Annotated in this window: 42 protein-coding genes and 3 tRNA genes (2 of these 45 running past the window's edge); 31 read left to right on the forward strand and 14 right to left on the reverse strand. The window is 45.4% G+C overall.

All coding sequences use genetic code 11. The features are described from left to right. Positions 1 to 486, reverse strand: partial view of a DNA-processing protein DprA gene (dprA, locus tag GCU85_RS05340; protein ID WP_152810120.1) — the beginning only. Its footprint begins 678 nt before the window's first position; the window shows 486 of its 1,164 coding nt (coding positions 1-486); the start codon lies at positions 484 to 486; its stop codon lies beyond the left edge, outside the window. Between the two features lie 48 nt (positions 487 to 534). Beyond that, the gene (locus GCU85_RS05345; protein ID WP_152810122.1) at positions 535 to 1,701 is read right to left on the reverse strand and encodes a LysM peptidoglycan-binding domain-containing protein; all 1,167 of its coding nucleotides are present in this window, start codon (positions 1,699 to 1,701) and stop codon (positions 535 to 537) included. Between the two features lie 260 nt (positions 1,702 to 1,961). Between GCU85_RS05345 and def the strand changes: the two genes are divergently transcribed. The 15 genes from def to GCU85_RS05420 all read left to right on the forward strand — a co-directional run bounded on the left by def (position 1,962) and on the right by GCU85_RS05420 (position 20,814). Continuing rightward, positions 1,962 to 2,528, forward strand: a complete 567-nt coding sequence (gene def, locus GCU85_RS05350; RefSeq protein WP_152810124.1) for a peptide deformylase — start codon at positions 1,962 to 1,964, stop codon at positions 2,526 to 2,528. Between the two features lie 67 nt (positions 2,529 to 2,595). Then, positions 2,596 to 3,543 carry a methionyl-tRNA formyltransferase gene (gene fmt, locus GCU85_RS05355; protein ID WP_152810126.1) on the forward strand — a complete coding sequence of 316 codons (948 nt, stop codon included), beginning with the start codon at positions 2,596 to 2,598 and terminating at the stop codon, positions 3,541 to 3,543. Then, positions 3,540 to 4,976: a 16S rRNA (cytosine(967)-C(5))-methyltransferase RsmB gene (gene rsmB, locus GCU85_RS05360; RefSeq protein WP_152810128.1), complete on the forward strand. Its 1,437-nt coding sequence runs from the start codon at positions 3,540 to 3,542 to the stop codon at positions 4,974 to 4,976. The genes fmt and rsmB overlap by 4 nt, the downstream gene beginning before the upstream one ends. Positions 4,977 to 5,139: 163 nt before the next feature. Further along, positions 5,140 to 5,214 (forward strand) — tRNA-Gly (locus GCU85_RS05365). Between the two features lie 50 nt (positions 5,215 to 5,264). Continuing rightward, a tRNA-Gly gene (locus GCU85_RS05370) sits at positions 5,265 to 5,339 on the forward strand. Between the two features lie 13 nt (positions 5,340 to 5,352). Further along, positions 5,353 to 5,426: transfer RNA gene (locus GCU85_RS05375), tRNA-Cys, on the forward strand. Positions 5,427 to 5,556: 130 nt separating this feature from the next. After that, positions 5,557 to 11,727, forward strand: coding sequence for a putative Ig domain-containing protein (locus tag GCU85_RS05380; RefSeq protein ID WP_152810130.1), 6,171 nt, complete (start codon positions 5,557 to 5,559; stop codon positions 11,725 to 11,727). Positions 11,728 to 11,831: 104 nt separating this feature from the next. Next, positions 11,832 to 14,930, forward strand: a complete 3,099-nt coding sequence (locus tag GCU85_RS05385; protein ID WP_218110561.1) for a transglutaminase-like domain-containing protein — start codon at positions 11,832 to 11,834, stop codon at positions 14,928 to 14,930. Positions 14,931 to 15,218: 288 nt separating this feature from the next. Further along, the gene (locus GCU85_RS05390; protein WP_152810134.1) at positions 15,219 to 16,205 is read left to right on the forward strand and encodes a hypothetical protein; all 987 of its coding nucleotides are present in this window, start codon (positions 15,219 to 15,221) and stop codon (positions 16,203 to 16,205) included. After that, positions 16,206 to 16,913, forward strand: coding sequence for a prepilin peptidase (locus GCU85_RS05395; protein WP_152810136.1), 708 nt, complete (start codon positions 16,206 to 16,208; stop codon positions 16,911 to 16,913). Positions 16,914 to 17,067: 154 nt separating this feature from the next. Then, positions 17,068 to 17,835, forward strand: a complete 768-nt coding sequence (locus GCU85_RS05400) for a hypothetical protein (protein WP_152810138.1) — start codon at positions 17,068 to 17,070, stop codon at positions 17,833 to 17,835. Positions 17,836 to 18,213: 378 nt separating this feature from the next. Next, on the forward strand, positions 18,214 to 19,152 hold the full coding sequence (locus tag GCU85_RS05405; RefSeq protein ID WP_152810140.1) for a hypothetical protein: 939 nt from the start codon (positions 18,214 to 18,216) through the stop codon (positions 19,150 to 19,152). 597 nt (positions 19,153 to 19,749) lie between these two features. Next, positions 19,750 to 20,286: a hypothetical protein gene (locus GCU85_RS05410; protein WP_152810142.1), complete on the forward strand. Its 537-nt coding sequence runs from the start codon at positions 19,750 to 19,752 to the stop codon at positions 20,284 to 20,286. After that, positions 20,279 to 20,608: a hypothetical protein gene (locus tag GCU85_RS05415; protein ID WP_152810143.1), complete on the forward strand. Its 330-nt coding sequence runs from the start codon at positions 20,279 to 20,281 to the stop codon at positions 20,606 to 20,608. Before GCU85_RS05410 ends, GCU85_RS05415 begins: the two co-directional genes overlap by 8 nt. After that, positions 20,605 to 20,814 carry a hypothetical protein gene (locus GCU85_RS05420; protein ID WP_152810145.1) on the forward strand — a complete coding sequence of 70 codons (210 nt, stop codon included), beginning with the start codon at positions 20,605 to 20,607 and terminating at the stop codon, positions 20,812 to 20,814. The genes GCU85_RS05415 and GCU85_RS05420 overlap by 4 nt, the downstream gene beginning before the upstream one ends. A 39-nt stretch (positions 20,815 to 20,853) precedes the next feature. On the opposite strand, the gene GCU85_RS05425 is transcribed toward GCU85_RS05420, so the two are convergent. Continuing rightward, positions 20,854 to 21,690, reverse strand: a complete 837-nt coding sequence (locus GCU85_RS05425) for a tetratricopeptide repeat protein (protein ID WP_152810147.1) — start codon at positions 21,688 to 21,690, stop codon at positions 20,854 to 20,856. 217 nt (positions 21,691 to 21,907) lie between these two features. Between GCU85_RS05425 and typA the strand changes: the two genes are divergently transcribed. The 10 genes from typA to GCU85_RS05475 all read left to right on the forward strand — a co-directional run bounded on the left by typA (position 21,908) and on the right by GCU85_RS05475 (position 35,667). Next, positions 21,908 to 23,725, forward strand: coding sequence for a translational GTPase TypA (gene typA, locus GCU85_RS05430; RefSeq protein WP_152810149.1), 1,818 nt, complete (start codon positions 21,908 to 21,910; stop codon positions 23,723 to 23,725). Positions 23,726 to 24,019: 294 nt separating this feature from the next. Beyond that, positions 24,020 to 27,940: a phosphoribosylformylglycinamidine synthase gene (locus tag GCU85_RS05435; protein ID WP_152810151.1), complete on the forward strand. Its 3,921-nt coding sequence runs from the start codon at positions 24,020 to 24,022 to the stop codon at positions 27,938 to 27,940. Positions 27,941 to 27,975: 35 nt separating this feature from the next. Then, positions 27,976 to 29,496, forward strand: a complete 1,521-nt coding sequence (purF, locus tag GCU85_RS05440; protein ID WP_152810153.1) for an amidophosphoribosyltransferase — start codon at positions 27,976 to 27,978, stop codon at positions 29,494 to 29,496. A gap of 141 nt (positions 29,497 to 29,637) precedes the next feature. Continuing rightward, positions 29,638 to 30,651, forward strand: a complete 1,014-nt coding sequence (gene purM / locus GCU85_RS05445) for a phosphoribosylformylglycinamidine cyclo-ligase (protein ID WP_152810154.1) — start codon at positions 29,638 to 29,640, stop codon at positions 30,649 to 30,651. Continuing rightward, the gene (purN, locus tag GCU85_RS05450) at positions 30,648 to 31,223 is read left to right on the forward strand and encodes a phosphoribosylglycinamide formyltransferase (RefSeq protein WP_152810156.1); all 576 of its coding nucleotides are present in this window, start codon (positions 30,648 to 30,650) and stop codon (positions 31,221 to 31,223) included. The genes purM and purN overlap by 4 nt, the downstream gene beginning before the upstream one ends. A 22-nt stretch (positions 31,224 to 31,245) precedes the next feature. Further along, the gene (gene purD / locus GCU85_RS05455) at positions 31,246 to 32,538 is read left to right on the forward strand and encodes a phosphoribosylamine--glycine ligase (RefSeq protein ID WP_152810158.1); all 1,293 of its coding nucleotides are present in this window, start codon (positions 31,246 to 31,248) and stop codon (positions 32,536 to 32,538) included. A 94-nt stretch (positions 32,539 to 32,632) separates the two neighbouring features. Beyond that, positions 32,633 to 33,745, forward strand: a complete 1,113-nt coding sequence (gene mnmA, locus GCU85_RS05460) for a tRNA 2-thiouridine(34) synthase MnmA (protein ID WP_152810203.1) — start codon at positions 32,633 to 32,635, stop codon at positions 33,743 to 33,745. Next, on the forward strand, positions 33,735 to 34,463 hold the full coding sequence (locus tag GCU85_RS05465; RefSeq protein WP_152810160.1) for a DUF489 family protein: 729 nt from the start codon (positions 33,735 to 33,737) through the stop codon (positions 34,461 to 34,463). The genes mnmA and GCU85_RS05465 overlap by 11 nt, the downstream gene beginning before the upstream one ends. A gap of 149 nt (positions 34,464 to 34,612) precedes the next feature. Continuing rightward, positions 34,613 to 35,347: a ferric reductase-like transmembrane domain-containing protein gene (locus tag GCU85_RS05470; RefSeq protein ID WP_218110562.1), complete on the forward strand. Its 735-nt coding sequence runs from the start codon at positions 34,613 to 34,615 to the stop codon at positions 35,345 to 35,347. Between the two features lie 65 nt (positions 35,348 to 35,412). Next, complete coding sequence (locus GCU85_RS05475; RefSeq protein WP_152810162.1) at positions 35,413 to 35,667, forward strand: hypothetical protein; 255 nt, start codon at positions 35,413 to 35,415, stop codon at positions 35,665 to 35,667. Positions 35,668 to 35,696: 29 nt separating this feature from the next. Here the strand turns inward: GCU85_RS05475 and GCU85_RS05480 are convergent, their stop codons facing one another. From GCU85_RS05480 to GCU85_RS05495, 4 genes are all read right to left on the reverse strand, one after another. Further along, positions 35,697 to 36,029, reverse strand: coding sequence for a hypothetical protein (locus tag GCU85_RS05480; RefSeq protein WP_152810164.1), 333 nt, complete (start codon positions 36,027 to 36,029; stop codon positions 35,697 to 35,699). A 28-nt stretch (positions 36,030 to 36,057) separates the two neighbouring features. Continuing rightward, positions 36,058 to 36,396, reverse strand: a complete 339-nt coding sequence (locus tag GCU85_RS05485) for a DsrE family protein (protein ID WP_152810166.1) — start codon at positions 36,394 to 36,396, stop codon at positions 36,058 to 36,060. 116 nt (positions 36,397 to 36,512) lie between these two features. After that, the gene (locus GCU85_RS05490) at positions 36,513 to 38,321 is read right to left on the reverse strand and encodes a TRAP transporter permease (RefSeq protein WP_152810168.1); all 1,809 of its coding nucleotides are present in this window, start codon (positions 38,319 to 38,321) and stop codon (positions 36,513 to 36,515) included. A 316-nt stretch (positions 38,322 to 38,637) separates the two neighbouring features. Further along, positions 38,638 to 39,591, reverse strand: coding sequence for a TAXI family TRAP transporter solute-binding subunit (locus GCU85_RS05495; protein ID WP_152810170.1), 954 nt, complete (start codon positions 39,589 to 39,591; stop codon positions 38,638 to 38,640). Positions 39,592 to 39,774: 183 nt separating this feature from the next. Between GCU85_RS05495 and GCU85_RS05500 the strand changes: the two genes are divergently transcribed. From GCU85_RS05500 to GCU85_RS05515, 4 genes are all read left to right on the forward strand, one after another. Further along, on the forward strand, positions 39,775 to 41,016 hold the full coding sequence (locus tag GCU85_RS05500) for a uracil-xanthine permease family protein (RefSeq protein WP_152810172.1): 1,242 nt from the start codon (positions 39,775 to 39,777) through the stop codon (positions 41,014 to 41,016). Between the two features lie 92 nt (positions 41,017 to 41,108). Next, on the forward strand, positions 41,109 to 42,164 hold the full coding sequence (gene apbC / locus GCU85_RS05505) for an iron-sulfur cluster carrier protein ApbC (protein WP_152810174.1): 1,056 nt from the start codon (positions 41,109 to 41,111) through the stop codon (positions 42,162 to 42,164). Positions 42,165 to 42,308: 144 nt separating this feature from the next. Next, the gene (gene dcd, locus GCU85_RS05510; protein WP_152810176.1) at positions 42,309 to 42,881 is read left to right on the forward strand and encodes a dCTP deaminase; all 573 of its coding nucleotides are present in this window, start codon (positions 42,309 to 42,311) and stop codon (positions 42,879 to 42,881) included. 64 nt (positions 42,882 to 42,945) lie between these two features. Further along, complete coding sequence (locus GCU85_RS05515; protein ID WP_152810178.1) at positions 42,946 to 46,104, forward strand: mechanosensitive ion channel family protein; 3,159 nt, start codon at positions 42,946 to 42,948, stop codon at positions 46,102 to 46,104. Between the two features lie 79 nt (positions 46,105 to 46,183). Here GCU85_RS05515 and GCU85_RS05520 read toward each other — a convergent pair whose 3' ends face one another. The 3 genes from GCU85_RS05520 to clpB form a co-directional block, all read right to left on the reverse strand. Beyond that, a complete protein-coding gene (locus GCU85_RS05520) occupies positions 46,184 to 47,440 on the reverse strand; it encodes an FAD-dependent oxidoreductase (RefSeq protein WP_152810180.1) in 1,257 nt (418 codons plus the stop codon). 56 nt (positions 47,441 to 47,496) lie between these two features. Next, positions 47,497 to 48,966 carry a bifunctional D-glycero-beta-D-manno-heptose-7-phosphate kinase/D-glycero-beta-D-manno-heptose 1-phosphate adenylyltransferase HldE gene (gene hldE, locus GCU85_RS05525; protein WP_407944975.1) on the reverse strand — a complete coding sequence of 490 codons (1,470 nt, stop codon included), beginning with the start codon at positions 48,964 to 48,966 and terminating at the stop codon, positions 47,497 to 47,499. Positions 48,967 to 49,079: 113 nt separating this feature from the next. Further along, the gene (gene clpB / locus GCU85_RS05530) at positions 49,080 to 51,671 is read right to left on the reverse strand and encodes an ATP-dependent chaperone ClpB (RefSeq protein WP_152810183.1); all 2,592 of its coding nucleotides are present in this window, start codon (positions 51,669 to 51,671) and stop codon (positions 49,080 to 49,082) included. A 443-nt stretch (positions 51,672 to 52,114) separates the two neighbouring features. On the opposite strand from clpB, the gene GCU85_RS05535 reads away from it, so the two are divergent. Together GCU85_RS05535 and GCU85_RS05540 are read left to right on the forward strand one after the other, a co-directional pair. After that, positions 52,115 to 52,540, forward strand: coding sequence for an RHS repeat domain-containing protein (locus GCU85_RS05535; protein WP_328592797.1), 426 nt, complete (start codon positions 52,115 to 52,117; stop codon positions 52,538 to 52,540). A gap of 467 nt (positions 52,541 to 53,007) precedes the next feature. After that, entirely contained in the window at positions 53,008 to 53,415 is a 408-nt protein-coding gene (locus tag GCU85_RS05540; RefSeq protein WP_152810185.1) for a hypothetical protein, read from the forward strand. Positions 53,416 to 53,434: 19 nt separating this feature from the next. Here the strand turns inward: GCU85_RS05540 and GCU85_RS05545 are convergent, their stop codons facing one another. From GCU85_RS05545 to GCU85_RS05560, 4 genes are all read right to left on the reverse strand, one after another. Then, positions 53,435 to 55,114: an ABC transporter permease gene (locus GCU85_RS05545; RefSeq protein ID WP_152810186.1), complete on the reverse strand. Its 1,680-nt coding sequence runs from the start codon at positions 55,112 to 55,114 to the stop codon at positions 53,435 to 53,437. A 237-nt stretch (positions 55,115 to 55,351) separates the two neighbouring features. Beyond that, positions 55,352 to 56,368, reverse strand: coding sequence for an extracellular solute-binding protein (locus GCU85_RS05550; RefSeq protein ID WP_152810187.1), 1,017 nt, complete (start codon positions 56,366 to 56,368; stop codon positions 55,352 to 55,354). A gap of 194 nt (positions 56,369 to 56,562) precedes the next feature. Next, positions 56,563 to 57,300: a peptidase gene (locus GCU85_RS05555; protein WP_152810188.1), complete on the reverse strand. Its 738-nt coding sequence runs from the start codon at positions 57,298 to 57,300 to the stop codon at positions 56,563 to 56,565. A 153-nt stretch (positions 57,301 to 57,453) separates the two neighbouring features. After that, positions 57,454 to 57,671, reverse strand: partial view of a transglutaminase family protein gene (locus tag GCU85_RS05560; protein ID WP_218110563.1) — the final stretch only. It continues 571 nt past the right edge of the window; 218 of the gene's 789 nt are visible here — the last part of the coding sequence; its start codon lies beyond the right edge, outside the window — the gene reads right to left on this strand; it ends in the stop codon at positions 57,454 to 57,456.

Here is a 57,671-nt window from a genome sequence, read left to right on the forward strand (position 1 = left end):
CAATGCGCCTTGATGTGCTGCGCCGTCTATCCCAGTGGCGAGTCCGCTAGTAATGACAAGCCCTTGCTTGGCCAAAAAAGCGGCAAAGGCATGGGCATTATCGATACCCTCGTGAGAGGGTGAGCGGCTACCAACGATGGCCAGCTGCGGCGCGTTAAGGTATTCGATGTCGCCTCGAATAAACAACAACGGTGGCGGGTCGGCAATGGTGCGAAGTAGGGCTGGATACTCTGGGCTGGCTAGGGTTAGAATATGTGCGTTAGCGTTTTTCTGTAGCCAATCTATGTCGGTTTCTGCGTCGTGAAAGGCGTTCGTTATATCGCTGGGTGAAATGGTCGTGCCTGCGCGTTTTTTGTCCGTGCTCGACGCGCAAAAAAAAGCCTTCGGTTCTCCGAAGGCGTCGAGAATTTTTTGAAACCGTTTGGCGCCTATGCGTGGCATTCGCCACAGCGCGCACCAAGCTTGTAATTCATCTAAATTCTGCATGATAACAGGTTGGTGCAAAAAGCGCGCAGACGTTAACGTGTTAAATGATTAAGGGGCAACGAGCCGATCTCCTGGGTAGATTACATCAAACGCATTCATGATGAGTGCATAACTTACATCATCATAAGTATGATAGACAATCACAATACCCAAATCGTAATCGGGCAGTTTAAACTGCTCACCATAGCGACCAGTACCCATTTGCGCACTGGCGCGTACGATTTTAAACACATCACCTGGGACAACGCCGTGACCAGCGCCGCGGTTAATCAATAAGGTGTTGAATTGTGTGCCAGACTGTGTGTCAAATGCCCCCATGGGCTTAATGACCATGGCGTCTTCGTCAACGTCAGGAATTTTGGGTAAAAAGGTCAAATCACCGCCGATTTCTATCTCTTGTGTAGGGATGAGAATGTCTCGGGGGTAAAGTGGATTGACGCTATCAACGTGCATAAAGCTGGCGATACCATCTTCGTTGGCTTCTTTGACTAGTCTAAGTTGGCCGACATAGGTTGCTTCTACCCCTAATGGTTCGTTGGTAATGGGGTCGTTGATTGCGGCACTTTCACGGAAAACGTCGTAGTATTCGTCGTCAAAGGATTCGCCTTTGGCGTATACTTCTGACCGTCCGCTAAGCGAAATGTAGCTACCATCAGACTGCCCGACGATATAGGCATAGTCTTCGGAAAAACCGGGCTCAACGACACGGTTTTTGGTCATAAAAGGATAAACGATTTCTTTTGGCACCGTAGGGATAGGCTCTGCCAGCGTCTCTGTACGAACGGTTGGCGATAAATTGTAAATCGGTCGTCCGTCCGTTGTTTTTTTGCCAGTGTTCAATCCACGAATCGGGTTACTGCTACCGCCGACTTGGAGTTTTTTCATGCCGCCGATATTGGTATAGGTAATAATATCGCCAGGATAAATAAGGTGTGGATTTTTTAGCTTAGGATTGGCGTGCCAGATTTCTTTCCAGCGGGCGGGGCTTTGTAAAAAGCGTTGTGCGATGCTCCATAACGTATCGCCTTTTTTGACCACATAGCGATCAGGCGCGTCGGTACGGTACTCTGGTGCAACACGAACTGTTGTTGCGGGGATATTGATTTGTTTTGGGGCGCTTTGTGTTTCTGCTGGGCGCTGATAAGTTTGATTGTTTGCACAAGCAGTTAACGCAACGGTGCCCAAAATTAAAGCGGAATTCAACCAGTTTCTCACGATGATACTCCTTTCCTTAGTTAGGTTTGTTATTATTTCAGTCTCAAATATTGTAAACTACGTGCTGTGAAAATACAGGATTTTTTTAGTCTTTTTAGCAAAAAATGGTTATTTTGTGAATAAATTCAGCGAGCATGGATGTGCTGTTTTCTTATTAACTTGTTTTAAAACAAGCCGATAAAACTAAATCGTCGCGATTTTCAGTAATTGATGCTATCATAGCACTATGTGTATTGAGTTTTAATAAAAAGGATCGCTTTATGGCAATTTTATCTGTTTTACGGTTTCCTGATGTTAGGCTGCGCCAAATTGCTAAGCCCGTTGAGACGGTTGATACTAAGATTCAGCAATTGGTCAAAAATATGTATGAAACTATGTATCAAAAAAATGGTGTAGGTCTGGCGGCAACACAAGTCAACGTGCATTTACGTGTAGTGGTGGCAGATTGTGCTGGCGAAGGTGAGGCGCCTGCGCCCATTACTTTCATTAATCCTGAGATTATTAACGCCAGCGAAGAAAAAAACAAACACCAAGAAGGCTGCTTATCTATCCCAGAAATTTACGCCGATGTCGAGCGCCCTGATGTGGTGACGGTTCGTGCGCTAGATGAATTCGGCCATACGTTTGAGCGGGTTTGCGAGGGGCTGTTGGGCGTTTGTATCCAGCATGAAATTGACCATCTGAACGGTAAGTTATTTATCGATTATTTGTCGCCAGCCAAGCGAAATTTGATTCGCGAAAAAATGAAAAAATATGAAAAAAGATTGCAAAAAGAAACGGTAGCCGAAACAGGTTCGCCAGTCAGTCAATCGCCAGCTAATCAATGAAATTCGGCGTAGTTAAGTGCAATATGGTAGGTATTTGTTGGCATGGTAACCTAAACAGGATAGGCTGATGACGCGAATTGTTTTTGCGGGAACGCCCGAATTTGCCGCCACGCATTTGCAGGCATTAATCGAACATGGACATCAGCCCAGTCTGGTGCTAACCCAACCTGATCGTAGTGCAGGCCGGGGCAAAAAACTTAGCCAGTCGCCAGTCAAAACATTGGCGGCGACGCATCAAATCCCCGTATTGCAACCTGAAAAATTTGATGGGAAGGCGCAACAAACATTACTGGCGTTGCCGTCGCCAGACATTTTTGTGGTAGTGGCTTATGGTTTATTATTGCCGCAATGGCTACTGGATTGGGCGCGATGCGGTGCGATTAATGTGCACGCATCTTTGCTGCCGCGTTGGCGTGGTGCTGCACCGATTCAACGGGCGATAGCCGCAGGCGACAGCATGACAGGCGTGGCTATTATGCAAATGCAAACAGGGTTAGACACAGGGCCAGTTTGGGCGCAAACTCAAGTGCCGATTACCCCGCAAACAACGGCAGGGGCATTGCACGACACACTGCAAGCCGCCGGTTCAAAACTGTTGTTGGCTACATTGCCGCGTATGCTGGCCCAAACCGACGTGCCAACCCCGCAATCTGAGATAGGCGTGACCTATGCCAAAAAATTAACCAAGCAAGAAGCACAAATTAATTGGCAACAAGACGCGGTGACGATTTGCCGCAAAATTAATGCATTTAATCCTGTGCCAGTTTCGCATTGTCACGGTAAAAATTTCGCATCGGCGCGAGAGATTGCTTTGCGGATATTTGCCGCACAAGCCATCGAAGACGAAACAACCACAGCCGTTGGCACGATCCTGTGCGAATCCCCTGAGGGTATTGTGATCAAATGTCATCACGGTGCAATTCGCGTGACTGAATTACAGGAAATAGGGAAAAAGCGCTTATCCGTCAAGGAGTTTCTCAATGGCAAGTCGTTGGCGGGGTTTGTTTTTTCGTGACGGTGTACGCTGCAGATGATGCAATTAGTCCTAGATTGGCTGCGGTTTATGCCATTAATGATGTCATCAATTCAGGGCAATCGTTGCGTTATGCATTGTCAAAAAACTTAGAAAAAATTGCGACGGCTGCCGATAAAGGGCTGTGCCATGAAATCACCTATGGCACATTGCGTTACTATCCGAGCTTGGTTAAAACACTGCGTCCGTACTTGAAAAAAAACATTACAAAAAAAAACCAGATTGTAAAAATTTTGCTGGTTAGCGCCTTGTATCAGCTCATTCAGCTAAAGTTACCCAGCTATGCCGTGATTAACGAGTCGGTGGCGCTGTGCAAATCACTGAATATGGCTTGGGCGACAGGGTTTGCCAATGCGGTGTTGCGCCGTATTGCAGGCGCTGAAGATTTGGCTAAAGATTCGGTCAAATATTCGGCCAAAGACGCCGCCAAAAACGCCGCCAAAGACGCAATAATGCAGCAGGATGATTTTGCCGATCATCCAACGTGGCTTTGGCAGCGCATCCAGCGTGCCTACCCCGATAAAGCCGAAACCCTATTGGCAGCCAATCATCAACCTGCGCCAATGATGCTGCGCGTGCATGACACTGCACGGTTTTCTCAGACAAGTTATTTGGCGGCATTGCAGGCTGCTGGTATCGATGCCGCCGCGCATATCGATGCCAAAGCAGCGATTGTGCTCGCCGCGCCAGTCGCGGTTAGCCAATTGCCCTTTTTTGATGAGGGCGCAGTGACCGTCCAAGATGCCAATGCCCAGTTGGCGGCTAATCTATTAGGCGTTAAAGCAGGGCATCATGTGTTAGATGCTTGCGCCGCGCCCGGTGGTAAAACGGCACATATTGCGACCAAGGCAAGCCCGATAACGCTAACGGCGGTTGAAATCGACCCCACACGTAGTGAACGCATGCGTGACACGCTTTCGCGGCTGAAAGCGGGATTTGCTCATGATGTGACGATTAATGTAAAAGTTGCGGATTTGGCAGATTTGGCGGCTTGGCACAACGGTCAGTCTTTTGATCGTATTTTGCTGGATGCACCGTGTTCGGCGACTGGCGTTATCCGAAAACACCCAGATATTTTACACCACCGCCGAGAAAGTGATTTGCAGGCGCTTTGCCAATTACAAGGCCAGTTATTGGATTTGTGTTGGCAGTTGCTTGCCCCTGGTGGGCGCTTGTTGTATGCGACATGTTCGGTTTTGCCCGAAGAAAATCAGCAACAGATTGCCCGCTTTTTACAACGCCACACAGCGGCGAAACTTAGGCCGTTGGCACATAACCGCACGGTGGCGGTTGCTGACCATAACCAATCAAATCATGAACAAGGAGGCGTGCAAAATCCCGAATTGTCAGGCTGTTTGCAATTTTTACCAGATGCCTGGGGTGATGGCTTTTTTTATGCAGCGCTAGAAAAATAGATTGCCACAGTTTGATTGCTACAGTCTAAGGGCAGTTAAAGTATTGATGCGTCAACAGGGCGCGATAAGAACGGCTTTTTAAGAGGGCTTTTGTGAATAAACGCAAAAATAAACGCAAAAACCCTTTTCACGAATAAAAAAACCGTTATAATATGCCACCTATGCGGGAATAGCTCAGTGGTAGAGCACAACCTTGCCAAGGTTGGGGTCGCGAGTTCGAACCTCGTTTCCCGCTCCAATTTAACGAAAGTTAATTAGCCGTTGATGGCCAGCGGTAGTAACAGATTAGCGGGAATAGCTCAGTGGTAGAGCACAACCTTGCCAAGGTTGGGGTCGCGAGTTCGAACCTCGTTTCCCGCTCCAATTTTTTCCGTGTGGCGAGTTGGCAGAGTGGCTATGCAGCGGATTGCAAATCCGTGTACCTCGGTTCGACTCCGGGACTCGCCTCCACTTATTAATGAGTTCCTATCGGTCAGTGTTCCAGTGTTTATGTAGCGTATTGACAGAAAGGAATTTTATATTACAATAGTCGTCGCCAAGTAAGAATCTTTATCGTTAAACAGCTTAAGGAGGAGTTATTATGAAGCTCAAATCTTTTTTTGCTATACTTTCGCTTAGTTTGCCATTTTCATCTTTTGCTTATGAGTTGTTTGAATTAAAGGTTGCCGTAAAAGCAGATGGAGTAAACGCCGTTGAGGCAATTCAATTACCGATACAGGCCCAAGGAAATACGTTCCCTAATAATCTACTGGTCACCTTTCAAAATAATTTAAGTAGTGATGGTAAAGCGATATGGAGAATCGATAATAATACCGGCAATGACCTAGCTAATATTCAAGCCTTAAATTACGTTGATCTAGAAATCGAAGAAGCACAAAATACCTTCTTTAACGAAACGGCTACTCTATCTGCGTTGACCTTACCTGATAGCCCGACGATTATAGCAGACTATTCTCCGCAACCGGCCAATCAATGGATGGCGGACGAACCCGGCTATAACGGTGGGACATTATTAGGTGCTTATGACAGCTTTAACCTAAGCGATGCTAACGAACAAGGGGCAACCGCCGAAGATATTGCCGTGTTATTTCAGCATGACATTACCGAAGTGAAAGCTGGGGATGCGTTTTATATCGAAGTCCGTGTGAGTGAAAGCGAAACGGATAAAGGAATTAAACAAGTTGATGAAGCGTCAACGCAAAATTACTATATTAACAGTATTGCTTACGTTAAAGGCGCTCTTTCATTAATCCCACCGGTGGTAACGATTACCGCACCGACAACCTTGTCGACAACGAACATTACCGATACCACGATTAAAGTAACTGACGATGTAGGAATTCTCGTTGCTGATGTCATCATAGATAGTGGCACAACAGCCGGATACAGTGGCTTTAATTGTACACAGACATCTCCTACAGAAGTCGATTGTATAGTTACGATTACCTCAACTGGTGACCTTGTTGTTAAAGGCACCGACAGCGATAGCCTAAGTGATACCGATAGTGAAAGCTATAACATTACCGCAGCAGCAACCAACCCGCCGGTGGTCATTATAACGGCACCAACGACGAATTCAACTACCGAGATTACTGATTCTACGATTAAAGTGACTGATGATGTTGGTGTATTGGTTGCTGATGTGATAGTTGAATCAACGACAACAACGGGTTACCGTGACTTTGCTTGTGTGCAAACATCACCGACCGAGGTTGATTGCACGATTACCATTACATCGAGCGGTAACTTAATCGTGAAAGGAATAGATTCCGATGGGTTGATTGATAGCGATACAGCACGTTACATTATTGGTGCCAGTGGTTCAACTAGGGTACAAAAAATTCCTGCCAGTAGTCTCTGGGGATTGATTGCTATTACTGTCATCATGGTCTTTGTATCGATGAAAAACGTTAGAATGAGAAGTAAATTTATCAGTTTAGTTTTAGTGCTACTATTGGCAACCACGCTCTTCCCAAATTCAGCAAATGCCGAGAGTATTGATAATCGGGGTAAGGATTTCTGGGTGTCGTTTATGAAAAATTACAACAATGCGGGTGTTGCTAAATTGTTTGCTGCTTCAGCTGAAAACGGCTCAGTAACTGTTGAAGTTGCAGCACTGGACTTTAAGGAAACATTTGGCCTTATTGGTGGTTCGGTAACTCCGATTATTCTTCCGGATGAAGTAATGCTTGACGGTGCCGGTATTAAGTTTGAAATGGGGATTCATGTGACTTCGGATGTCGATATTTCGCTCTATGGCATTTCACAGCTTCAATTTACGACAGATGCATTTCAGGCTATTCCAGTGCCTAAGCTAGGAACTGAGTATTTTATGGCAGGTTATACCAAAAACGGTAGTTTCCCTCCAGAATTTGCGATTATCGCTACTGAAGACGATACGGTGGTTGATTTTGAATTTAATGAGTTGTCTAAGCTAAATGGCGAAAACCCTACGTTTACTCAGCGTTTAAATAAGGGCGATATTTATTATTTTGAATATGCAGTTGAAGACATCACGGGTACAAAAATTATTAGCGATAAACCCGTTTCAGTTTTCTCAGGTAACAATTGTGTGAATATTCCGAGGGACAGATGGGCTTGTGATCATATTGTTGAGCAGGTGCCAGATATTACCCGATGGGGTAAAGATTTTTTGTTGGCTCCACTGGCTCTTCGAAAAAACGGTGATACTATCCGGGTGCTTGCGCAGGCTGATGATACAAAATTATATGTTAATTACTCGCACTTATATACTTTATCGAAAGGTGAGTATTATGAATTTATCGCAAATAAAGCTAGCTATATAAAAACCTCAAAACCTAGCTTGGTAATGCAGTACGCTAACTCACAGCAATTCGATGGTGTACAGGCAGACCCATTCATGATGCTGGTCACGCCGGTTAATCAGTATACCAACGATTATCTAATTGCGACGCCATCAGGAAGTTTTGCTGACGATGAGGGCGGGAAAAACTTTATTAATGTGATTGTTCGAGATTCAGACAAGGGAAGTGTGTTATTGAATGGACAGTCTGTCGATAGCACACTTTTTAAGCCGGTAGAAAATACAGAATACGTCTATGCACAATTGCCGATTAGTGACGCACAACATACACTTACCGCCGATATTGCGTTTGGCGCTAGTGTTTATGGGTTTTCCACATTCGAATCCTATGGGTACCCTGGCGGTTCAAGTTATTTGAATAGTGATGTAACGGTTAATCCTGAAAGTTGTTTAAGCCATTTGAATATACGCAATAAGCCTGGTAAAATTCAAGTGTTATGGCCTAACGCAGACGCCGCAAAATACCAAATTACACGAAGTAGCAGTTATGATGGTACCTTTAGCCAAGTGGCGGAAAATGCGTCAGATGTGCTGACTTTTTTAGATAAAGATGTACTTGATCAAACCAACTATTTTTACCAAGTCACGCAATTAGATAGTTTAGGGATTCCGCGTTGTCGTTCGGCAAAGATCGTAGGCTATCCCCCTAATTTTGGCAAAAGCTTTAACCTTGCGCCAATAATTACTTCGACTCCACCGAATGATACGCAAGTGAGAACCCCGTTTACTTATCAAATGTCGGTGAATGATGTTGAAAATTCAGCGCTCACTTATGAACTCCTCGCTTCTCCGGATGAAAGTGCAGCGCTAAATGCAAATGGACTGCTTTCTTGGCAGCCTGAAACTCCAGGTGAATATCTTTTTGCTTTATTGGTAACTGATGCCGATGGCGCTAAAGCACTGCAGGAATTTATTTTAGAGGTATATGATCCAAACCGCCCCCCAATGATTACGAGTTCGCCGGTTTTATCAGCGATGTCGAGTGAAAGGTACCAATATCAAGTTATAGCTACAGATCCAGATAGTGATGCGTTAACTTATAGTATGAAAGCCTCAAACAATGCTATTAAAATTGCTGAGACTACTGGCTTAATTACTTGGGATGTCCCACCATCAACTCAAGGCGCTTACCCAATAGAAATTACTGTGACAGATGCCAATGGCGCATCAGTTAAGCAAAATTACAGCTTATATATTAATAAAGATTTGCCACCTAGATACACTTCGACAATCGTTCGGGAGGGAACGACGGGGGTTCCTTATGTTTATCGTATTACTGCAACTGATCCCGAAGGTGCTAAAGTTAAATTCTTTTTCCCTTACGGCGCACCTGAAGGAATGGCGATTGATGCAAACACCGGTGAAATCAATTGGTCTAACCCTATTGCAGGAACTTATACCGTCACCGTGATTGCAACTGATGGTGTCAATAATGTTCCACAATCTTTCAATTTAACCATTACAAACCCCACTGATGAGACGTTAACCATCACATCCACGCCAGAAACTCGATGGACGGCGGCTGAATCCTATAGCTATCAAGTCACGGTTGAAAATGCATTCAATGCACCGACATATTCACTGATTGTTAGAAATGATGCGACTCCGATTAGAATTGATGAAAGTTCTGGGCTAGTTACTTGGGATTACCCAATTACAGGTAGCTATCAAATTCAAATAACCGTCAATGATGGTAAAAACATTGTCACTCAGAATTATTCGTTAAGTGTCAGCAGATCTGAAATTGCTACCAATAAGTTACCACCAGAAATCACTAGCACACCGGCTACCATACACAAAATTGGCACCCAATACAATTATAGTATTCGAGCAATAGATCCAGAAGGGCAGCGGCTAACCTACGGCTTGGTTTCAGGTCCTGAAGGAATGAATATAAGTGGACAAAATATTTATTGGAGAACGCCTCTTAAAGGAGATCACCTTATTGAAATTAAAGTCAGTGATGGTGGATTTGACGTAACGCAAAGCTATACACTCACCGTAATTGAAGAGCAAACGGAAAATCAGCCACCGGAGTTTGCGGATTTTCCAACCGGAACGACAATAGAACCCAATCAACCATTTTCTTATCAAGTAATGGCAACAGATGCAGATAATGATTCTCTGACATATTATTTCAATGGGGGGAATGCACCTAGTGGGATGACGATTAATAGCAGTACTGGATTAATTAGTTGGTCGGGGAATGATGAAATCACCCAGTACAGGGTGCAAGTCGCGGTATCTGATGGTAAAAGTATCGTTTATAAGAGTTTTAATCTCTACATCAGAGCCACAAATAAATTTCCTATTTTTGATAGCAGACCAACAATTGCAATAGCTGAGGGCGATACTTGGCGATATGATGCAGATGCAACAGATCCAGAAGGAGAAACGGTCACTTATTTTTTTGATGGTGAAGTCCCTGCTGGAATGACAATTAATTCAATTACTGGTGTGGTGGAATGGCCTAACGTAACGGGAGGAATGCACTCTGTCACGATAGTCGCTACAGATGGTGTGAATCAAACAAAGCAAAGAGTGCGATTAACTGTCGGTAGTGGCAAAGGGAGTGCGCCAGAAATTACAAGTGAACCGATGACAATCGGTAAAGTCGGCGATGCTTATGTTTATCAAGTGGTAGCTAACGACGATGATGGCAATACGCTTACTTATAGCTTGTTGCAAGCACCGAGTGGCATGACTATTGATTCTGTTGGTGGTTTAGTTAGCTGGGAAACACCGCAATCAGGAACTTATACAGTTACTATTTCAGTTTATGATGGCTTTTATCGCGTAACGCAAAGTTATACCCTAGTGATTAACGCCGTAGACGGTAATCAACCGCCTGTTATTACATCAACTTATCCATCAGCCGTAATGGCAGGTAATATTTATAGCTACCAAGTTCAAGCTACAGACCCAGATGATGATCTATTAAGCTATCGTTTAGAAAATGCGCCAGCAGGTATGGCGGTCAATGCTGGTGGTTTAGTCAGTTGGCAAACGGCAGCGGGTGATGTAGGTAATTATGAAATTACGATTATTGTTTCAGATGGTGTTTCAGAAACTCGCCAAACAATTTATGTCGAAATCAGAGAGCGAGTAGAAATTAGTGAGGAGCTAAAAAAAGCAGTTGCTTGGTTAAAAACACAGCAACAAGCGGATGGTACGGTAACCAGTGACACTACCATTGCAACGCCTTACCAAACAACGGATGAAGCCTTCAGAGCCGCTGAGTTAATTGGTGAGTCATTCTTAGACCGTGAAATTAGAAGCTATTTAGCCAATGCAGATATTGATACGACAGAGCACATAGCTAGACGCGCTCTGTATCAGGTAGAGAATAATGTTCCTTATACCAATTCGATTAATCGGGTGTGGGCTCGTTACATTGATTCAGCGACCGTCCAGAAGAATGTAGCCGGATATACTGATTTTGATAATGGTGATGTCAATATCGTTGATACCGCGTATGCACTACTTGCTCAAGCTAAAACCAGCAAGAAAAACGACCAAGTGCAGGGTGCAGTTAACTATTTGCGTTCACAGCAAAACAACGATGGTAGCTTTGGCATGCCCAACAATCAGCCTGATATGTATGTTACATCAATTGCTTTGCGTGCTTTAGTTGCTTATAAAAATACCTATGCACTGAATAATGAAATTACGTTGGCTAGAAATTATTTGATGCAGAACTATAACTCAATCAGGAATAGTGTTCATCAGTTTTGGCAAAAACCCCATGTATTATTGACACTGTATGATGCACTGCCGGACAAAGCTGTATTAGCATCGCAAGTCGATGAATTGAAGTCTAGACAGCATCGCATTGGTTATTGGCTAAATCAAGAGCCTTTTGGCACGGCGCTTGCCATCCAAGCTATTTATAAGTTTGAACAATAAGTTAAAGGATCCTTGTTATGTTTATTTTTCCTAAGAATCGTCACATAAAAACGCCAATATCTTATCGATTTAATATTGGTTTAATATTGATTGCATTTTTAAACATGATGGCTTATCCCGCTTACGGTGAAGTCGAAAGGATATATGATGAGTATAAACTCAATCAAAAGCGTATTGTTGAGGTCGCCGATGGAGAGTCTTTAGCCGATATCGTCACTGAGATGAAGAAGCTTCTCACGACACTTAATCCGAATAAAACGCCAGAAGTAGCTGCTGCTTATGAAATATTAGAAATGACTGACCCTGTGTTAAAGCAAGGTGAATCAAAACAACGCGATCGTTTACAAACGTTATTTGATGCATTGCCTGATAAATATCAAGCAGAATTAGATGGATTAAAAGCGGAAAAAGCCAAGCTAGAGGCTAAAAATAACCCTGAACTAGATAGTGTTATTACGGGTATTGACGCGCAAATTGTGCAAATGCAGGCAAATTATAAACAACTCATAACGCTTGTTGATGCTTATGAGGATAGAAGTTTTTCTGCTAAAGCAAGTGCTTTTTCACAAAGTGACTTATTAACCTTTATTAACCAGTTTGATAGTGCACCACAACAACAAACCAAAAATGGTCCGACCACTTTTAAACAAACATTTGATAGTATTTCCGAGAGCAAACCACGTCGTAAGGTTACACAGTTTCTTAGCGATCGTGCCACCAGTGTTGCTCAGCTAAAAACCGCTGAGACGTTAGAAAAAATCAGCAGTAATAGTCTGTTATTTGTTGAGAAAAGTTTATCCAGGCCACCTAATTTTCAATCACCATTAAAGGACTCAAGGTTATATCGAGGAGAGAGTGATGAAGTGCAACTTACCGATCGAATTAAGGAAAAGGCCGCAGAATTAGATTACGACCCAGTCAAGATTTACTACTGGGTGCGTAATAATATTGAATTTGTCCCGACATGGGGGGCTTATCAAACGGCTGAGCATACCTTGGGTTCACGTCAGGGGAATGCTTTTGATACGGCATCATTACTCATTGCAATGCTGCGAGCTTCAAACATCCCGGCGCGTTATGTTCATGGGACAATAGAGGTTGCGCCTGAGAAATTCCAAAACTGGGTAGGAGATTTTGATGACATTGAATCTGCTGCCACCTATGCAGGAACGCTAGGTTCTAGAGTCGTGACTTTACGCAATAGAAATACGAATATGATTACTGCGGTTGAGTTGGAGCATGTCTGGGTAGAGGCCGCGATCGATTTTCATCCTAGCCGTGGAATGATTAATAAGGTCGCTGATACGTGGTTGCCAATGGATGCGAGTTTTAAACAATACGAATATTTAGAAGGCATTGATGTAGAAGCTGTTGGAGAGCTGAATGCAGAGCAGCTATTTAATGATTTTCAAAATAGTGGCACGGTGAACGAAGACGAGGGCTGGGTACAGGGACTCGATGGCGGTATCATTGAACAAGCACAAAAAGACGCACAAGCCAAAGTCGAAGCGCATATAGAGCGCATGACCGACCCGACTGTCGGGGATGTGATTGGCGGTAATAAAGTCATTATCAAAGAATACCCCGTACTCGGTGCGAATCTAGAGAACCATATTGTGGTACGCGGTACGGATTATATTGAGGTGCCGACCAACTATCAGGCCCAGATTGGACTAGCCATGCAAAAGGTATTGTCTTCTGGTTTAATTCCTATCCCACAGCCTGACATCACCCCTAATTTAAAATATTATCCGCTAAGCCAATTTAACAGTGAAAAGCTTATTCTACGTTTTACACCTGCAACAGAAGCCGACCAAGCGGCGTTAGACGCGTTAATACCTGAGGATGCTGATAGCATTGATGATTTACCCTCGGCGATTGGCAACGGGATTAATGTGACACCTGAGTTGGTGTTAAACGGTGAGGTGATTATGGCAGGACAAACGCTTGCGATTAGTGAGGAAGTTGAATTAGGTATCAAAGCCAGACTGCCAAACACGAGAAATAGTTACCCTACACTGAGCTATGATGTGATTGCGGGGAGTTATTTGAATATCCCTGTGGTCGGGTATAGTGTCAATCCGTACCGATTATTAGACACCCGTGACAAGGTAGAAAACACCCAATCCATCCTTGAGAGCGAATCCGAAACTCAGCTTGCCAGTCTAACCCGTGATGATATTTTGGGGGATTTAGTTTATACGGGTGGTTTAGGGTATTTTGCGCAATTACACAGCATGAATCGAATGCTGTCGAATCAATCAACGGATATTGGTCGAGATTTAGTGGGCTATGGCAGCTATGGCTACGAGCCGAAGCTCCGACAAGCGGGTTTGTTAGCACAGCCAACGGGTATCTTGCCAGGCAGTATGGCGACGAACGTACGTGTGCATCAAGCCAGCTGGCGCAAGTCCAAAGACGAGCCTTTTACCAACATAGATTTTGCCATGGGGATGAATTCATCGCTGCTTGAAAGCGCGATTTCTGAACAACTCTTTTGTAATGAGGAAGTCAACCCCGACAACAATGAATGCTACGGCATCTCCACGGTATCGGGCTTGCAACGCGCCGCTGCTCAGGGGCAAAAGATTTATCAAATCGACAAAAACAACCGTGAGCAACTGGCTAACGTGCGTATGAGCGACGAAAACATGGCAGACGACATCAACAGAGCGATCAGCTCAGGCGGTTATGCCATCGTCCCTGAAAAAGCCGTTGATGGCGTGGGTCGCAGTGCCATTTACGTCTACATGACGTATAATGGACAAACAGGCAATCAAAGCTGGAAAATCAGCGGTGGACTGAATGGGGGTGATTTTCATCTGCAAAATGCACTTAGCGCGATTTTGGGTATAGCGGCCGTGATGAAAGATAGTTTTGGAACCCCAGATGTAATATTTGAATACTTAAATGACACCAAGTTATTTGATTTACTTGGTAAACTATTTGCAGCTTTTGGCATCATAATGGATTTTGCAGAATTAGCAGCAGAATGTGGCAAGCTATTGGCTGCTGCGATAAGCGGTCTTCTCGCTGCGATAGGCTATTACATTACAACCATGGCAACTCTTGTTTTTGCTAGTTTTTCAACCCTTTTTTTGGGTCTTGCCCTGACTATAATTGTAACAGGCATATTGATACCAATAATGTTAAATGAAATGAAAAAATTTGCTAAAAATCTTGTTTGTAGAGAAAATGAATAAATTCATATATGTTTTTTTTACAACATGTTGCTTACAAGTTCCTACATTGCTTTTACTCCCTCCTTTGATTTCTGATGTTAATAAAAATCTGCTTTGGATATTTATATTAGTAGCTATGGCTGCATCTATGCAATTTCTTTATTATAAAATTAAATGGTCTGCAGAGAATAAAATTTACGACTTAAAGATGGTAACTATTTGGGCTTTTCATGGCATTATTACTGTTTCAATAGATTACTTTTTATATGCATATAGTTAAAAGAGTACGTTTTTATTAAGTAGATCAGAATGCTTTCGACACAATCAACGGGTATCGGCAGGACGACGTTGGGATTTGGTAGCTATGGCTATGAGCCCAAACTACGGCAAAGCGGTATTCTCGCGAGACCCACGGCGATTTTGCCGGGCAGTATGTCGACAAACATGCGGGGGTTTCAGGCCGTGGGCGCGCAGGTAGTCAATGCGCCGTCGATTGGTTTTGCCATGGGGATGAATTCATCGCTGCTTGAAAGCGCGAGTTCTGAGCAACTGTTTTGTAATGAGGAAGTCAACCCCGACAACAATGAATGCTACGGCATCTCCACGGTATCGGGATTACAACGCGCCGCCGCTCAGGGGCAAAAGATTTATCAAATCGACCAAAACAACCGTGAACAGTTGGCAAACATCCGCACCAGTGATGAGAATATGGCAAACGACATCCAAAAAGCGATTAACTCAGGTGGTTATGTCATCGTCCCTGAAAAAGCCGTCGATGGCGTAGGCCGCAGTGCAATTTACGTCTACATGACGCATAATGCACAAACAGGCAATCAAAGCTGGAAAATCAGCGGTGGGTTGAATGGTGGTGATTTTCAACTAGACCAAGATTTAAATTTTTCTGTGCAAGGAGAGCAATTTCAACTTATATCATTGTTAGTGCCAGAAGAAGCTGAAGAACCAACTCGTGATGTGCTTGTGGAGATGTTGAAAGATGTTAAGCATATAGGGAAAATTCTTGTATTCTTGAATTATGCTCTGACCTTTCTTGATCTGGAGAAAAAATATGAAGCCCTCATTAGCGCAGGCTGTAGCAAAAAAACGGCATTAAAGAACGTTGCTTCGTACATGGGATGGACTATTATTATTTCATCACTCTTGATCTTTGTAGGGCTAAGAGGAGGGAAGATAGGTGCCCTCATAGGGGCTTTCATCGGCGCGTTTGTTTCTCAACAAATTGTCAACGAGCTCTTATATCCTGACGATTTGCGGCAATGCAGAAGAGAGGATGATTAAATGATTGAAAAAATAAATAAAAAAATATTCTATCAGGAAAATATTGCTGTGGGAAGTCTAACAAATAGTCGAAAAAAAGATATGGTTATTTATTTAACACTACTCTATTCGGTATTGGTCATTCCGTATGCTTTGTTTTCATTAAAGCGCTATTTTGAATTAACAATTAATACTCATTTAATAATGTTTTTATCGGTTACGCCCCTAGTGATAGCGTTAATCTATTCGCCAATCAGGAACTACACAATATTGAGAGATATTCACTGCCCTAATTGTAAAAATAGTATTGCTAAATTAAGAACAAAGAAAGTTGTTTCTCATTGCATCCAAAAGAATCAATGCCCACATTGTGAAACAGATATTTTCGTCAATGATATACTGGATGAACGTAAAAAACTAAATGGTGCCGATTTTCCTCCTCCGATTAAATCCTTTGTAGATGATGTAATTGCTGTTTTAATATTACTAAGCGTCCCTACATTGCTCTGGTATTTAGGCAACAAAATAGATTATGATGGCTACTACTTCAACGATATTAAAATCTTAATAGTATTTTCATCTATGTTGGCATGGTTTTATTTTAGTAGTCAAAAACTGCTTTCCAAACACATTTGTCCTCATTGTGGCGGTTCTTTATTTAGTATGTTTATTAGGCAAACACAGCAAACAAAAAACTGTGCTTTATGCGGAATAAGAATCATCAAGTGAGTCTGAGTTTGTTTTTTAGTCAATTAGCCCAATACCATCCACACAATCAACGGGTATTGGTAGAAATACACTGGGCTTTGGTAGTTATGGCTATGAACCCAAACTACGGCAAAGCGGTATTCTCGCAAGACCCACGGGGATTTTGCCGGGCAGCATGGCAACGAATATGCGCGTATTCTCTAGTGAGGGTTATCGCAATGTTAACGCCCCTTCGCTTAGCTTTGCGATGGGCATGAATACATCCCTACTTGAAAGCGCGATTTCTGAACAACTCTTTTGTAATGAGGAAGTCAACCCCGACAACGAAGAATGCTACGGCATCTCCACGGTATCGGGCTTGCAACGCGCCGCCGCTCAGGGACAAAAGATTTATCAAATCGACAAAAACAACCGTGACCAACTGGCTAACGTGCGTATGAGCGACGAAAATATGGCAGACGACATCAACAGAGCGATTAACTCAGGCGGGTATGTGATTGTGCCTGAAAAAGCCGTTGATGGCGTGGGTCGTGATGCCATTTACGTCTACATGACGTATAATGGACAAACAGGTAATCAAAGCTGGAAAATCAGCGGCGGGCTGAATGGAGCGATATTCACCATAATAAGTTACATATTTTTGGGGATTTCTCTGCTTGCCCTTGCTATGTCAGCCCCAGTAATAGCTTTTGTTGCAGGTTTCGCATCCCTGCTATTCGGCGTTTTAGCATTTCTTGAAGATTTACCTTGTCAGATACCTAGTCTCACAGACTTAGCAATAGGCATAACTATCGGTGTAGGTGTTATTGGGCTATTTGCGACCTCTGCCGTGGCGGTTGCTTTATTTGCAATAGGCTCAATTCTGCTCTCTCTTTTCTTTGAAAATATTGGTAAAGCAGTGTGCAATACAATAGAAGCAATAAGAAATAATCGGAGGCTATAAATGTGCTTCAAATGTCCGTCATGTGAAAAAAAACAACTATTTTTCAAAAGTTATCTAGAAAAAAAAGGATTTTTTAGACGAAAAAGAACATATGTTTGTAAATATTGCCAAGCAAACCTTAAATTACAGAAAAGACCGCTCAAAATTCGTTCTATTATCATATTGATATGGCTAATTTTTTATTTTATACTATGGTTTTTCTTCAGGTATTACTTCTCAAGTGAAGCAACTGTCTATTTTTTGCTTACTTTTGGGATGCTTGCCTTTGCTTTTTTAATCTGTTTAGTACATGAAATGGTGCTAATTAAAGAAAGTGATTAGCGTAAGCATATTTAGATAGTATTTTTAACACAATTAACAGGTATCGGTAGGGCGACGTTGGGCTTTGGTAGTTATGGCTATGAGCCTAAACTACGGCAAAGCGGTGTTCTCGCGAGACCCACGGGGATTTTACCGGGCAGTATGGCGACGAATATGCGGGGCTTTCAGACCGTGGGGGCGCAAACGGCCAACGCGCCATCGATTGGCTTTGCGATGGGCATGAATTCATCGCTGCTTGAAAGCGCGATTTCTGAGCAACTGTTTTGTAATGAGGAAGTCAACCCCGACAACAATGAATGCTATGGCATCTCCACGGTATCGGGATTACAACGCGCCGCCGCGCAGGGGCAAAAGATTTATCAAATTGATAAAAACAACCGTGACCAATTGGCAAACATCCGCACCAGTGATGAGAATATGGCAAACGACATACAAAAAGCGATTAACTCAGGCGGTTATGTCATTGTCCCTGAAAAAGCCGTTGATGGCGTAGGCCGTAATGCAATTTACGTATACATGACATATAATGACCAAACAGGCAATCAAAGCTGGAAAATCAGCGGCGGACTGAATGGGGCAATTGCTAAGATACTCGGCGTAATTAGTGATTTAGCCACTTTATACACAAGCCTAATTGATGGAGATGTTGACATCATTGATTTGTTAGAAAAGCCGAAGGTAAAGAAGATATTTCAAAGCCTTGGAAGAGCTTTAACCATGTTTGGCATTATGATTGACTTTTTAGAACTACTCGATCAATGTGGACCTATTATTGCCTCCTTGATTGCTGGTTGGTTAGCAACAGTAGGATTTTTAATGACGCAGTTTTCGCTTTTCTTGCTAGGAGGGTTTGTGGGCGTTATGGCCGCGATACTTGCCATGGTGATGATTAGTGCTTTTGTTATTCCAATGATACTTAATGAGTTTAGGGAATTGGCATCAGGTTTATTGTGCTCAGCTTCACGTCAAACAAGAAGAAATAAATTTTATGCTTGATAAGGAAAAAATAAAGTCAAATTCATTTAGTACATTATTTATTGTTTCGATTAATGTTATATTGTTTCAGGGAAGCGCGATTATGTTTATGTTTGATCATAGGTTTAATCTGTCTATTTTTGAATCTGCATTAGCTTTTTTACTATCTGTAACTTTTCACTATGCATATGCAAAAACAAAGCATTATATAGAAGATTGTAAAGTGAGCGACTATCATGACTTTCTAAAATCACAAACTGTTATGGCAGGTTTTTTCTTTATCTACTGTTTGACATTCTTGGTTATTATATACATTTTAAGAAACTGGATTAATTAAAAAATCCTAATTCGCAAGCCACATGAGCGACGAAAACATGGCAGACGACATCCCTACTTGAAAGCGCGATTTCTGAACAACTCTTTTGTAATGAAGAGGTCAATCCCGACAACAATGAATGCTACGGCATCTCCACGGTATCGGGATTACAACGCGCCGCCGCACAAGGGCAAAAGATTTATCAAATTGACAAAAACAACCGTGACCAACTGGCTAACGTGCGTACTAGCGGCGAAGATATGGCAGCTGATATGCTAAAGGCGATTAATTCAGGCGGTTATGTGATTGTCCCTGAAAAAGCCGTTGATGGCGTGGGTCGCAGTGCAATTTATGTATACATGACGTATAATGCGCAAACAGGTAGCCAAGCATGGAAAATCAGCGGCGGATTGAATGGGGCAGTTGCTAAAATACTCTGCGTAATTAGTGATTTAGCTAGTTTATACACAAGCCTAATTGATGGAAATGTTGACATCATTGATTTGTTAGAAAAGCCGAAGGTAAAAAAGATATTTGATCGCCTCGGAAAGGCGTTAGCTATATTTGGTGTTATGGTTGATTTTTTAGATTTATTGGAACAATGCGGGCCGATTTTAGCCGTGAGCATTGCTGGTTGGCTGGCATCCATTAGCTTTCTAATGACACAGTTTTCGCTTTTCTTGCTAGGAGGGTTTGTGGGCGTTATGGCCGCGATACTTGCCATGGTGATGATTAGTGCTTTTATTATTCCAATGGTGCTCAATGAATTGAAAAAATTTGCTTCTGGTTTATTGTGCTCAGCTTCACGTCAAACAAGAAGAAATAAATTTTATGCTTGATAAATTTAAAGAAAAAATACAAGCAATTTCATTTGGTGCACTGTTTACTTTTTCGCTTATTACTTTTTTATTTCAGGGAAGTGCGATTATGATCATGCTTGACCCTGCTAAAAATTATTCTATTTTTGAATCTACACTAATTTTTGCGCTATCGGTGCTTTTTCATTATGCATACGCAAAAACAAAGTATTATAATGTGGAGTATGAAGTTAGTGATGGTCGAGACTGGCGGATTCCAACAGGCGTTATGCTGGGCTTTTTCTCCACTTACTGCCTAACATTGTTGATTATTATTTACATTCTGAGAAATTGGATTTATTGAATATAGTTAATTGTTCTACTCTACAGCTCGCGAGCCTCACCCGTGATGATGTTTTGGGGGATTTGGTATATACTGGTGGTTTAGGGTATTTTGCGCAACTTCACAGCATGGATAGAATGCTTTCGACACAATCAACCGATATCGGTAGGATGACGTTGGGCTTTGGTAGCTATGGCTATGAGCCCAAACTACGGCAAAGCCCCTAAAGCTGCAAAGTCCATAAAATCCACAACGCCCTGATTATTTTATTGATTAATCGTGTTTAGGTAGTCGATGGCGGCTGGGTAGCCTTGGGTGGCTGCCGCATTCACCCATTTTAGCCCGTGCTCAACGTCTCTTTCGGTGCCTTGACCATCAATGTGCGCCATGCCGACGGCGAATATCGCCGGGACAAATCCCCGATCAGCGGCGGCGCGGTATAGCTTTAACGCGGCAGTTTTGTTTTGTAAAATGCCACCTAAGCCACGGGCATGCATTGCACCAAGGTTATACAGTGCTTCGCTATGGCCTTGTTCGGCGGCGCGAGTGAACCAGTTGCGTGCGATTTCGTAATCTTGTTCGATGCCTTGGCCGTGGTAACGGGCAATGCCCATGTTAAACTGGGCAGGGGCGTATCCTGCTGCTGCGGCTTCTTGGTACCATTGGGTTGCTGTTTGCAAGTTTTTTTCAACGCCAAGTCCATTGGCATAAAGGCTGCCTAAGCGATTCATGGCGGGCACGAACTCGCCTTCGACGGCGCGTTGGTACCACGTAAACGCGAGGTCGACATCTTTTTCAACGCCGTGACCATTAAAATACATGGTGCCCAGATTATACATGGCGCGGGCATCGCCTTGGTCGGCTGCTTTGCTAAACCATTCGTGGGCTTTGGTGTAATTTTGTTCTACGCTGTCGCCTTGGTAATACTTTAGTCCTAATTGCGTTTGTGCATTGATGTCGGCTGCGCCAGCGATAACGGCAGGTGCATGGTTTGTCGTCGTTGTTGTGGTTGATTGCGCCCATGATAGGCTAGAGACGCTAAGTAAGCTAAGTGGCAGCGACATGCAAAGAGTGATGTTTTTCAACGTGTGCTTAATAATCATGATGAATCCTAAAGTATGCAGTAAGATGTCTATTATAAATCAGCTAGTGGTGATTTGTTCATTTATGACAATTTAGTAACGTTGGGCTGGTCAGGCGATGCTGTTTTATCGTTGTTGCCCCGATAAAACAGAATGAAACACAATAAGAAACAATAAAACAAGCGCAAAATAGGTTTTCCTGTATAATAACTTCCTTTTTTGATACAGATAAAAACTCATGCGCGAAAATTTACGAAATATTGCTATTATTGCCCACGTCGACCACGGTAAAACAACCTTGGTAGACGAACTCTTTACCCAATCAGGTTCGCTAGATGCGCGAGCAAAACTCGGCGAACGCGCGATGGATTCGGGTGATTTGGAAAAAGAGCGCGGCATTACCATCACGGCAAAAAACACAGCCATTCATTACAATGGCTATCATATTAATATCGTTGATACGCCAGGCCATGCAGATTTCGGTGGAGAAGTCGAGCGCGTACTGTCAATGGTTGATTCGGTGCTGTTGTTGGTTGATGCGGTTGATGGGCCAATGCCGCAAACCCGATTTGTCACGCAAAAGGCCTTTGCGTTGGGGTTAAAGCCCATTGTTATCGTGAACAAAATTGACCGCGATGGCGCGCGTCCTGATTGGGTGATTAACGAAATATTTGATTTATTTGACAAGCTGGGCGCGACCGATGAGCAGCTAGATTTTCCGATTATTTATGCGTCAGCCGTAAACGGTTATGCGGGGCTAGAAGATACTGTCAATAGCGGTGATATGACCCCGATATTTGATGCCATCATTAACAAAGTCCCCGCGCCCGACACCGATGTTGACGGGCCGTTTCAAATGCGTGTTAGTTCGTTAGGCTATGATAATTTTAAAGGCGTTATCGGTATTGGTCGCGTTAACCGTGGCAAAATTAAATCGAATACACCCATTACACTAATCGATGGTGACGGTAAAAAACGACAAGGCCGCATTTTGCAGATATTTACCTTTTTAGGGCTAGAAAAAGTCGAAACCGATAGCGCACAAGCAGGTGATATCGTCGCGATTACAGGCGTTGATGATTTAAATATCTCTGATACGTTATGTGACCCGCAGTGCGTAGAGTCAATGCCTGTGTTGACAGTGGATGAACCCACCATGAGCATGATGTTTCAAGTTAATACGTCACCGTTTGCGGGTAAGGAAGGCAAATACGTGACCTCTCGCCAAATTCGTGAGCGCTTGGACCGAGAATTACTACATAACGTAGCACTGCGTGTAGAAGACACAGCAGACCCAGATAAATTTCGCGTCTCTGGACGTGGCGAGTTGCATCTGTCGGTGCTTATCGAGACCATGCGCCGCGAGGGGTTTGAATTAGCGGTTGCAAGACCTGAAGTCATTATGCGTGAAATCGATGGCGAGATGCAAGAACCATACGAATTCGTGACGCTAGACGTTGAAGAGTCTAACCAAGGTGCAGTCATGGAGCAAATGGGGTTGCGCAAAGGGGATTTGCAAAACATGATTAGCGATGGCAAAGGTCGTGTTCGCTTAGAGTATATTATTCCAACGCGCGGACTGATTGGCTATCAAACCGAGTTTTTGACAACCACGTCAGGCACGGGGATTAAAAACCAAGTATTCGAACACTACGGACCTACAAAAGGCGCAGGACTACGTAGTCGAATCAATGGGGTGTTGGTGTCGATGGTGCAGGGTAAAGTGTTAGGGTATGCGCTATTTAATTTGCAAGAGCGTGGTCGCATGATTGTCAGCCCTGGTGACGAAGTTTACGAAGGCCAAATCGTCGGTATTCATAACAGAGACAATGATTTAGTGGTAAATCCGCTAAAAGCCAAACAGCTGACGAATGTTCGTGCTTCAGGCTCGGATGATAATATTATTCTGACGCCGCCGATTAAAATGACACTAGAGCAAGCGTTAGAATTTATCCAAGATGATGAGTTGGTCGAAGTGACACCTGAGAGCATTCGTGTACGCAAAAAATTCCTCAAAGAAAACGAGCGTAAACGCGATTCGCGCAGCAAAGGCTAGGCAAGAGACAAAAAAACAATACCGTTAATAAAAACACAACAACTGCGATGTACTTTGATGTCTTTTTTGATATCTTGGCGGTTGTTGTGTTTTTGTTTTGGCGCGTTTCTCTGATGACGCCTTACTGATGGCACTTTACTGATGACGTTTTGCTGATGATAGCTTGGGTCGTCAGCACGTCATGCGCTCGCGAATTTGCAGGTCGTATTTTTGACTTTTTCACTGTGACAACCCTAGTGGTTATGTTAGAATTGCGTTTTGAATCATCGAGGCGATGTTGTAAGTTACCCTGCCATGAATTTACGAATTTTTCTAGTTAAAAAAGCGGCGTTTCAAACCGAAGCCGTCGCATTACTCAATGATATCCAGCACACGTTGCATTTGCCCCAAGTTAAGCAACTCACTATTTATGATGGCTTTGATGTGTTTGGGTTGCCGTCTGATTTCGCCGATAATGATGCCACCGTTAATAATGCCGCCGTTGATTACCGTGAGGCATTAATTTGGCAAGTGCTGGGTGATCCGACCACGGATGATTTGCTGGATCAATTGCCAGATGATTTATCAGGTGATTTATCAAGTGAAGGGCGCTTTTGCCTATCCTTGGAATATTTGCCTGGGCAGTTTGACCAACGCGCCGATGCCGCCGAGCAAGCAGCGCGCCTAATTAGCGATGCGTTGGCAGATACTCGTATTACCTCGTTCAAAACGTACTGCTTTACAGGGCAACTCAGCCCGTCTGAGCGTGAAAAAATCACCCGCTACTTATTAAACCCAGTTGATAGTCGATTAAAAGACCTCAACCGTTTGGTCATCGATGATGTAACGCCAGCCGACCCCGTTGAGGTTATTGCCGGCTTTACGGCAATGGACGCGCCCCAATTGGCGGCGTTTAAGGCGTCAATCGGGTTGGCGTTAACCGATGCCGATATGGCGTTTATTCAGCAATATTTTCAAGGCGAAGGGCGACAGCCCACCGAAACCGAGATTCGGGTATTAGACACATACTGGTCAGACCATTGTCGGCATACCACGTTTTTGACCGAATTGTCATCGATTACCTTTAACGCGGGGCCGTTGCAAAAACAACTACAGGCCAGTTTTGATGCGTATTTGGCCGCTCGCAATGCCGCAGGTATCGCCGCGCGTCCGATAACGCTGATGGATCTGGCGACCATTAATGCCCGCCATTTGCGTCACCAAGGCCAGTTGGATAACGTGGAAATTTCAGACGAAATTAACGCATGCTCGGTGTTTGTTGATGTGAAAGCTGGTGCTGAGACTGAAAAATGGTTGTTGCAATTTAAAAATGAAACGCATAACCACCCAACAGAAATTGAGCCTTATGGCGGTGCTTCGACTTGTTTAGGTGGGGCAATCCGCGATCCCTTGTCAGGCCGCGCGTTTGTTTATCAAGCGGTACGTGTGTCGGGGGCGGCTAGCCCACTAGAGCCCGTTGAAAAGACACTGCCGGGCAAGCTGCCACAAATTAAAATTACCAAAGGTGCCGCGCAGGGATTTTCGGCTTATGGCAATCAGATTGGCGTGGCGACCACGCAAGTTGCTGAAATTTATCACGAAGGATACAAGGCTAAGCGCATGGAAGTCGGTGCGGTAGTGGCGGCAACCCCTGCGGAAAATGTGGTGCGCCAAGCACCGACACCAGGCGATAAAATTATTTTATTGGGTGGCAAAACAGGGCGTGACGGCTGTGGCGGTGCCAGTGGTTCTTCTAAAGCGCATACAGCCGAGTCATTAGAAAAGAGTGGCGCCGAAGTACAAAAAGGCAACCCGCCTGTGGAGCGCGCCATCCAACGGTTATTCCGTGATCCGTCGGTTGCCCAGCAAATTAAAAAATGTAACGATTTTGGGGCAGGGGGTGTTTGCGTCGCTGTTGGAGAATTGGCCGATGGGCTACTGATTGATTTGGATCAAGTGCCGACAAAATATGCAGGACTCTCGGGGACGGAGTTGACGATTTCTGAATCTCAGGAACGCATGGCCGTTGTGGTTGCGCCAGAGGCGGTTGAATCGTTTATCGCCGCTTGCCAGCGTGAGAATACGTTGGCGGTGGTGATTGCGGAAGTGACCGAAGAAAAGCGTATGGTAATACGGCATCAAGGGCGTGATATTGTTAATTTGACGCGCGAATTTATTGATAGTGCGGGTGCGCCACAGTCGCAACCGACGGTGGTGGTACAAGGTGAGTATGGTGAGTCACCGTTTGTCGGTGCTGCTTTTGCTCAAGCAAGCGGTGCTGAAACCAATGAATCCAACGAAACCAATGAAACGCATGCAGGGACTTGCACGGATTTGCTGGCACGCCTAGGTGAATTAACGAATGCATCACAACGTGGCTTGCAAGACATGTTTGATAGCAATGTCGGTGCCAGCACGGTATTGTTGCCGTATGGCGGTAAAACACAAAACAGCCCAGCAGAAGGGTCTGTGCAGTTGCTACCCAAGGCTAACACCTCGACAGCCTCGGTGATGACGTATGGATTTAATGCCGATATTGCGAGCTACAGCCCCTATTTGGGCGGTGCTTATGCCGTCGTTGAAAGTGTTTGTCGTCAAGTCGCCCTTGGCGCGAATCCTGCCGATATTCATTTGAGTTTTCAAGAATACTTCGAGCGCTTGGGCGATAACCCTGAAAAGTGGGGCAAGCCCTTTGCCGCCTTGTTGGGTGCATTTTCTGCGCAGTCCGCCTTTGATTTGGCGGCCATTGGCGGCAAAGACTCCATGTCGGGTTCGTTTGGCGAATTGCATGTGCCACCAACGCTGATTTCGTTTGCTGTGTCTGCGATGGACGCAAGCCAAGTGAAATCCAGCGAACTGAAAGCGCCGAATGAATATATCTATTTATTACCGCATACACCCAACGACGATGGCACACCTAATTATGGGCAGTTAAATCGTCATATTCGCTGGTTAGCCTCGCAGACTGCGCTAACGAGTATCATCACAGTCAAGCAAAGCGGTGCCGCAGTTGAGCTAGCCAAAGCGGCATTTGGCAATGAAATTGGCTTTGCTATTAAGGGCGATGAATCTGCGTTATTTGGTATGGGTTATGGATCGTTTGTTCTGTGCAGCCCAAAACCGCTTGAGTCAGTGGATTTGGCGTCCGAGTTGGTGCATTTGGGGCAGACCACGGGCGATAAAACGGTCGTTGTTAATGGCAGGCACTATACGCTAAAAGACTTATTGGCGGCTTATTTAGCACCATTAGCGGCGGTTTTCCCGTTATTTCCTGAGGTTGAAAAGCAAACGGTTGTTTCTTATGCCGCGCCTGAAAAATCAACTGACTCGCTGTCTGTTCATCTCGCCCAGCATACGACCAATCAGGCGGCCAATCAGGCAGGTAATCAGGCGGCTAGGCCAGCGGTTAATTCCCCCCGAAAACCGTTGTCTCGTTCGGTTAAGCCACGAGTGTTCATCCCAGTTTTCCCTGGGATGAACTCGGAATACGATATGGCCAACGCCTTTGCGCGTAATGGTGCAGAGACTTATCAACAGCCTTTTGTGAATTTGTCGAATGATGCCACTAGTGCCTCGCTATCGGCGTTTTGCAAGGCGTTGGATAATAGCCAGATTTTGGCGTTGTCTGGTGGGTTTAGCGCAGGCGATGAGCCAAATGGTTCGGGTAAGTATATGGCGATGGTACTGAAAAATGCCGCAGTACAAGACGCGATAGCTCGTTTTTTAAGCCAAGGTGGATTGATTCTCGGTATTTGCAATGGATTTCAAGCATTGGTCAAGTGTGGCCTGTTACCCTATGGTGAAATTCGTAACCGAACCAGTGCTGATTTAACCTTAGCGCACAATAACAGTCACCGCCATATCGCGCGGATTGCGACGACTCGAGTTTGTCACAACCGTTCGCCTTGGCTAGCGCATTTTAACGCAGGGGACTTGCACGATGTGGCCTTTTCGCACGGCGAAGGCCGCTTGGTGGTTGATGAAAATCTGTTGGCAACGTTGGTTGCACGGGGGCAAATTGCCACGCAGTATGCCGATGTAGCGGGGCAAGCGACTTTGGACCCACGATTTAACCCCAATGGCTCGACAGCAGCCATAGAAGGGCTAATCAGCCCTTGTGGACAGATTCTAGGTAAAATGGGGCATAGCGAGCGTTATGCGCCACATTGCTACAAAAATTACCCGCATTTTAGGCCGCAAAATATCTTTGCTGCAGGCGTTGCGTACTTTAAATGACGTTTTCTAGTCACTATTCATTGAGATAATTAAATATGTGTGGAATTGTTGGGATTGTAGGGCATAGTTACGTAAACCAAACGATTTTTGATGCATTGACCGTGTTGCAACATCGCGGTCAAGACGCAGCAGGTATTGTAACCAGCGATGGAAGCAAGTTTTTTATGCGCAAAGACGTGGGTTTGGTCAGAGATAGCATCCGCACGCGCCATATGCGCAAACTCGTAGGGAATTTAGGCATCGGGCATGTGCGTTATCCTACGGCAGGGACTTCTGATGCAGCAGAGGCGCAGCCGTTTTACGTGAACTCTCCGTATGGTATTGCGTTGGCACATAATGGCAATATAACGAACTCAGAATCGTTACTCAGCACCATCAATGAAACCGACATGCGCCATATCAATACGGATTCAGACAGTGAGATTCTACTCAATATTTTTGCCCATGAATTGCAATATTTAGGGGCCAAAAAACCCAGCGCGGATGAGATTTTCCAAGCAGTGACCATGCTGCATCAGCGCGTGACAGGCGGGTATGCCGTGGTTGCCTTGATTACAGGGTTTGGTGTGGTAGCTTTTCGAGATCCGCATGGTATTCGCCCGTTGGTTTATGGCTGTCGCGAAACGCCGCATGGCACTGAATATATGGTCGCATCAGAGAGCGCTGCGTTGGATATTTCAGGGTTTACGCTGGTGCGGGATGTCGCCCCAGGCGAAGCCATTTTTATCACAAAAAAGGCCGAATTATTTACCCAGCAATGTGCATTGAATGCACGCAGTACGCCGTGTTTATTTGAATACGTGTATTTATCGCGTCCTGATTCGTTGATTGACGGGGTGTCTGTTTATCACTCGCGCATGGCGCAAGGGGTTAAACTAGCTGAAAAAATAAAACGCTGCTGGCCTAAGCACGACATTGATGTGATTATCCCGATTCCTGAAACCAGCCGAACGGCGGCAAACGAGATGGCGCGGCATTTAGCGATTGATTTTCGCGAAGGGTTTGTCAAAAATCATTATATTGGACGCACATTTATTATGCCTGGGCAGGCGCAACGCCAAGATTCTGTTCGTAAAAAACTAAACCCCATCCGCGCCGAATTTGAAGGCAAGAATGTGCTGCTAGTCGATGATTCGATAGTGCGTGGCACGACCTCTAAAAAGATTGTCGCGATGGCGCGCGAAATGGGTGCGAAAAAAGTTTATTTTGCATCCGCCGCCCCTGCTGTTCGCTATCCGAATGTGTATGGTATTGATATGCCAAGCGTTGATGAGCTAATTGGGCATGAACGTGATGATGCGGCGATTGGTCAAGCCATTGGTGCCGATAAAATCATTTTTCAAGATCTAGCCGATTTAAAAGCTTCCGTGACAGAATTCAATACCGATATTGAAGCATTTGACACCAGCGTATTTGATGGGCATTATGTAACAGGGGATATTGATGAAGCCTACCTCAAATCAATCGCGGATAAGCGTAGTGACAAAAAAAAAGCACAGCAGCTAGAAATGGTTTATCACTGTGACTCGGGTGGGCTGCAGCAAAATATTGAATAACACAAAATGCGGCGGTGGTATTCGTTGCGGCATGTAATTGTGGCATATACTGTGGCATGTATTGCAGTATGGCAACAAGGTATGATAAATCAAGGCAAAATCAGCCAATAATCAACCAATAATCGATAGTAAAAGGTGGATATGAGTATTACATACAAAGACAGTGGTGTTGATAAAGAAGCAGGCTATGCGCTAGTCAACAAGGCGAAGCAGCATGCGAAAACAACGCACAATGACCGTGTTTTAAATGGTATTGGCAGTTTTGCCGCGCTTTATGATATGCAAGGCTATCAGCAGCCCGTGTTGGTTTCAGGCACTGATGGCGTGGGGACGAAATTAGCCGTGGCGTTTCAGCAAAATCGTTATGACACCGTTGGGATAGATTGTGTGGCGATGTGTGTCAATGATATTTTGTGTCATGGCGCTACGCCGTTATTCTTTTTGGATTATATTGGTTGTGGCAAGCTAGACCCTGAGCAAGCATCCGATTTGGTGGCAGGTATCGCCGAAGGCTGTCGCCAGAGTGGCTGTGCCTTAGTCGGTGGAGAAACCGCCGAGATGCCAGGCTTTTACAAAGACGGTGATTATGATATTGCGGGGTTTGCCGTCGGTGTTGTTGAGCGCGATGCGATTGTTGATGGCAGCGCGGTTAAAGCGGGTGATAAAATCATTGGTCTGGCCTCTTCTGGCTTGCACTCTAATGGATTTTCATTGGTGCGTAAATTGTTTTCTGATTTATCAGAAAACATTGATGGGCAAAGCGTTGGTGAGCGGTTATTGACGCCGACAAAAATCTATACAGCCGCTGTGCTGGCGACATTAAAAGCGCACCAAGTCAAAGGGATGGCGCATATTACGGGTGGCGGGTTAACTGAAAATATTCCTCGTGCGTTGCCAGCAGGGCTTTGCGCGCAAATCGACTCGAAAAACATCCCAACCCAACCGATTTTTCAGGCCATCGCTGCGCGTGGCGTTGCAACAGACGAGATGTGGAATACCTTTAATATGGGCGTTGGGTTTGTTATGATAGTGGGTGAGGAGGCGGTCAAAGGGGTGATTGCCACCCTGAGTGCACACGGTGAATCAGCCTTTTTACTAGGGGATATTAGCGCAGATATGACGGAAAATGCACAGCAACCTATCGTGATAGTATGATACCAGAAATTGTTGTACTCGCCTCAGGCGGCGGGAGTAATTTTCAAAGCCTTATCGATGCCATTGAAAGCGGCGCACTTAATGCGCGCATTCGATGCTTGATTGTCGATCGTGATTGCGGCGCAATTGCGCGCGCCAAGCAGCACAAGATTTCGTATTTTGTCTTGGATCGATATAACCACCCTGCGCTTAATCTCAATGCTCAGGCAATTTTGTGTCACAACGTGCATTTGATTGTCTGCGCGGGGTATTTGAGCATTCTACCGAATAGTTTTTTGAATATGTTTGCCAATCAAGTCATCAATATTCATCCCTCATTGCTGCCAAAGTATGGCGGTAAAGGGATGTACGGGCTGAAAGTCCATGATGCGGTCATACGTGCAGGCGAAAAAGAAACAGGTTGTACCGTGCATCGGGTCGACTCGGGGCTTGATACGGGAGAAGTCATTGCCCAAGAAATTGTTGAGGTCAGTGTGCTTGATACGCCCGAGTCACTACAGAAAAAAGTGTTGGATAAAGAACATCAGTTACTGCCTGAAACAGTCAAGCGATTACTCAATGAATTAAATTAATTAGTAAAACTTAAAAATAACGATGAAAATATTAATTATTGGTGCCGGCGGGCGCGAACACGCACTGGCGTGGAAATTTGCCCAAGAGACAAAAGTAAACCATATCTACGTCGCCCCCGGTAATGCTGGAACGGCGACCGAAGCAAAATGCGAAAATATCGCGTTGACAGCGCCAGACGAATTAAAGCAATTTGCATTGGATGCACAAGTTGACTTGACGATTGTTGGGTCAGAAGCCCTTTTAGCCGAAGGCATTGTCGATGATTTTCAGGCAGCTGGATTGGCTATTTTAGGACCACACCAACGCGCCGCCGCGCTAGAGTCCAGTAAAGCTTTTGCCAAAACATTTATGCAAAAATACGGCGTAAAAACAGCGGATTATCAGGTGTTTACCGATGCGGTGTCTGCGCGAGCCTATTTGCAGGCCGCCGACTATCCGATTGTGCTCAAAGCCGATGGCCTCGCCGCGGGTAAAGGGGTCATCATCGCCGAAGACAAAGCGATGGCATTAGCGGCGGTAGATGCGATTATGACTGAAAAAATATTTAACGACGCAGGAGATAAACTGGTCATTGAACAGTTTATCCAAGGGGTCGAAGCCAGTCTGTTGTGCTTTACTGATGGGCGCACAATTTTGCCGCTGAAATCCGCCAAGGATCACAAAAAAATTGGCGAGGGAGAAACCGGTCTCAATACGGGTGGCATGGGGGTTATCTGCCCTAATCCGTACGTGACGGATGACGTTTATTCTGCATTTGTTAGCGATATTTTAGCGCCGACACTCAGCGGGTTGCAAACCGAGCAAATCGAATTTTCAGGGGTGATATTCTTTGGATTAATGATTAATGCTGACGGTGTTTATTTATTAGAATACAACATGCGTATGGGAGACCCTGAGACACAAGCGGTATTACCATTATTAAACACCCCGTTGACGGATTTAATCCAAGCCGCATTGGATAAGCAGCTGGATACCATGACATTGGATTGGCAGAGCGGGGCAACGTGTTGCGTTGTTGCTGCGGCTAATGGCTACCCTGAGTCCTATCGCAAAGGCGACGTCATCACAGGGCTTAATGGATTAGACGCGCAATCGCACGCGTTCATCGCAGGGGCAGAAAAGCGCGGCGCAGAAATTGTAACGAGTGGTGGGCGTGTTTTGAATATTTTATCCCGTGGGGACAGTTTGTCTGACGCGCGTAGGCTAGCCTACGAAAATCTTCAAAAAATCCATTTTGATGGTATGGTGTACCGCCAAGATATTGGCGACCTTGCTGGCATGACTGACCTTGCTGATATGACTGATGCGAAATAAAGCCCTGACGTGTGTGTATGGTTGCCATGTCAGATGGGTAACTATTCGTATTTGTCGGTACGTTAGCTAGCGACAGGGAAAACCGTCGGTGAATTTGACTAATTTTTTACCCGATAAAAACCAGCGCATTGTCGTTGGCATCTCGGGTGGTGTTGATTCTTCGGTGGCCGCTTATTTGCTGAAAAACGCAGGCTATGACGTGCATGGCGTTTTTATGAAAAATTGGGAAGAGACGTTTTCTCCCGGCTATTGTACGGCTGAAGATGACGTGTGTGATGCCAAAGATGTCTGTGAAAGCATTGGTATTCCGCTACATACGGTTAATTTTTCCAAGGAATACGAAGCACGTGTTTTCTCACATTTTTTGACCGAATATCGCGCAGGACGCACGCCAAACCCTGATGTACTGTGTAATCGTGAAATTAAATTTTCAGAGCTTGCGCACTTCGCTAAGCAGCTGGGCAGTCGCTATGTGGCAACAGGTCATTATTGTCGTCGTGTCAATATTGGCCATGATGCGGCGTTGTTTCGCGCATACGATACCAATAAAGATCAAACGTATTTTTTAAATGCGATTACCCAGCAACAACTACAGATGGCGCTATTCCCTTTGGGTGATATGGACAAGCCGCAGGTGAGAAAGATGGCCGCCGCCGCTGATTTAATCACCTCAGACAAAAAGGACTCGACAGGGATTTGTTTTATCGGTGAGCGCAATTTTAAAGCATTTTTGCGTCATTATTTGCCCGCACAGCCTGGCTTAATCGTGACACCATCGGGAGAAATTGTCGGGGAGCACGATGGTTTGATGTATTATACGATAGGACAACGCCAAGGGCTGGGGATTGGTGGATTGGCGAATTATGATGACACGCCGTGGTTTGTTTCTGATAAAAATTTAGAAAATAATCAATTGGTTGTCGTGCAAGGCACAGAAAATCCGGCATTGTATAAGTCGTGTCTCATCGCTGGTCAATTAAATTGGTTGCGCAAACCAGCCGTTGATGGAATGACATTGACCGCAAAAACGCGCTATCGTCAGGACGACCAACCGTGTACAATACGCTATTTGACAAATGACAAATTGTCAGTAAGATTTGATACGCCGCAGCGGGCGCTCACATTGGGTCAGTATGTGGTGTTTTATGACCAAGCAGAGTGCTTAGGTGGCGGTGTGATTGAGGAGACCTTAGTAGATGACAAATGAAGAACAGCAAGTAATTGGATTAGCGGGCGCCATGCAGGCAATTTGCATGGTAAATGACATTGCCAGCACAGGGGCTTTTGGTGAAAGTGAAGCATTACCCATACTAACTTCGATGGCGACCTATAATCCGACTGATGCATTGACCGCTTACGGTGGTGATGTGCGTTTATTACGCCACGGTTTATTGTCGTTGCAACGGTTGTTTAATCAAAATATCAACCGTGATATTGCGCAATACATCATGATGATACTAACGATTGAATTAAAGCTCGTTAGAAGCGATTTTATGCGTGAAAAACTGCAAAATGGGATGCAGTCGATTGCCAGTGATTGGCGTGCTAAAATCGCCGAAAATGAAGAAAAAAATGAAACAAATCAAAATGAAAAAGACGAAGGCGAAGACGCGTTTGATACGTTGTTAGAGGAAAAAGAAGCGAATCCACTCTATGTGCATGCAAGCATGCTAGAGCAGCCGCAATTCATCACGCAATTTGCCGACTTATACAAAGAAACGGCCAGTAAAACAGAGCCGCGCATTATGGTTAAAGGGCATCATGAACATCTGCAAAATGACAATAACGCCAACTATATCAGGGCATTGTTGTTGGGGTCATTGCGTGGTGCGTCATTCTTTCGTCACTATGGTGGCAAACGATTGGACTTTATGCTGCGGCGTAAGCAGTATCTGGATATTATCCAAGCGTTTAAAAATGGGTAATGCACGGAAAAAATGAGCGCTATCTACTTCGGCAGTCAGTGTTTGTAGTATCAATATTGCCCTCGGTTTATTATTATATTCCCCTATGGTAGTCTGGTTGCTATGTTGGTTTCTATGTTTTTAAAAAAACAAAAGATTAGGTTTAATTGATGCCCGTAACAGAAAGTAAAACACGCAATCTAGTTACACCAACTACCAATCTAAAGCGAACCGCAATTAGGCACTTGCTTGTCCTAGTATTAGCGGCGATTTCTGTTTATGGATTTTCTTTTGTGCATGATCAATTAAGCGCGATGCATCGTTGGAATCGTGCGGCTGGTGATGCGGCAGTTTTATTGTTGGCGCTAACGATGATGCTAGGTGCATTACCGCACTTTTTTCGTGCGGGCGCCAAGTGGATTACTTGGCGGCGCGAGTTAGGTATTTATTCGGTTATCTTAGCGATTGTACATACGGTGATTATTATCGTTGGCTGGGTTGAGTGGGATTTTTTCCGCTTGTTTGGTTTTGAGTTTCATCCGATTCATTTGAAATACGTGATGGTGCAGCATGGTTTTGGGTTAGCAAATGCGATAGGTGTTCTTGCGCTGGGGATTGGTTTTATTCTGTTGGTGACATCAAACAATCGTGCTGTTCGTACCCTTGGCGCTTCTGTTTGGAAGCGCCTGCAAATGATGGCGGTGATTTTTTGGACATTAGTCGTTGTACATGTTGCCTATTTTTTGTACCTACATTTTCTAGACTATCGTCGCGGGATAGCACCAGACCCCAATGCATTACAAGTGTGGTTCGCTGGGTTGGTTTTGTTCGTTTTTATTATTCGTAGTGTTGCGTTTTTTCGGATTTTTCGCGCGAAGTCACTGAGTCGTAGGCTAAAAAGATAATTTACAGGGCTTACTTTTTCTCGTAAAATACCCCGTCGTTAATCAATAAATACTCGGGGAATGCCATGAAAAAAGGTAAACAAACGGCAGTGCCAGCGACGCGCTATCGTAATCCGTTGGCGACCGCTGCCATCATGAAAAAAGGCGGTAGGCACGAAAAAAGCCACAAAGCCCACCGGCTAAAAAATAAAGCAGCCATTAAAAATACGCTTAAAACCATGTCAGATAAACACTCACATGGTTTTTTTTATGCGTTTTTTCGGCAGATTCCATTTGCATTGCAAATACGACGGGCTAACAGGTGTGTTAACGGGCGTTAACGGACGTAAACGCTAAAAATAACAGCGCGTTAAAAAGAAAAGTGGTGCTTTGCTAATGAGGTAAGCGTATCTAAACTGGCGGATTGGCTGTGGCAACTAAAGAGCGTGATGCACGATTCGCTAAAAATGGGCACTTTGAATTCACCAATCATGTTCCAAGTTTGTTCAATGTCGGGTTTTGGGTTGGCTTGCAGCGCTGTTGCATTTTGTGTCGAGATATAAATAGCGGTTGAGATATCATGTGCGGCACTGACCAATGCAATATCCAGCCATTCTTTTATTTGTTCGGGGCTATCGGGTTGCGTGATAGAAACCAGCGTTGTGTAAGTTGCGCTTGGGTTGTCGCTTGGATGATGAGGCATTATATCGGCTATTCTAGGTCATGGTGGGTCAGTAAACACGGATTTTTTCAGCAGCGGTGGTTTCCACAATAAATTGTCCTAGGCCTTTGAAATGAAAGTCTTCTTGGCCCAGTTGGCTGATTCGATAATTGCGGCGCTGAAAGGCGGCACTGCAAATGTGTAGGGCTATATCGGCTTCGTCAGCTAAATCAATCATGTCTTGGAAATTGTCACTATGCTCGTCTAGGGTGCCGATTGCGGTGGCATCGCCGTAAAAAAATACCTGTGAGATGGTGATTTGTGCGGCAATATCTGTGCAGAGTTGTACCAACGCTTGATTAAAACGTGGGCTTTCAACAGGGGCTGTAATCATGTAGGCATAGTGCATAACGCCTCCTTAGTTCAGCAGGCCAGTAAGGGGGAATGCGCCTGCTATTGTCGGTTTAATGTTAGTTTGCAATGCGTTTATAATGCGCTTATAGTCACCTTGTAATCAACTGATGGTCAGTTTAGTAACGTCAAAAAGTCTAACGGGATAAGTAAAATCGCAACCCCTAAGAAAAACAAACTGATTGCTTTAAGCGATAGTTTATCAGTTAAGGCCATAATTACCAATAGGCAACCGAATCCTGCTTTGAATCCTGCCATCAAACTAAGCAATGGTGTCTGCCCAAAAGTCAGCAACTGTGGATTGGTAGCAAACGCCATCGGTAATAAGTAAAGCCCTAATCCTAGTCGCATGGCATGGACTGCCACCTTAGTCCAATCGGCATTAGCCATGGTCGCGGCGATAAAGACGGTGCCACAGACAGGCGGTGTAATGCAGGATAGCAGCGCATACCAATAAACGAATAAATGGGCGGTGAGTTGCGGCATGCCAAAACTGAGCAATATCGGCTCCGCAACCGCGATACAAATAATATAGGCGGCAGTGGTTGGGATTTCCATGCCGAGGACAAGGCAGGTCAGCGCGGTTAGAATAAGTGCGACCGCATAGATGCCCGCAGAGAGCCCCAGAATACCCGAAGCGATTTTAATGCCCAGCCCCGTTTGGTTAAGAATGCCAATGATAATACCGACGCAAATAATAATTGATGCCATCATGGCGATTTGTTGGGCTGCCAGCATCATGCAATCAATCACGCGGCGACCATATTGCCATAAGGATATTTTGCCAAAATCGGTGCCAATCAGTAAAGCGATTGCAGCAAATGCAGCAAGCCCCGCGCCGTATTGTGGTGTTTTTTGCGTGAAAAATAGCATGAATAATAAAATGCTAAAAGGAATTAAGAAAAACGGCAGTAGACGAGTAACGCTAGGCCAATCAGGGAGCTCAGATTTGGGGACGGGCTGTAAGTCGTATTTAGTTGATAGACGATCAACCCCAATCCACGCAATCACAAAAAATAAAATTGCGGGAACAAATGCCGCTGCCATGATGGTGGTGTAGCTGGTTTGCAATAACTCAACCATGACAAAAGCCCCTGCGCCCATGAGTGGCGGCATGATTTGTCCGCCGGTTGATGCCGTTGCCTCAACAGCGGCAGAAAGTGGTGCCGGGTAGCCTAGGCGTTTCATTGCGGGGATAGTAATCGCACCAGTTGATGCCACATTGGCGGATGCTGAGCCAGAAATTGAGCCAAATAGTGCCGACGATAAAATAGCCACTTTGGCCGCGCCTGCGCGATAATGGCCAGCAAGGCGTTGTGCGAGTGACATAAAGGCGGTGCCACCTAAGCCACAGCTAATGGCCGCACCTAAAATAATAAAAACGGAAATCGTGTTGACCGAAGTCCCCGTTAACATGCCCCACAGCCCCGCTTCGGTTATCGTCAAGTCACCCAAAATCGCTTCAAAAGGAATATTGTGTCCGAGGTTGCCAGGAATATGGCGACCAAAGGCGGCATAAGCTATCGCGCACAACGCCACGATAGGGAGCGCTGCTTTGATTTGACGGCGCGCCATCTCTAGGGTGATGACGAGTAGAAGCCCTGCACCAATTAGCTGTGCGTGGCCGTATAAAATACCATATTGCTCAACGACCTCGTTTCGATTGATGGCAATCCACGCGAGGATAATAACCGCCACAACCCCCAACGCATAGGAAAACAAACGATACCACAGGGGTTTGTTGGCTAATTGTTGCACTGAAAAAAATGCCCACGGCACCGCAAATAGCATATGCAGGGGACGTGTGATTAAATTTGGTAATAATCCTGAAAAAATAAGCCACAAATGAAAAACCACCGTGATAACAGCGAGTGTGGCGAATAATTGTTGGGTGATTGGATGGGCTTGTTTGTAGTGGCTCATGGGCTGATGCGGTGGCTAGGTTGTTATAGTGGGACAATAAGACGCGATAATAATAAAACGGGACAAGACATGAAAAAGATAACTATGAAGTAAGTATAAAGCAATCAAAGGCAAGCGCCAGCCGTGATCAAATCTTGGCTGGCGTGCTTTGTGGTTAGCCTTATAGGCTTATCAGTAGGCTGCTTATCAGTAGGCTGCTTATCAATAGATTACTTATCAAGGGGCTGCTTTACAATGGACTACTAAAGTGACTTGTTCAAGACGAGAAAGCCAGTCTATCCAAGCAACCAACCAATCAATCAATCAATCAGTCAATTTACTGCGGCGTGACGCTCGCATCAATGGTAAAGCCTGCTTCTTGGTAGTACCGCATAGCGCCAGGATGGATGGTTGTTTCAGCGTTATTGATAAGTTCAGCTTGGACGCTATCCCACCATTTATTTTTCTCGCTGAGCGCGGTTTTTGCTTCCCAGTAGTTTTTGGTCAACGTGTAGGCAACCTCATCGCTGGTCTCTGTCGTGGTGTAAACAATGACGGGCAAGGTAATCGAAGATACGTCATAGTCAACGCCTTTGTAAGTACCCGCTGGGATGGTTACCACTGGGTCGCCGAGTTGCGTCAACTGTTCTGGCGAAGGTTGTAACAAGCGAATCGGCAATGCAGTAGACACTTCAACGATATTCGGTGTTGGCCATGACGACGCGGTCGTAAAACCATCGACTTGGCCATTTTTCATCGCTGGAATCGCGGCATTTAATTCGACATCGACAAATTCAACGCCTTCGATGCCTAATGCAGCTAATACTTCTTCTGTTTTTCTAGAAGAAAACGACCCCTTGCCGATGACATATTTTTTGCCTGATAAGTCTTCTAGTGTTTTGACGCCAGACGCTTCTGATACGACAAATTGCATGTTCAAAGAAGGAATAGGGAATAGGGCGCGAATGTCGTTAAATTTTTCACTGGCTCGAAAGGGTTCTTCGCCCATTTTGGCTTGTTTGACTAACGATGGTGGTGTGGTGAATAGATAGTTTTGTCCGCGTCTTGGTACTTCACTGACGTTTTGTACCGAGCCTTGGCTTTCCTCTACGGTGACGGAGATATTGCCGTCAGTAGCGGCTTTGATGGCTTCGGCATACTGTACCGCCATTTGGTAGTAAGACGAAGTGGATTTGGCTGATTTATAAGTGACCTGTGTGGTTTCGGCCACGCTGAATGAAAAAGCGCTGGCAACCAGACAGCCCGAGATGATAGCAAAAGATTTACGCATAAGAAGACTCCTAGTTAATGGTTGTTAATTGTTATTAGGTGGTGATAGGAATGGTCATTATAACCACAATTCATGTCGATTTAGAATAGATAATTCGTTTTTTATACGAACTTTTGCAAAAAATTCGGTATGATGTCGAGAGTAGCATCATTGACTTGTTTAAATCATAAATGAGAGGAAAACATGACGTCTAGCAATACAGATTATGTCTTTCGACTAAAGGATATCGTTACAGGCGCACAATTTTTATTTGTGGCTTTTGGTGCGTTGGTATTGGTTCCGATACTCACGGGGCTAGACCCAAACGTTGCGTTATTGACGGCAGGCATTGGTACGCTGCTGTTTCAGTGGGTGACCAAAGGCAATATTCCCCCCATTTTTTTGGCAAGTTCGTTTGCCTTTATTGCGCCAATTCAAGTGGGTGTTGCACAGTGGGGAATTGCGAGTACTTTATCGGGGCTAATGGCCGCGGGTGTTTTTTATGTCATATTGAGTGTATTAATCCGCATTTTTGGCAAACAATTTATTCATAAACTGTTGCCTGCGGTGGTGGTTGGCCCTGTCATTATGTCTATCGGGCTAATTTTGTCGCCAGTGGCCGTTAATATGGCGTTAGGCAAGACGGGCGATGGGGCGCAACAGTTAGTTGCACAATCGATTGCGTTACCACTGGCTGGGTTGACGTTGGCGGTCGTTTTGTTGGTGACTTTATTGGCACGCGGTTGGCTGAAATTAATTCCTATTTTGGTTGGTATCGGTGTCGGGTATGTGGCGGCTATTGTGATTGGTTTAGTGGAATTTACGGCGGTATCGGAGGCGGCTTGGTTTTCGCTGCCGCAGTTTACGACACCAAAGTGGCATTGGGGCGCTATTTTATTGATTGTCCCAGTTGCGCTTGCGCCAGCGGTAGAGCACATTGGTGATATGCTGGCCATATCGAATGTGACGAAAAAGGATTATTTGCAAAAACCAGGCTTACATAAAACCTTATTGGGTGATGGTTTGGCAACGATGGCTGCTTCGGCGTTGGGTGGTCCGCCAAATACCACGTATTCAGAGGTTACTGGCGCGGTTACCATGACCAAGGCGTTTAATCCTGCAATAATGACTTGGGCGGCTATTGTGGCGATTAGCTTGGCGTTTTGTGGCAAGTTAGGGGCATTGTTAACGACCATTCCGATTCCAGTGATGGGCGGGGTGATGCTGTTGTTATTCGGTATGATTGCGGCGATTGGCATCAAAACAATGGTGATGCAGCAGGTTGATTTGGATTGCACGCGAAACTTGGCCATTGTCGCGATTGTGTTAGTATTTTCTATCGGTGGCATGGTATTTAATTTTGGTGAGATTAGCTTTGGTGGGATTGCGTTAGGTGCTGTTTTTGGCATAATGCTAAACTTGGTTTTGCCTAAGCCGAGGCAATAAGTACAGGGCAATAAGTACAGAGCGATAAAGTCAAGGCAATGAATCTAAGGCAATAAAATCAAAAAAAATAGTGAATAAAAAAGAGGGGTACGATGGTATCAATTAACATCCAAGAGCTAGAGAATATGGCGCTCAACGCCGACGTGACACGAGTTGGTGATATTGCACAATTCAAACAAATGGGTGACCAGATCACGGTGACATTGGGGCTTTACAGCCATGCACTAGAAACCCAGCTGGAGCAGCTATTAGCACACCGTTATCCCGGGCTAAAGGTCACGATAGCTACGCGCGTTGAAGCGAAAAAAACGCAACCCAACACGGTTGCCAAAAAAGGCGTGAAAAATATCATTGCGGTGGCGTCTGGCAAAGGCGGTGTCGGAAAATCGTCAACGGCGATTAATTTAGCATTGGCGCTTTCTCAGTTTGGTGCGCGCGTTGGGCTATTAGATGCTGACATCTATGGCCCTAGCCAGCCGACGATGCTAGGTAAACAAACACGCCCCGAAATGCAAGATGATAAAACCATGCGACCGGTTATCGCACACGGATTACAGACTAACTCAATTGGCTATTTGGTCGATGGTGATAGCGCGATGATATGGCGCGGTCCAATGGTGACGGCTGCGTTGCAGCAATTGCTCAATGACACGGCGTGGGATAATGTCGATTATTTATTGATTGACTTACCACCAGGTACTGGCGATATTCAGCTGACGATGGCGCAAAAAATGCCAATTACAGGTGCTGTGGTGGTGACGACACCTCAGGATATTTCGTTGATTGATGCCAGACGTGCCGTGGCGATGTTTAATAAAATGCAAATCGATAATTTGGGTATCATTGAAAATATGAGTACCCATATTTGTGAGCAGTGTGGGCACGAGTCGCCAATTTTTGGACACGAGGGTGGGCAGCGATTGGCGGCGCAGTTTACGATTCCTTTTTTAGGCGATGTGCCGTTAGACAGACGATTGCGGGAAAGCTTAGACGCAGGTTTGCCGTTAGTCAGTGCAGAGGCGGACCACCCGATTAGTCAGCGTTATCGTGATATTGCGATGAAAATTGCGATTGAAATCGCAAAAAAGCCTAAGGGGTATAGCCAAGCGTTTGGTAAAATTGCGGTAGAAAATAAACCCAACCAGTAAACGGCGGTCTGTTATCGTGGGTAGTGCCACGAAATAGCAGATAAAAATTGATTGAAGACAATTGACTGAAGACAATCAACTGAAAATAATTGACTGAGCAGTCATTTGACGAGGCAGTCACTGGATTAATACGAGGCATTAAGAATGACAATTAAAAGCGATAAATGGATAAAAAAAATGGCAACCGAACAGGACATGATTTCGCCGTTTGAAGCAGGGCAAGTTCGCGTCGGTCACGACGGTAAAGCGGGTGGCATTTCTTATGGTACGTCGAGTTATGGCTATGATGTCCGCTGCGCCCGTGAATTCAAAATATTCACCAATATTAATTCATCGGTGGTTGATCCGAAAAATTTTGATGAAAACAGCTTTGTGGATATTGTATCTGACGTTTGTATTATTCCGCCGAATTCCTTTGCTTTGGCGCATACGGTTGAATATTTTAAAATTCCACGCGATGTGCTGACTATTTGTTTGGGGAAATCGACCTATGCGCGTTGCGGTATTATTGTTAACGTGACCCCGCTAGAACCTGAGTGGGAAGGCCATGTCACGCTAGAGTTTTCGAATACTACCCCATTACCTGCCAAGATTTATGCAGGTGAAGGCGTTGCCCAGATGTTGTTTTTTCAATCAGATGAAGTTTGCGACACCTCTTATAAAGACCGCGCAGGAAAATACCAAGGGCAAACAGGCGTGACATTACCCAAATCATAACTGAGACAATAATCGAGGCAATAAACGAGACAATAATGCCAGTTGACATGAACGGTAAGGATTTATGCGGATAAAGGGCGCAGGGGCTGTGGCGAATGTCGGATTTGTCGCCAGAAAGCTTGGTGCGGCACTTGTGCGCTTGGTAATGCTTGCGGTAATGCTTGCGGCAATGACGGCAAGTGCGCAGGATACGCAACCTGACGCCCCTCAGCAATCGACAACGCAGCAATCGACAACCCAGCAACCCACAACCCAGCAACCCGTGTCTTCGACAACGGCATCGCTTGTCGATAAAATTCAACAAATTACTGAGTTGGCGGGACAAATCGAGACAGACTTGGCGCAGGCTGATACACTGATGGAGCAAGCCACTGTTTTAGAATCGCTTCCCATTGATGCGGCGACAATTGAATCACGAATTCAGCAGCTAACTAGCGACACAGTAACGCTGCAGCAGATGGCACAAACCAATGAAATTAATGACAAAGTTGATAATTTTTGTCAGGCGTTGCAGCAGCACAATCAAACCTTGACGCAAGCAAAAACACGGTATTATCAAGCGAACGATATGCTGGTGTCTGTCAATCAGCTGCTAGATAATCCTTTGAATAAAAACCAGTTGTCTGTGGAGAGCCTGGCGCTTCACCAGCGATTGATCGAGCAGCTGCCTAATACGCTGACTGCGCTAGAGACCCAGCTTGGGGCATTTCAGTCACAGTTTGCGCGTTGCCAACATGCTAGTGACGTGCTGACACGTTGGCAACAGGCACTAAGCGCTGCATTATCGCGTCAACAAAGTCCGTCTGGCAATGACCTGAATAAAAGGCGGTATCATGAAACACAGGCACAGTATAGCGCACAGGCGGCGGCCTTATTAGAAAAACTGCGACAGCAAAACCAATCCATGACGCTAACTGAAATCGCGGATTTGCAGGGTGAAATTTATCAACAATCCTTATTGGCAACGCTATCGGAAATGGATAGCCAGATTGCGGATATTCTCACCCAAGAAGCCTTGATGTTAAGCCATCGGGGTAACCTCTCCGCACAATCACTAGAACAAATGAGCGCCCGCCTTAACGAGGTTAATAGCGCTATTTCCGCCTTAGAGAACTTGCAAAAAACACTGGTACAACACGCACAACAATACAGCGCACGCAGTGAAATTGTCGGTGAGGACGAGCTAATCAGTGCTGCATTGGCGCTGCGTAAAAGAACAATTGATTATCAATTGCTACAGCTGACGGCGAGCGCTGAAGCACTCGGTCAGCAAGTCGCGAATAAAAAACAGCAGAGCTTATTGGTACAAACCGATTTTTATCATCCACAAACACTGCGCGCGGCTTGGCAGCAAGTGCCTTCTTCGTTGGCGTTAATTGCCTTTCAAGTAAAGATTAGCGTACAAAACCTATTCAAAAAAATGACAGAAAATATCGCCAAGACGGCTTTGTTGCTGCTTGGTTTGCTGGTGTGTCTGTTGATTTGGATTAAATTAAGCCAACGGCTTGTTTGGGGTGCGAGCAAAACAACCCTTGCCAAACTCACTAATATCCAATCTCCCAATGCTCAATCCACCAATGCCCAATCCACCAATGCCCAGACCGCTAACGTCCAACCCCAACGAGGCATGATTTATTTGCGTGACCTGCACCTCATTGGGGTGAGTCTATTGATAATGGGCTTGGTTTATGGGGTTCGCTTGTTGTCGCCAAGTAGCGGTATTATTTATAGTTTGATGATGGCGTTGATTGTGGTCGTTGCTATCAATGCGCTAAGGCGGGTTGAGCAGCGTTTATCGATGGTTTCTCGCGTTCAATGCCGATTGCGGACAGCGATGCTGTCTTTGTTGCTGATTATTGCGGTTCTGCTGGTGCTTGCCAAACTGAGCTTGGCAGAACGTTGGACCGTAATGTTATTTGAGCGTTTGTTTTTATTGCTGTTACTGGTGTCAATGCTGATATTTAAGCCGTCGTTGCACGTTTACTTGCGCCAACTAAAGACCACGTTGAGCGAACGCAGATATCAACTATACCGATGGCTTATTTTGGGGCTGCCGTGGCTGGTTATCGCGACCTGTGTTGTGGGGCTGTTGGGGTTTGGTTTACTGGCCTGGGCGGTACTGATACATATGGTTGCCATTTTGGGCAGTCTATTGTTGTTGCTCGTTGGCTTAGCTGGCATCAATCGCCTGCGCAAAAAAATGAAATTGCTAAGTATCAAGCAATTCACTTATGGTGCCTTTATTGCGCAAGATATCGTCTCACCCATTGCAACGTTGATGAAACTGGTGTGGTTTGCTTCGGTCGTTTGGGGGCTGTTTGCGGTCATGCAGTGGCAGGCAGATAGTCTATTGATTAATCGGATGTTAACGATACTCAATTATCCGCTAGTCAATCTAGGTGACAGTCCAGTGACGCCGTTGAAAATTTTATTACTGATGTTGTCATTTTATGTCGTCGTACGAGTGGCAAAATGGTTTAAAACGTTTAGCTATCACTGGTTATTTATTCGTATCAAAGATTTAGGTGTTAGGCAGTCGCTTGCGATATTTGGTCAATACTTTATGGTCTTGGTCGGATTGTTGATTGTGCTCAATACGCTGGGTATTGATTTGACCTCGTTGGTCGTCTTTGCAGGGGCATTGGGTGTTGGTATTGGATTGGGGTTGCAAGATATTGCCAAAAATTTCATCTCAGGCATCATTATTTTGCTTGAACGCCCGATGCGAACGGGCGACTGGGTGGGCGTTGGCACGCATGAAGGAATAATTAAATCGATTGGTATGCGGGCAATTACGATGCAAACGTTTGATAAGCAGGAGGTTATCATCCCCAATGGCGATGTGATTAGCAACAGCTTTACTAACTGGACACACAGCGATAGCATCACACGCACCGTATTGTATGTCGGCGCAAGCTACCGTCATTCACCCGATGAAGTCATGGCGCTATTAAACCACGTGATTGATACCAATGAATCGATACTGGCAGACCCAGTGCCAGAAGTCGTCATGTGGGAATACGCAGACTCGGCAATTACGTATCGCCTGCAGTATTTTATTGATTTAGATAAGTCGCCGTTATGGGGAACTAAAACGGCGGTATTGCGTGAGATTTGGCATCAGTTTAAAGCGCATAATATTGAAATTCCCTACCCACAACGCGATATTCATTTCCGCAATTTGTTGGCGCATAAGGTTTTGGACGAGGGTGGCGATAAGTAAAGTAGATTTGTTGCTTGTTGTTAATTCGGTGAACAAATAATTAGACTCTGCAAAAAAGATTGGCAAAAATGATTGTAATTTAATTGCATTCCCACGGGTAGTTGGCGATGCGTGGCGTGGCAAAGGTGGGGGGCGCGGTGTGAGCGGTGTTTGTCTGAGGTGGGTTTGTTGGAGATAGCCTCGCTACCATGGCTACAATGGCATCAGCGAGCATAGGCGCCATGGCCAGCTTGGTCGGCCATGCAACGATTGTCTGTGAGTCGCTATGTACGACAGGCGTATCGGGGCGATTGCCTGCATGGCTGCCCTCGGCACGATCCACAACAAAGCTTGCGAATGGGCATTGACTAAAGTCTAACCAAGGGAAAATCGCCGTTAATTCTTTTTTTGCGAGGGTTATGGTTTCGCTGTCGCTTAAATGCGCGCCAGTCTCTGCAACGTGCCCCCCGAGATACCAAATATTTGTCTGTTCGTCATAGGGGTGGGTGGTGATGGTGAGTCTGGGTTTGTCCGAGGCCGCTAAAACATGAAGGTATAACTGCCCAAACGTCTTGGGAACGTGGGCATACACCATGCGTAACGGACGAATTTGTTGGTTGGCTGTGTCGTTAGATAAGCTGGCGTTGGCTTTGCCAGCGGTATAAATGATGTGCGCTGCCTTGACGGTCAATGTGGTATTGGCGGTTTTGATAGAAACGATTTTGTAGTCGCCATTGCCATCGCCATCGTTATCGGAAGCACAATTGTTATCGAAAGTGCTATCGCAAGCGTTATCAGCCTGAGGGTGTGCGAGCTGCCATTTTGCATCTGTGATGATGTGGTGGCGGTAACGGTTCGCAAAGCACATCAGCAGGGATTTGACATCGAGGACAGGCTCGTTTAGCGCATAAAAATTGCCTTGGCACTGGTGGTGCTGTAGCACTGGGGGGCGATCCGCGGTCGGTATTTTTGTCACATGGCTTTTCATTAAGTGACTGGCAAAAAACCCCGTAACACGGCTGGATAATTGCGGTAACGCCCATAGCGTTTGGGCTTGGGTATGACAGGTGACGTCGCCTAAATCCATCTCACCGTTACCAGCAAGACAATCGCGCCAGTAGTCTGGCATGCCCGCGATTTGACGCTGGGCGTTGGTCATTTTTCCCAGCAGGGCATATTTGGTGCCACCGTGGATGATGCCTTGGCTATGGATGGTTTGTCCGCTGCCTAGTGCCGATTTTTCAACCAACAAGGCGCGGTAGCCTGCGTTGGTGAGTTTGGCAAGCGTCCATAGCCCTGCGATGCCGCCGCCAACAATGAGCGCATCAATTGTCATGGGTGTAGATTGCTCAGTCATCGTGTTTTATTCATGGAAGTTAGTCACTTAATCACTTAGCCACTTAGTCATTGCGCTCAGTCATTGACGTCTGTGGTTTGGTTGATGCGGTTAATGGTTGCCGTGGTTGAAAACCCATCAATATAATCCATGACGAGGACTTGTCCGCCATCGTCGATAACCGATTGCGCACCAGGGATATTCTCTGGTTGGTTATCGCCGCCTTTGACCAAATAATTGGGTGCGCAGGCTTCGATAATGCGTGTTGGTGTGTCTTCGTCAAAGGCTACGACCCAATCAACCGCGCGTAGGGCAGCCAAGACGTGGGCGCGACTTTTTAGCGGATTGGCAGGGCGGTTGCTGCCTTTGAGGCGTTTGATGGAGGCATCGGTATTAATGGCGACCAATAGTCGGTCGCCAAGGGCTTTGGCTTGGGCAAGGTAAGCCACATGCCCTGTGTGCAAAATATCAAAACAGCCATTGGTCATGACGATGGTTTCGCCTTTGGCTTTGGCCTTGCTGAGCTCGTTGAGTAAGTCGGCTTCGCTGAGGTAGCCTTGTTGAATAAATCGGGTGTCGTGTAGGGCTTTGTCTAATTCGCGTGGGGTGACGGTGGCGGTACCTAATTTCCCAACCACGATACCCGCCGCCAAGTTGGCGAGTTCAACGGCTTCGGTGAGTGAACAATCAGCCGCAAGCCCCGCCGCTAGGGTTGCAATCACGGTATCACCAGCACCTGTGACGTCATAGACTTCTTTGGCTTTGGCGGCATAATGCGTTGGGGGTTGCTGATTATTGTGGTCGCTGTGGTCGTTATGATGGCTGAATAGCGTCATGCCTGCTTCGCTACGGGTGACTAACAGCGCGGATAAGCCCAGTTGTTTAATCAGCTGATGTGCCGCTTGATAAAGACTGTCGTCATCCTCGAGGTGACTACCCTGACAAACTTGGCGTAATTCGCTCATATTGGGGGTGATTAGGTCGGCGCCTTGGTACTTGCTAAAATCATTGCCTTTGGGGTCAATGAGGACTTTTTTTTGTTGTGCTTTAGCCAGTTGGATTAATGGTTGGCAGTCGTTGAGCGCGCCTTTGGCATAATCGGACAAAATGATGATATCAAAGTCAGCCACCAATTGCGCAAAGGTTGGTGCAATGGCTTCGCTAGTGCAGGGCAGCGTCTCTTGGTCAATGCGTAGTAACTGTTGGTGTTGGCTAATGATGCGGGTTTTGCAAATAGTCGGCGTGGCGTTGGGCGCATGACAAGGATGAAAATCAATGCCGTGTTGCGTCAATAGATGATGGAGTTGTTGCCCGACTTCGTCCTCGCCGATAACCCCAATCAAACTGGTTTGCACGCCCAGCGCCGAAAGGTTCATCGCGACATTGGCCGCACCACCTGCACGGTATTCGGTTTTTTCAAGGTGAATAACGGGAACAGGTGCTTCGGGGGAAATACGCTGGGTTTTACCATGTAGATATTTATCTAGCATGATATCCCCAACCACGAGAACACGCGCATGATGGAAAGCAGGAACCGATTGATTGATAGACATTACACAGTAGCCAGTTGTTGTGATTAGGTTGTTGTGATTACTGGGGCTATTTTACGGGCAAGCGCGCCAATATGCAAAAATATCGGCGTGTTGCCCGTGGCAGCGGATTAGTTGGCTTTGTTAAGTACCAATGCATGGTCATCCATGTCAATCGCAATATGGTCATCAGGGGCAAATTGACCACTGAGTAACGCAGTTGCGAGTGGGTTTTCTAGCTCACGCTGCATGGCGCGTTTTAGCGGCCTTGCGCCAAAGATAGGGTCGTAGCCCACCTCTGTGATAAACGTCAATGCGGCATCGGTAATGCTGAGTTGGATGTGTTTTTCGGCTACGCGCTTTGCCAGTTTATCAAATTGTAACTGGGCAATTTGACGAATTGCGGCTTGGTTGAGCGGATTAAATACCACCATCTCATCAATACGGTTGATAAACTCGGGCCTAAAGTGCGATCCAGCAATGGTGCTGATGGTTTGCACGATGGTTTCGTTGGGTTGACCTGCTTCGGTCATTTCTTGGATTTGTTGCGAGCCCAAGTTAGAGGTCATAATAATGACGGTATTGGTAAAATCAACGACACGGCCTTGGCTATCGGTCAGTCGTCCATCGTCTAATACTTGCAGGAGTACATTAAAGACTTCGGGGTGTGCTTTTTCAACCTCGTCAAATAAGACAACAGAGTATGGTTTGCGGCGCACGGCTTCGGTTAGCATGCCGCCTTCGTTATAGCCGACATAGCCTGGTGGTGCGCCGATAAGCCGCGCCACCGAGTGGGACTCCATATACTCTGACATGTCGATTCGCACCATTAAATCCTCGGAGTCGAATAAAAACTGCGAGAGCGCTTTGCTCAATTCTGTTTTACCAACCCCCGTGGGCCCCATGAACAGAAAAGAACCAATCGGTTTGCCACCATCTGATAGCCCTGCCCGCGAACGACGAATGGTATTTGCAACCGCTGTCACTGCTTCATCTTGGCCGATGACGCGTTCGTGTAGATGTGCTTCAAGCTGCAGTAGTTTTTCTTTTTCAGTTTCTAGCATTTTAGACATAGGGATGCCTGTCCAGCGCGACACGACATCAGCGATTTCGTTGTCTGTGACTTCGTTGCGCAATAACTGAAAGTCTTTTTTATCGCCCATGTTCTCGGCTTGGTCGAGCTGGGTTTGTAATTCGGGCAGCTTGCCATACTGTAACTCGGCGACTTTGTTTAGGTCACCTTTGCGCCGCGCGGCTTCGATTTGGAATTTAACTTGGTCGATTTTTTCACGGATGTGCGCGGATCCCATGACGGTGTTTTTTTCGCTCATCCAGATTTCTTCTAGGTCAGCGTATGCCTTTTCCAGCTCAGCAATTTCGGCCTGAATATCGGCTAAGTGCTGTTTTGAGATTTTATCATCATCATTTTTGAGCGATACGGCTTCGATTTTGAGCTGAATAATCTTGCGGTCGATTCGATCCAGTGGTTCTGGCTTAGAGTCTAGCTCCATGCGAATTCGCGCAGCGGCTTCGTCGATTAAATCAATCGCTTTGTCAGGCAAAAAACGATTGGTAATATAGCGATGCGATAAGGTTGCCGCCGCAATTAACGCAGGGTCTGTGATATTGAGGCCGTGATGAACCTCGTATTTTTCCTGTAATCCACGCAAGATGGCGATAGTGGATTCAACACTGGGTTCATCAACGAGGACTTGTTGGAATCGACGCTCTAGTGCGGCGTCTTTTTCAATGTATTCACGGTATTCATCCAGCGTTGTCGCGCCAAAACATTGTAACGTGCCGCGTGATAAGGCGGGTTTTAACATGTTGCCAGCGTCCATTGATCCTTCGGTTTTGCCCGCGCCAACCAAATTATGGATTTCATCAATAAAGAGAATGACTTTGCCTTCGGCTTTTTCGATATCCTTGAGGACGGCTTTGAGGCGCTCTTCAAAATCCCCTCGGTATTTTGCGCCCGCCATTAACGCGGCCAAATCTAGCGAATAAACGCGTTTGTCTTTGAGGCTGTCAGGGACTTCGCCCGCGACGATGCGTTGGGCAAGCCCTTCGACAATGGCCGTTTTGCCCACACCAGGTTCGCCGATGAGTACGGGGTTGTTTTTGCGACGGCGTTGGAGGATTTGTACCGCACGACGAATTTCTTCATCACGCCCGATGATAGGATCGAGCTGACCTTTTTCCGCCTGTTCGGTTAAATCAATGGCGTATTTTTTTAGTGCATCGCGGTTGCTTTCGGCGTTGGGGTCGTTAATGGTTTCACCGCCACGCGCGTCATCAATGGTTCGCGCCAGTGCGGTTTCGTTAATACCTGCGGCTTTGACGATTTTGGCGAGCAGATCTTTGCCGCTACTGACCAGCGCGAGCAAAAATAATTCGCTAGAAATATAACTATCCCCGCGTTTTGTCGCCAATTTATCCATGATATTGAATAATCTGCCTAGTTCTTGTGAAATGTGGACTTCGCCGTCGTTAGCGCCGCTGACTTTGGGGGCGGCATCGACCAAGTCTTTGACGTCGGCTTGTAATTTGCCGATTTGCACGCCTAACTTGGTCAGTAATGGCTTGATTGAATCATTGTCATTGGTGAGCATGGCATACAGCAAATGCGCTGGCTCAATGTATTGATTATCATTGGCAAGCGCCATCGATTGCGCATCAGAAAGCGCAATTTGTAAGCGGGAAGTAAATTTGTCAATTCGCATGATGCGTTCTCCTGTAAATATTTAACATAACCTGTATATGGGGCAGAACGTTTGGATTTTCAAGCACCAATCCATTGGTCAAAATCGACAAAGCAGGGAGCGCGAATAATCCCACCCTAAAATACAGCTATTACCAAAATGACCATCCCCAGCAATAACCAATTTTACACCACAACTACTCACCGACAAATCCGCGAATGTCGCCCCGTAAATGTTATCTATCAGGGCTTTTATCAGGCCCCAGCGTGTTAATTTTGACATACAAATCACCACCGAGACGGTGGAAAACCCGTTGCGTTTCCTGGGTCAAAAAACGGCAGGAGCACGTTTTGAATCGCGGCGGATTACGGCGTAAGCCAACGCGAGTCCGCAGTGCGCATTTGCCTTAGCAAGCGCACAAGGATAAAGCCCACGGATGGGTTTTATAGGTTCATGACGAAGAAATTAACCTTTACCAAAACTACCACAGAGATTATAATCCTAACCTAGGTCGCTACTTGCAAACCGACCCGATCGGGTTAGCAGGTGGCATTAATACGTATGGGTATGCAGGGCAAAGTCCGTTGGTGTTTATGGATGAATTGGGGTTGCAATCTGCTTCGTTTAGACCTAGACCGCCTAGAAATCCCATTCCTGATTTGGATAATCTTGATATCCCAACGCCAGAATGTCCTTCAGGTGGTTTTATTATGCCGTGCATACCCAAACACTACTGTTATGTCATGGTTTGTATAAATCGCAAGTGCTGGGATTTGCAGTGCCCTACAGGGGATGATTGTCAGTATAGGCGTGAATTTTTTTGGGTAAAAACTTTATCTAAAGATATTCCTAGTAATTGTATATGTAAAAGAGGAGGGTATGAAGGGTGATGTTTGCCATTTCTGTTTATCGTTTAATTATTTTAGCATTTGTTTTATTTTTATTTGCAAATATGGTTTTTTATCATCCAATTATTCATAAGGATGAAGAATACTCGTTATTTGTTTATTATGTTGTTAATTTTTTGCTAATTTTTTCTGCCTGTTTGTTATGGTTTATACCTAAAACTATTCTAGGTATAAATCAAAAAAGTGAGACAAATGACCAGTCATGCACTATCGGTCCAAACCACCTGGTTTTTATAACTGGATTATTCTTCTTTTTATATAGCCTACCGTACCTATTAGACTTTATAATGTTAATTCTATTTTATGATTCGTTTGAGTTAACTCAGAATAAATTGTTAATCTTTAGACAAATAAGTTTAACTTTTTTTTCGGTGGTGATTTCTTTAGTAGTGATGCGCTATTCAAAAAAAATTAGCAAAATTTTCATGAAGTAAAACGGTCAAACTCGCTTGATTCAAGCCAATCCCCCGACCTTGGATAACGAGACGTATTCGTATGACAAGGTGGGTAATCGCTTAAGCGAATTACTGGGCGACACCAATACGGGCAAGAATACGAATACTGGACAGTGGCAATACAACGCCCGTGACCAGCTGATTAGCACACCGCTTAACAATTTCCAATACGACACCCAATGCATTATCAATAGTGAGACCAGTCAGTTGGTCGATACGGCGAATAATGGTAATCGTATCCAATCGACGACCAACGGTGTGCTGACTAACTACGTCTATAACGCCAACGATTGGTTACTGAGTGCAGGCAGTGTTGCCTATACCTACGATGCTAGTGGTAATACCCTTACCGAGACCGATGGCGGACAGGTAACCACGTATCGTTACGATGGACTAGGATGATGCGTTGCAATGGCTCGTGTTAGCGCCCCATGATTTGTCGGTTAAGCAGCATAATTGGAATGAGGCCTGCAATAACAATGAGTAGGGCGGCGGGCGCCGTTTCGGCGAGGAGTCCATCGGAGGCGTATTGAAAAACCTGCGTGGCAAGTGTTTCATAATTAAAGGGGCGCAGGATTAGCGTGGCGGGGAGTTCTTTCATGCAATCGACAAATACAATCAGCATGGCGGTTAAGATGCCTTTGTTAATGAGGGGTAGATGGATGGTGCGGATGAGTTCGCTGTTGCTGCTGCCCAGTGTTTTTGCCGAGTAGTCCATGTTGCGCGTGACTTTTTCCAAACTGCTGTGTAGTGTGCCCTGAGCAATCGCCATAAAGCGAATGCTATAGGCGGCAACTAAAATAATCACGCTACCGCTCAACACCAAGCCGACGGACTGGTCGAATAGTGTGCGAGTGGCTTGGTTGATGAGTTTATCGATGGCAGCAAAAGGCACCATAATACCCAGCGCCAACACCGCGCCAGGCATGGCATAACCGAGGTTGGCAATCAGCGAACAGATTTTGATAAACGGCGTACCAACGAGGCGACGCGAGTAATTAATCAATAGGGCGATAAAAGTGACCACGGCAGCAGCCGTCAATGACAACGAGACCGAATGCCACGCAGGAAGCCATAGGTTATTGTGGGTTAATTGTTCAAAATAGCGAACGACAAAAAACACCAATCGGCTGGTCGGGATTAAAAAGCCAATGGTTACGGGGATCAGGCATAGCATAAACAGCGCTGCAGAGAGGGTTTTGTGGCAGGTTTTGCGTTTTTGTGTGTGATTATGGTGTTTTTGAAATAGCGCCTGTTTGCTGCGCGAGCCTTGTTCGGCGATGACCAAAAAAACGATAAAGCTGAGCATGACCAAGGCAATTTGCGAGGCAGCCTCGATGTTATCGCGGCCTAGCCAATAATCATAAATGCCTTGTGAAAAGGTTTGCAATGCAAAATGATGCACCGCGCCGTAGTCGTTTAACACTTCCATCAAAATCAGCATAAGCCCAACAATAATCGCAGGCCGTGCGAGCGGCAGATTGACATGGAAAAATATCGCCCATTTGGATCGACCTAACACGCGCGCACTGTCATTAAAGTGGCTGGACTGTTCCAAAAAAGCCGTGCGCGCCAATAAATAGATGTAAGGATAAAGGACAAACGAAAACGTGACAATGGCGCTGCCCATAGAGCGGACTTCAAAAAACGGGTAGTCTTGGGCGCTTTGAAAATCAAAGGTTTGGCGTATCCATTTTTGCACAGGGCCTGCGTATTCGAGCAAATCTGTGTAAACAAATGCGAGCAAATAAGTCGGTACGGCCAGCGGTAAAACGAGCATCCATTCTAGCCATCGGCGGCCGATAAAATCATATTTTGCGACAGCATAGGCGGTTGTAATACCAATCACTAGGCTAAGTAATGCCACACCAGACATCAGCTGTAATGAGGTTTTGCTGTAGTGGCCTAAGTTGTGTTGCCACAGGTGTAGCCAAATATTGTCGGGGGTGGCAAAGGCTTTACCAAAAATCGTCATCAACGGAATGATAACCATTAATGCAACCAACAACGAAATGACGTACCACGGCCAACGATAAGACAAGTGTCCAATCGCGAATCGTTTGGCTGGCCTGCTGGATGGGTGGTAGATTTCGATAGTCAAGGCAGTTTTAGTGCTCAGTAGGGGGGCGAATAGGATCAAGTAGCGATTAAATAGGAATGCGAATAATTTGCATTATGCCGCAGTCTGGCCCCTATTATAACGAATAACGCGGCATGGACAAGTGTATTTGTCTATGCCGCGAGGTGAGTGGGGTTTATTTTGTGTGCATTGTATTAATGCAATTTCATGCAATTTTATGCAATTCCTTTATTAATTAATGACTAGATTAACTGTTTTTTAATCGTCGAAGCCGACTTCATCAATGAGATTGAGCGCTTGCTCACGTAAGTCATAGAGCTTAGACATCTCTAGTGAATCGGTTTTGTAATCCCCCCAAGATGCAACCAAATCAGACAATTGGGCGTCGGCCTTTAATGGGTACTCAAAGTTGGCTTCTGCATACATTTGCTGGGCGGTGTCTTCGGTTAAGAACTCAATGAGTTTCATTGCATTGTCTTTGTTCGGGGCGCTTTTGATGAGGACAACGCCTGAAACATTAGCGTGTGCGCCACGATCGTCTTGGTTCGGGAAGGTGATGTTAATGGTATCGACCCAGTCTTTTTGGTCTGCTTTTTCTAGCATTGCGCCAATATAATAGTTATTGAGTACGGCAATATCACAAACCCCTTCTGCAATGGCTTGCACCTGACCACGGTCATTGCTTTGTGGTTTTCTGGCGAGGTTATTTTTGACGCCTTGTAACCAAGTTTTTGTCTCTGCTTCGCCATGGGCAGCAATCATTGAAGCAATTAATGAAATGTTATAGATGTTTTTTGCGCTGCGGATACAGATTTTGCCTTGGTATTGGGGGTCGGCTAAGTCTTCGTAGGTTTTTGGTGCATCAGCGAGTGGCATGCGCTCTTTGGATGTGGCAATGATACGAACCCGTTTGCTGAGTCCCACCCAGGCATTATCTTCACCAATAAATTGTGCTGGAATATTGGCGGCAACGACATCGCTGATGATGGGTTGTGCTAAATCATGCTTTTTAGACGCTGATGCCAATCGCGCGACGTCAACGGTTAGTACTAAATCCACAGGTGATAGGTCGCCTTCGGTTTTGATGCGTTCAAAGATGCCCTCTTTGGCGAAAACAACGTTGGTTTTGATACCCGTTTCTTGGGTAAATCGCTCCAAAAAAGGCTCGATTAAAAAGGGCTGTCGGTACGAATAGATATTCACTTCGTTTGCGCTAGCGGTGTTGGCTGCTGCGATAAGGGCAAGTGATGCGCCAATGAGACTTTTTTTCAACATAAATGACTCCGTTGTGTTCGAATGTAAAAAAGGCTACTTAAAAAGGGTTAAGCAGTAAGCTAGATTGTTTAAATCTAAATGCTAATTATTATCATTTAGATTTAAATGTCAAGTCAGCTTGTCATTTTGTTTGGTTTTTTTATTTTCCTTGCTTTGCTTTGTCTTGTCTTGTCTTGTATTATCTTGCTTTGCGGTTAGGTGTAGTAGTCAGATGGCGGATGGTCGAGGTTATCGAGTAAACCCAATAACCCGTCTGACCAAGTTTGTCTCACCTGATTTAAATATACGCTGTCGGTATCTAGGCGAACACCTGTCGGTTGCGCGAGGGAGTCGTTTTGATAGACGAGGAGATCAATGGGGTAGCCTACCGATAGGTTGGAGCGAATCGTCGCATCAAACGAGACCAATAGCGCGTGGATGGCCTTATCAATGGTGTTGTCGTAGTTAATGACGCGATCTAGAATGGGTTTGCCATATTTGCTTTCGCCAATCTGCAAAAAAGGCGTGTCGCGTGTTGCATGCAGGCAGTTGCCGTCACCATAGACAAGGAATAATTCGGGCGCTTCGCCAGCAATTTGCCCGCCGATTAAAAATGAACTGGTGAAATTATTGCCTGTATGCACGGCACGACGTTCGCTTTCTTTGGCGACGTTGGTCGCATGTTCACCAATCAAATTGGCAATGTCAAATAGTGTGTTTTGACGGTAAATGCTACGTTCGTTGTCTTCGTTAATATCGTTGTTAATAAGACTAATAACGGCTTGTGAAGTCGCTAAATTCCCCGCCGTCTGAATGGTGAAAAAACAGTGGCCCTGTTGACCAAAGGTAAAGAGTTTTTTAAACGTAGAAATGTGGTCAATTCCAGCGTTTGTCCTTGTGTCACTGGCAAAAACGATGCCTGTTTTTAGCCTAATGGCTGCGCAATATGTCATGATTAAGTCACTGTTAAAGTTGGTTAATTGAAATGTTGGTACTGTATTGATTAGCTTGGTGAGTGGGGTTTTTGTACGGTAGTCATGCAGGGGCGGTACCTTTGTTATAGGCGACTTTTATCGCCTGCCACTGCTATCTGCTATTGCTACCTGCTACTGTTGTTCGTTCATCACACTCACGGCATAGTTCATCTTTTCTTGGCCGCCGCCTACACGGACGCCGCGAATCGGTGCGCCATCATTATAGTCTAAACCGATGGCAAGTTGAATATGTTGTGATGGGGTAAATAACCGATTACTGGTGTCAAAGACATACCAATCACCATTTAAATAGACTTCTGCCCACGCGTGGGTGGCGGCATGGTCAATGT

It is taken from the genome of Ostreibacterium oceani (assembly GCF_009362845.1).
In the GTDB taxonomy this organism is placed as follows: domain Bacteria; phylum Pseudomonadota; class Gammaproteobacteria; order Cardiobacteriales; family Ostreibacteriaceae; genus Ostreibacterium; species Ostreibacterium oceani.

Bases quoted from the DNA above. Each gene is read 5' to 3' on its own strand.
- GCU85_RS05490 (WP_152810168.1), bottom strand. From the start codon at position 38,321: ATGAGCCACTACAAACAAGCCCATCCAATCACCCAACAATTATTCGCC.
- GCU85_RS05400 (WP_152810138.1), top strand. From the start codon at position 17,068: ATGGCAACGAATATGCGCGTATTCTCTAGTGAGGGTTATCGCAATGTT.
- typA (WP_152810149.1), top strand. From the start codon at position 21,908: ATGCGCGAAAATTTACGAAATATTGCTATTATTGCCCACGTCGACCAC.
- GCU85_RS05470 (WP_218110562.1), top strand. From the start codon at position 34,613: ATGCCCGTAACAGAAAGTAAAACACGCAATCTAGTTACACCAACTACC.
- purF (WP_152810153.1), top strand. From the start codon at position 27,976: ATGTGTGGAATTGTTGGGATTGTAGGGCATAGTTACGTAAACCAAACG.
- GCU85_RS05415 (WP_152810143.1), top strand. From the start codon at position 20,279: ATGCTTGATAAATTTAAAGAAAAAATACAAGCAATTTCATTTGGTGCA.
- GCU85_RS05465 (WP_152810160.1), top strand. From the start codon at position 33,735: ATGACAAATGAAGAACAGCAAGTAATTGGATTAGCGGGCGCCATGCAG.
- fmt (WP_152810126.1), top strand. From the start codon at position 2,596: ATGACGCGAATTGTTTTTGCGGGAACGCCCGAATTTGCCGCCACGCAT.
- purN (WP_152810156.1), top strand. From the start codon at position 30,648: ATGATACCAGAAATTGTTGTACTCGCCTCAGGCGGCGGGAGTAATTTT.
- apbC (WP_152810174.1), top strand. From the start codon at position 41,109: ATGGTATCAATTAACATCCAAGAGCTAGAGAATATGGCGCTCAACGCC.
- GCU85_RS05515 (WP_152810178.1), top strand. From the start codon at position 42,946: ATGCGGATAAAGGGCGCAGGGGCTGTGGCGAATGTCGGATTTGTCGCC.
- GCU85_RS05485 (WP_152810166.1), bottom strand. From the start codon at position 36,396: ATGCACTATGCCTACATGATTACAGCCCCTGTTGAAAGCCCACGTTTT.
- GCU85_RS05395 (WP_152810136.1), top strand. From the start codon at position 16,206: ATGATTGAAAAAATAAATAAAAAAATATTCTATCAGGAAAATATTGCT.
- GCU85_RS05500 (WP_152810172.1), top strand. From the start codon at position 39,775: ATGACGTCTAGCAATACAGATTATGTCTTTCGACTAAAGGATATCGTT.
- GCU85_RS05495 (WP_152810170.1), bottom strand. From the start codon at position 39,591: ATGCGTAAATCTTTTGCTATCATCTCGGGCTGTCTGGTTGCCAGCGCT.
- GCU85_RS05550 (WP_152810187.1), bottom strand. From the start codon at position 56,368: ATGTTGAAAAAAAGTCTCATTGGCGCATCACTTGCCCTTATCGCAGCA.
- GCU85_RS05390 (WP_152810134.1), top strand. From the start codon at position 15,219: ATGCTTTCGACACAATCAACGGGTATCGGCAGGACGACGTTGGGATTT.
- clpB (WP_152810183.1), bottom strand. From the start codon at position 51,671: ATGCGAATTGACAAATTTACTTCCCGCTTACAAATTGCGCTTTCTGAT.
- purM (WP_152810154.1), top strand. From the start codon at position 29,638: ATGAGTATTACATACAAAGACAGTGGTGTTGATAAAGAAGCAGGCTAT.
- GCU85_RS05555 (WP_152810188.1), bottom strand. From the start codon at position 57,300: ATGACATATTGCGCAGCCATTAGGCTAAAAACAGGCATCGTTTTTGCC.
- GCU85_RS05480 (WP_152810164.1), bottom strand. From the start codon at position 36,029: ATGCCTCATCATCCAAGCGACAACCCAAGCGCAACTTACACAACGCTG.
- GCU85_RS05385 (WP_218110561.1), top strand. From the start codon at position 11,832: ATGATGGCTTATCCCGCTTACGGTGAAGTCGAAAGGATATATGATGAG.
- GCU85_RS05520 (WP_152810180.1), bottom strand. From the start codon at position 47,440: ATGACTGAGCAATCTACACCCATGACAATTGATGCGCTCATTGTTGGC.
- GCU85_RS05475 (WP_152810162.1), top strand. From the start codon at position 35,413: ATGAAAAAAGGTAAACAAACGGCAGTGCCAGCGACGCGCTATCGTAAT.
- GCU85_RS05380 (WP_152810130.1), top strand. From the start codon at position 5,557: ATGAAGCTCAAATCTTTTTTTGCTATACTTTCGCTTAGTTTGCCATTT.
- GCU85_RS05425 (WP_152810147.1), bottom strand. From the start codon at position 21,690: ATGATTATTAAGCACACGTTGAAAAACATCACTCTTTGCATGTCGCTG.
- dcd (WP_152810176.1), top strand. From the start codon at position 42,309: ATGACAATTAAAAGCGATAAATGGATAAAAAAAATGGCAACCGAACAG.
- def (WP_152810124.1), top strand. From the start codon at position 1,962: ATGGCAATTTTATCTGTTTTACGGTTTCCTGATGTTAGGCTGCGCCAA.
- GCU85_RS05435 (WP_152810151.1), top strand. From the start codon at position 24,020: ATGAATTTACGAATTTTTCTAGTTAAAAAAGCGGCGTTTCAAACCGAA.
- purD (WP_152810158.1), top strand. From the start codon at position 31,246: ATGAAAATATTAATTATTGGTGCCGGCGGGCGCGAACACGCACTGGCG.